The following is a 56,043-nucleotide window of genomic DNA, read 5'->3' as shown; positions in this document are numbered from 1 at the left end:
GGTCGGGGCGCCGAGACTGCACCTATGAGCCTCGCGAACTCCCCGCACCCGCCCTTCGGCCGCGCACTGTGCGCCATGGTCACGCCGTTCGCCGACGACGGCGCCCTGGACCTGGACGGCGCGCAGCGCCTGGCGGCCCATCTGGTGGCCGAGGGCTGTGAGGGTCTGGTCCTGTCCGGCACCACCGGCGAGTCCCCGACGACGTCGGACGCGGAGAAGGCGGCGCTCGTGCGGGCCGTGAAGGACGCGGTCGGGGAGCGGGTCCCGGTCGTCGCGGGCATCGGCACCGCGGACACGCGGCACACCGTGGAACTGGCGGCCGGTGCCGAAAAGGCGGGCGCGGACGGCCTGTTGGTCGTCAGCCCGTACTACAGCCGCCCTCCGCAGGACGCCCTGGAGGCGCACTTCCGCGAGATCGCGGACGCGTCGGGGCTTCCGGTGATGCTGTACGACATCCCGGGCCGCACCGGCACGCGCATCGAACCGGACACCCTGATCCGGCTGGCGTCCCACCCCCGGATCGTGGCCGTCAAGGACTGCGCGTACGACATGCTCGGCACGCAGAAGGTGCTCGGCGCGACCGGTCTCGCGTACTACGCGGGCTGCGAGGAGTTCGCGCTTCCGCTGTACGCGGTGGGCGGGGCGGGCTTCGTGTCGACGGTCGCGAACGTGGCGCCGCGCGCGCTGCGGGCCGTCCTGGACACCTTCGACGCGGGCGACACCCGGGAGGCGGCCCGGCGCCAGCAACTGGCGGCGCCGCTCGTGGAGTTGATCATGGCGTCCGGCCTGCCGGGCACGGTCACCGCGAAGGCGCTGCTCGGCGCGCTCGGCCTGCCTGCCGGCCCGGTCCGCGCACCACTGCGGCCCGCCGGCCACGAGGTGACCGACGGGCTGCTGACCGCGTACGAGAGCTTCGTCAACGCGTGGTGCTGAGCCTTCCCGGGGGACAGCCCCCGGGAAGGCTCAGGCCGGACAGACGCATCCTGCGTCAGCGCGTAGCGAACTGCGGTGTCCAGCGGCCCGGGTAGTCGTCGGACGCCTTGCGGAAGTCGCTGAGCTGGACGACCTTGTCGCTGCCGATGGTGAGCAGGAGCAGCTGGTTGTGGAACTCGCCCTTGCCGCTGCACTTCTTGGGATCGCAGCCCCAGGCGATGAGCCGCTTGTTGTCGGCCCAGGCGAGCAGTTGCTGCCCCGGCACCTTGGTGACCATCCTGCCGCTGAGGGGGTCGACGATCGCCGAGGCGATCTCGTTGCCCTCGCCGGCGAACTCACCGCCGATGAGCTTGCCGTCCGGCGAGAGCCCCGCCTCCGCCCACGACACGTGCTTCTCCACGGCGGGTGTGGCCACCTTGCGGCCGTTCAGGTCGTAGTAGATCCGGTCCGGCGCCATCGGGATCTGCTCGTAGACGAGCTTGCCGTCGTGGCTGAACCGGAGGTCGGCGCGCGCGTTCGGCGACCAGCCCATCTTGTCCTTCCAGAAAGGCCGTTCGTGCCAGTCCGCCTTGCCGGAGGCGACGTCGACGACGGTGAACCCGGTCCGGCTGGCGACCGGCCCCGGCTCGTCCTTGCCGTTCACGTTCATCTTGTGCGACCAGTAGAGGTGGTCGGGGTTCTTGGCGTACGTCGTGGCGAGGAGCTTCCTGCCGTCCGGCGAGAACTCCACCCCGGCCACGCCCTTGTCGAGCTCGATCCACCGCTCCACCTTGCCGGTCATCAGGTCGAGCAGGCCGATGCGGTCGACGGGCAGCCGCTTCTCCAGGACGGCGGCCGTCCGCATCCCGGGCGCCACCTCGACCCACGACCACCGCGTGGTCCTGTCGTACTTGCCGGTCTTCTGGTTGAGCAGCCCGTAGGTGCGCTCCATGACGGCGTCCCGGTTCGGCTGCTTGACCGTCTTGTATGTGGAGAACGCGGCCAGCGCCGAGTCCCCCGCCGCGATGAGGTCCCGCGGCGGTGACTGGTCCGGGTGGGCGATGATGTCGCTCTGGTTCATCTGGCTAGCGGGGCGTACGTCCTGGCCGCCCGAGTTCAGGACGGGCACGGCAACTGCGGTGGCGACGACCGCCGCCGTGGCGACCGCGGCGCCCGCGATGGTGCGGACCCGGCGGCGGTGCCGCACGGCGAGCACCCGGTCGGCGAAGCCGGACGGCACGGACGCGCTGTCGGTGGCCTGTTCGTGCAGTGCGTCACGGAGCAGTTCATCGACGTTCACGGACGCACCTCCATGGGCGAGAAGTCACGGGACGGCAGGCCTTCGGCGTCGGCCGGACCGAGCGCGGCGAGTTCGGGCGCGAGGCTGCGCAGCTTGGCGAGCGAGCGGTGCGTGGTCGAGCGCACAGTCCCCACCGAACAGCCGAGCAGGCGGGCGACGTCCGCCTCGGGCAGGTCCTCGAAGTAGCGCAGGACGAGTACGGTGCGCTGCCGGGCGGTGAGCCTGGCGAGCGCGGTGCGCATCACGATGCGCAGGTCGGCGGCGTGGGAAGAGTCGACCCCTGTACGACTCTCCGGCGGCTCGGCGACGGTCAGTTCCCGTCCGCGCCACTTCAGGCGCCATCTGCTGATCTGCTGGCGGTAGAGGATCTTCCGTACGTAGGCCTCCGGTTCGTCGATCCGGTGCCAGCGTCCGGCCGCCTTGATCAGCGCGTTCTGGAGCAGGTCCTCGGCGGCGTGCCGGTCGCCCCCGCTGAGGAGCACCGCGGTCCTCAGGAGCGCGGATGACCTGCTCGCCACGAACTCGCGGAAGCTGTCCCAGCGATCCGCGCCCGCCTCGCCCGCCGTCTGCCCGGCATACCCCGCTGGTGCTTCCCTGCCCGCATCCATCTTCACCTTCTCTTCCCCGTCGGGCGGCCCTGCTGCCCCCCTGCTGTTCCTTGTGACGCGCGCTGTGCCCCCTCGCTATGCCTGCGTGCGCAAGAAATGCGCGGGACATTGTGCGCGGGATGACGCGAGTGGCCCGCACCGGATGCCGGTGCGGGCCACTTCGGTTGCGGGGTGCGTCAGTTGTGGCTGTTCTGATGTTGTAGCAGGTAGGTCAGGCAATCAGCAGCGTGAGTCGGCTCAGTAGCCGACGTAGCCGCCCACCACGACAATGGCTACGCCGCCGTACCCGTTGCCGTAGCCGTAGCCGTTGCCGTACCCGCTGTCGTAGCCGTATCCGTACCCGTTGCCATAGCCGTACCCGTTGCCATAGCCGTACCCGTAGCAGTCATCCCACCAGCCGCACCGGTCGTTGGAGTGGCTGGCCGCGGAGGTCGCGTGGGCAGGGGCGGCCGCAGCCGCCCCTGCGGCGCCAACTGCGGCGCCACCAGCCAGCATCACACCGGCGGCGGCTACAGCGAGGGAACGCTTGATATGAGGTGCTCGCATGAGTCTCTACCTTTCCTTCCGCCACCGAAGATCGAAGGCGGGTGGCCACAGCGCATGCAACACATACGGTGCGGTTCGCAGAGGTCACAGCTCGACGCGGGAGCACGTCTCGCCGCTCATTGGTTCCGGCCCTTCCGGAACTTGCCGCCCAGGGCGTGCCCCGGTTGCGACTCTCACACGTATCACGCTAGTAGCACATACCCTCTCCAGCATCTTGAGCAGAAGTCTGCGCAGTTCCACAGGTCAGCGGTCGGCGGCCAGGCCCGAGCCATGACGTCCCCCCTGACGCCGTCCCTCTTCGAGGGTGACGCCCCAAAGGCCCACACCACCCGCATGGAGTATCGGCAGGGAAGTGGAGGACAGTGGCATCCCGAGGTGACCGACGGGGACGTCCGGGCCGCCGCGCCGCGCCGCCGCAGGCCCCGCCGGGCAGAACTTACAAGGCAGCTTTCTCCCTACAACGCGCGAGCGCCCTCCCGGGCTTTCATGGGGCCGTGGAGGGCGCTCAACGATGACCAACGTCGACAACCGCCGACAGCTCAGCGGCAGGTCAGAGCATTGATCGATCAGGCGGCCGCAAGTCACGGCCGCCTGTGATCAGTTGTGGCTGTGCAGAACCTCGTTCAGGCCGCCCCACACCGCGTTGTTCGGGCGGGCCTCGACGGCGCCGGAGACCGAGTTGCGTCGGAAGAGGATGTTCGAGGCGCCGGACAGGTCGCGGGCCTTGACGATCTCGCCGTCGGGCATCGTGACGCGCGTGCCGGCGGTGACGTACAGGCCGGCCTCGACGACGCACTCGTCGCCGAGGGCGATGCCGACGCCCGCCTCCGCGCCGACGAGGCAGCGCTCGCCGATCGTGATGCGGACGTTGCCGCCGCCGGAGAGCGTGCCCATGGTGGAGGCGCCGCCGCCGATGTCGGAGCCGTTGCCGACGACGACGCCGGCGGAGATGCGGCCCTCGACCATCGACGTGCCGAGCGTGCCGGCGTTGAAGTTGACGAAGCCCTCGTGCATGACGGTCGTGCCCTCGGCGAGGTGCGCGCCGAGCCGGACGCGGTCGGCGTCGGCGATGCGGACGCCCTTCGGCGCCACGTAGTCCGTCATGCGGGGGAACTTGTCGATGGACGTCACGGAGAGGTGCAGGCCCTCGGCGCGGGCGTTGAGGCGGACCTTCTCGACGTCGTCGACGGCGACCGGGCCGAGCGAGGTCCAGGCGACGTTGGCGAGGAGGCCGAAGACGCCGTCCAGGTTCTGCCCGTGCGGCTTGACCAGCCGGTGGGAGAGCAGGTGGAGGCGCAGGTACGCGTCGTGCGCGTCGAGCGGCTTGTCGTCGAGCGAGGCGATGACCGTGCGCACGGCGACGGTCTCCACACCGCGGCGGGCGTCGGTGCCGATGGCCTTCGCGGCGCCCTCGCCGAGCAGTTCGGCGGCGCGCTCGGCGGAGAGCCGCTCGGTGCCGGCCGGGCCCGGCTCGTCCTGGAGGGACGGGGCGGGGAACCAGGTGTCGAGGACCGTGCCGTCGGCGGTGAGAGTGGCGATGCCTGCGGCGACGGCGCCGGTGGTGCGCTGAGCGGTGGTGCTGGCGGGAGAGTCAGACATGGGTGAAACCTAACCGGAGGTGCGCCGCGGGGGCGAACCGGTACGGCCGGTGTCTCAGGTACCGGGCGCGCCGCGCTCCCCCGGCCGGTCGGCCGCGGCACCGTCCGCGTCCTCGCCGGGCGCCCCGTCGATGACCCGCGCGAGCATGTCGCGCGCGTACTCCTCCTCGTAGACGGCGTCCGTGAGCAGCACCTGGAGGCAGATTCCGTCCATCAGGGCGACGAGCGCGCGGGCCGTGACCGGGTCGGTGCGGCGCGCGAGCTCGTCGGCGACACCTGCGCACCACTCGGCGGCGACGGGCCGCAGCGCGGGCCTGCGCAGGGCGGCGAGATACAGCTCGTACTCGAGCTCGACGGCGGTGCGTTCACCGGCGAGCCACTCGCCGAGGACCGCGGCGAGCCCGGCGGCGAGCCCGGAACGTGGCGCCTCGAAGACGTCGCTGCCCGCCACGACCTTCGCGAACCCTTCATTGGTCTGGCGAAGCGCGGCGACCAGCAGTTCGTCGAGGGTCTTGAAGTGGTACGTCGTCGAGCCGAGCGGCACATCGGCCTCGGCAGCGACGCTGCGGTGGCTGAGTCCTCCGATGCCTTTCTCACCCACCACCCGGATCGCGGCGTCGATGATGCGCTGCCGCCGCTCGGGGTCGTAGCGCCGCGCCATCAGTGGGCGCCGCCCAGGTTGAGCAGCACCACGCCGCCGATGACCAGGGCGATCCCCGCGAGCCGGGCCGCGGTCATCGCCTCGCCGAGGAAGAGCATCCCTATCCCGGCGATGACGGCCGTGCCGACGCCGGCCCAGATCGCGTACGCGGTCCCGACCTGCACGGTCTTCAGCGTCTGGGCGAGCAGCGCGAACGCGATCAGATAGCCGGAGACGGTGATCAGGGAGGGCCAGAGCCTGCTGAATCCCTCGCTGTACTTCATGGCGGTGGTGGCGGCCACTTCCGCCATGATGGCGCCGGAGAGCAGTACATATCCCATGTGTACGAGTGTACGCAACGTTGTGTACGGGCGTACATAGCACGGTCGGGCTATCGTGTCGCGATCACTGTGGGGGGCCACAGGGACGAACTACTCCTGGGAGTGCGGCGAGATGACGGACATGTGGGGACAGGGCCCTGGCCAGGGGCCCGGATACGGGCCTGGATACGGACCTGGCGGTTACGGCTGGGGTGCGTGGCCGCCGCCCCCGCCGCAGCCCGGCGTCATCCCGCTCGCCCCGCTCGGCGCCGACCGGATACTCGGCGGTGCCTTCACGACGATGCGCCGCCACGCGAAGCCGCTGTTCGGCACCGTCCTCATCGTGTACGTGGTGCTCGCCGCGCTCGTGGCGGGGGCGCTGGCGCTCGCCTACGCGGCCGTCTCGGACGACGTGCGGGCGCTCCTGGACCGGCACACCGAGTTCGAGTGGAGCCACGCGCGGCCGGTTTTCACCGCGTTCGGCGTGGTGTGGGCCGTCGGCATGCTGGCGCTCACGGCCGGCACGGCGTTCATCCAGTCCGCGTGCACCGTGGTGCTGCGCGAGGCGGTGCTCGGCCGTCCCGCACGCTTCGGGGCGGTGTGGCGGCGCGCCTGGTCCCGCACGCCTTCCGTGCTCGGCGTGGGCCTGCTGATGGGCCTGATCGCGCTGATTCCGGCGGGCCTGGCCGTGGCGTTCTTCGTGTCGATCTTCGTCATGCTGCTCACGCAGTCGCTCGCGCCGGTCGGCGTGCTGTTCCTGCTCATGGCGGTGACGGCGCCGCTCGTGGTCTGGGTCTACGTCCTGTTCATGTTCGGCCCGGCGGCCGCCACGCTCGAGGAGGCCGGGCCGATCCAGGCGCTGCGCCGCTCGGCGCGGCTCGTGCGGGGCGCCTGGTGGCGCACGTTCGGCATCTCCCTGCTGGCCGGCGCGATCATGATGGTGGTGTCGCTCGCGGTGCGGGTGCCGCTCCAGATCGCGATGCCCGACACGACGCCGCAGGCGTACGAGCCGGGTCAGAGCGCGTCCGACGTGTTCGAGGCGATGCTGCCGCAGCTGGGCTTCGTCATGGCCCTGTCCATGATCGCCAACCTGCTGGTGCAGCTGGTGAGTTCGGTGTTCCTGCCGCTGGTCACCGCGCTGCTCTACATCGACCAGCGCATCCGCAGGGAGGGCCTCGCCCACACCCTGGAGCTCGCCTCCCGGTCCGACGCCTAGCTTCCGGTCGAGGACCTGACACCAGAAAAGCGGGCCTGCACGGGCAGGCCCGCTCCACGCCCGCGGACTAGTCGGTGACGCCGAACCAGGCGGCCCTGGACTTCTTCCACTCCGGGTGCGTGAGGTCCTTGGCCTCGGTGCCGTCGCCGTAGAGGTCGGCGGAGCCGTTGTCGGTCAGGAGCTGCGCGCGGGCGCCGGACTGCGTCAGGTCGGGCACGCTCACCACGGCCTCCCAGCCGCCGGGGTCGCTCGTCGGCAGGTCCATCCGCTTGACCGGCGCGTGTCCCGCGACGCCGTCCCACTGGTACAGGGCGTACGGGTCGGAGTTGTCGTCGGCGGCCCAGCTGCCGGCCACGATCAGGTACTGGTTCGCGGCGTTCTTGCGGATGTCGCGCACGGAGAGCCCGCCGAGGTCCAGCTCGACGGGCGTCCCGAACACGGGCTTCGTCCCGCTGGCCACGACCTTGTCGAAGTTGGTGACGGGCACGATGAGCGCCTTGCCCCCGTCCTCCGGCGGCACGAGCGGCGCGCGGAACCCGATGTACGCGGTGCTGGTCGACCCGGGCGCGAATTCGAGGCCCTCGACGTTGAACCCGTCGACCTGCTTGGGCACCTGCCCGTCCTCGGTGCCGGCGGCGAACCCGTAGCGGTCCCCGTTCGCCTCGTCCCACGCGACCAGGTCGTCCCGCAGCTTCTTGTACGCCTTGCCGTACGACAGCTGCGTCGCGGCCCCGCTGCCGCTCACAGTGGTCGTGAAGACCGTGTTCCGGGGGGTCTTGTACTCGCCGTCCTTGTTGTTGCCGAGGGACCCGGTCCAGTAGATCGTGTCGCCGACGCGCGTGGCGCCCTCGATGTCGACCTCCTTGGTCACCCCGAGCTGCGAGCTGAAGTCCCAGGTCTTCACGGGCGCGCCGGAGACCGAACCGCTGTAGAGGCGCAGGACGTTGGACTCGTCGTCGGCGACGAGGACGTAGCCGCCGCCCGCGTCGACAGCGGCGGACGCGTCGCTGGAACCCGTGAAGTAGCGGGTGTCGGGGCCCTGTTGCACGGCGGCCGAAGCGGCGTAGTGCAGCGTCTTGGTGGCGGTCTTGCCGTCCACGCCGGTCACCTTGAGGGTGAGGTCGGTGTAGCCACGGCCCTGCGCGGCGACGGACACCTGCCGGGTGGCGCCCGACCCGGTGACGGTGACGTTCCCGGTGCCGGCGACGGACGACTTGCTGCTCGCGGACGCGGCCACGGCCAGCGCCGACGCGTCGGCGCCGCTCTGGCCGACGGTGACGGTCACGACGGGGTCACCCGTGGCGCCGACCGCCCCGGAGACGTACGAGGCGGAGAGTGCGATCGTCGGCGTCCCGTAACTCGCCGCGCCCGCCGGGCTGTTGAGCCCCGCGAGGGCCAGCGTGAGCACTCCGCCCGTGACGGCGACGGCTCTGCGGCGGGACGTGGGAAGGAAGTGCTGCATGAGGGCCTCTCATCGGGCGGGTGTCGACGAGAACCTTCGGCCACGTGGGCCAACTACAGGCGTACGCACCGCGACCCGGGAGCGAACACCAGACAGCACGGCCCCCCGTGCCGGGAGCACAGGGGGCCGTACGGGTGTGACGAACCGGAGGGAGCGATCAGACGTTGAAGCCGAGCGCACGCAGCTGCTCGCGACCCTCGTCGGTGATCTTGTCCGGGCCCCACGGCGGCATCCAGACCCAGTTGATCCGGAGCTCGTTCACGATGCCGTCAGTGGCCGACTTCGCCTGGTCCTCGATGACGTCGGTCAGCGGGCAGGCCGCGGACGTGAGCGTCATGTCGATCGTGGCGATGTTGGCGTCGTCGATGTGGATGCCGTAGATCAGGCCGAGGTTGACGACGTCGATGCCCAGCTCGGGGTCGACGACGTCGTAGAGGGCCTCGCGGACCTCTTCCTCGGACGCCGGCTTCGTGGTCACAGTCTCGCTCATGCCGTCTTCCTTTCCGCGCCGTCCAGCGCCTGGGCCGTCGCGTCCTTCCACGCCATCCAGCTCAGGAGGGCGCACTTCACACGGGCCGGGTACTTGGAGACACCGGCGAACGCGACCGCGTCCTCCAGCACCTCCTCCATCGCGTCGTCGGGCTCGATCCTGCCCCGCGACTGCATCAGCTCCAGAAAGGTTTCCTGGATCTTCTGCGCCTCGGCCAGGTCCTTGCCGACGAGCAGCTCGTTCAGAACAGAGGCCGAAGCCTGGCTGATCGAGCAGCCCTGGCCCTCGTACGAGACGTCACTGATCGTCGAGCCGTCGTACTTCACGCGCAGCGTGATCTCGTCGCCGCACGTCGGATTGACGTGGTGCACCTCGGCGTCGCCATCGCGCAGACCGCGCCCGTGCGGGTGCTTGTAGTGGTCCAGGATGACGTCCTGGTACATCGAATCCAGCTTCACGTTCCCAGCCAGCCCCTCAGCCGAAGAAGTTCCGTACGTGCTCCAGGCCGTCGATCAGCGCGTCGATCTCGCCGGGCGTGGAGTACAGGTAGAACGACGCTCGCGTGGTCGCAGGAATTCCGTAGCGCAGGCAGACGGGGCGGGCGCAGTGGTGACCCACGCGGACCGCGATGCCTTCCTCGTCCAGGACCTGGCCCACGTCGTGCGGGTGGATGTCACCGAGCGTGAACGAGATCGCGGCGCCGCGGTCCTCGGCCGTGGTGGGGCCGATGATCCGCAGGTCCGGGACCTCGAGGAGACGCTTCACCGCGTACTCGGTGATCGCGTGCTCATGCTGGGCGATCTTGTCCATGCCGATCGAGGTCAGGTAGTCCACGGCCGCGCCGAGGCCGACGGCCTGGGCGATCGGGGGCGTGCCCGCCTCGAACTTGTGCGGCGCCGGCGCGTACGTCGACGAGTGCATGGAGACGGTCTCGATCATCTCGCCGCCGCCCAGGAAGGGCGGCAGGTCCTCGAGGAGCTCCTGGCGTCCCCACAGGACGCCGATGCCCGTCGGGCCGCACATCTTGTGGCCGGTGAAGGCCACGAAGTCGGCCTGCAGCGCCTGCACGTCGAGCACCATGTGCGGGGCGGCCTGGGACGCGTCGATGAGGACGAGCGCGCCGACCTCCTGGGCGCGGCGCACGATGGCCTCGACCGGGTTGAGCGTGCCCAGGATGTTGGAGACGAGAACAAACGAGACGATCTTCGTCTTCTCGGTGATGATCTCGTCGATGTTGGAGAGGTCGAGGCGGCCGTCGTCGGTCAGCCCGAACCACCGCAGCTTCGCGCCCGTGCGCTGCGAGAGCAGCTGCCACGGCACGATGTTGGAGTGGTGCTCCATCTCCGTGATGACGATCTCGGTCTCGTGGTCCACGCGGTAGGGCTCGTCGGCCCAGCCCAGCATGTTCGCCACGAGGTTGAGCGACTCGGAGGCGTTCTTGGTGAAGATGACCTCGTCGCGGCTCGGTGCGTTGATGAAGGCCGCGACCTTGTCACGAGCACCTTCGTACAGCGCCGTGGCCTCCTCGGCGAGCACGTGCACGCCCCGGTGCACGTTGGCGTTGTGCTGCTCGTAGTACTCACTGAGCGTGTCGATGACCTGGCGCGGCGTCTGCGAGGTCGCCGCGTTGTCCAGGTACACGAGCTTCTTGCCGTCGTGAAGTACCCGGTCGAGGATCGGGAAGTCCTTGCGGATCGCCTCGGTGTCGAGGAGGCCCGGCAGCTGTGTCACGCGGATGCGCCGCCCTTCGTGTATGCCTCGTAGCCCTCGGCCTCGAGCTTGTCGGCGAGCTCGGGGCCGCCGGACTCGACGATCCTGCCCTGCGAGAAGACGTGGACGAAGTCCGGCTTGATGTAGCGCAGGATGCGCGTGTAGTGCGTGATCAGCAGGGTGCCGACCTCGCCGGTCTCGCGGACGCGGTTGACGCCCTCGGAGACCTGGCGCAGCGCGTCGACGTCGAGGCCGGAGTCGGTCTCGTCGAGGATCGCGATCTTCGGCTTGAGGAGCTCCATCTGGAGGATCTCGTGGCGCTTCTTCTCGCCGCCGGAGAAGCCCTCGTTCACGTTGCGCTCGGCGAAGGCAGGGTCCATCTGGAGCTGCTCCATCGCGGTCTTGACCTCCTTGACCCACGTGCGCAGCTTGGGGGCCTCGCCGCGGATCGCGGTGGCCGAGGTGCGCAGGAAGTTGGAGACCGAGACGCCGGGGACCTCGACCGGGTACTGCATGGCGAGGAACATGCCGGCGCGGGCGCGCTCGTCGACGGACATCTCGAGGACGTCCTCGCCGTCGAGGGTGACGGTGCCCTGGGTGATCGTGTACTTGGGGTGACCCGCGATGGAGTAGGCGAGGGTCGACTTGCCGGAGCCGTTCGGGCCCATGATGGCGTGCGTCTCGCCCTGCTTCACGGTCAGGTCGACGCCCTTGAGGATCTCCTTGGTGGAGTTGTCGGCCTCGACGGTGACGTGCAGGTCCTTGATTTCAAGCGTTGCCATGGGTGCCTCAGGACTCCTGGGAGAGGGAGACGAGCACGTCGTCCCCTTCGATCTGTACGGGGTAAACGGGGACGGGGCGCGTCGCGGGAAGGCCGGACGGCTTACCGGTGCGGAGGTCGAACGCGGAGCCGTGCAGCCAGCACTCGATCTGGCAGTCCTCCACCTCGCCCTCGGAGAGCGACACGTTCGCGTGCGAGCAGATGTCGTTGATCGCGAACACCTCGCCCTCGGTGTAGACGACCGAGACCGGCGTGCCGTCGAGTTCCACCCGTTTCGGGGTGTCCTCCTCCAGCTCGCTCAATCCGCAGGCCCGGGTGAACCGGGCACGGTCGAAGGCCATCAGACGGAAGCCTCCAGCTCGGCCTCGATCTTGGCGAGCAGGCGCTCCTGGACGTCCGGCAGACCGATCTGCTGGACGAGCTCGGCGAAGAAGCCGCGGACCACCAGGCGACGGGCCTCGTCGGCCGGGATACCGCGCGAGCGCAGGTAGAAGAGCTGCTCGTCGTCGAAGCGGCCGGTCGCCGAGGCGTGGCCCGCGCCGACGATCTCGCCGGTCTCGATCTCCAGGTTCGGGACCGAGTCCACCCGGGCGCCGTCGGTCAGCACGAGGTTGCGATTCAGCTCGTACGTGTCGGTGCCCTCGGCGGTGGCCTCGATGAGGACGTCGCCGATCCAGACGGCGTGCGCGTCCTGGCCCTGGAGCGCGCCCTTGTAGGCGACGTTCGACTTGCAGTGCGGGGCCGCGTGGTCGACCAGGAGGCGGTGCTCCTGGTGCTGGCCGGCGTCGGTGACGTACAGGCCGAGCAGCTCGGCCTCGCCGCCGCTGCCCGCGTAGTTGACGCGCGGGTGCAGGCGGACGAGGTCACCGCCGAAGGTGACGACGACGGACTTGAAGGAGGCGTCGCGGCCGATCAGCGCGTTGTGCTGCGCGACGTGGACGGCCTTCTCGTCCCAGTCCTGCACGGAGACGACGGTCAGCTTGGCGCCGTCGCCCAGGATGTAGTCGACGTTGGCGGCGAGCACCGCGTCACCGGTGTGGTCGATGACCACCACGGCCTCGGCGAACGCGCCGAGCTCGATGACCTGGTGCGCGAAGGCCGTACCGCCCTCGCCGTGCACAGCGATGCGAATGGGCTCCGTGAGCACCGTCTCCTTGGGGACGGACACGACCGAGGCCTTCTCGAAGGACGAGAACGCCTGGGCGGCGACGCGGTCCACCGGCTTGCCGGCCTTGCCGACGCGGGCGTCGTCGCGCCCGACGGTCTCCTGGGTGACGCCCGCGGGGGCGGTCACCTCGACGCGGAGGCCGCCCTGGGCGACCGCCGTCCCGTCGTGCAGGCCGCGCAGCCGCTCGAGCGGCGTGAACCGCCACTCCTCCTCACGGCCGTGCGGGACCGGGAAGTCCGCGACGTCGTAGGACGGGGGCGCGCTCATGCGCGTGGCGACGGTCGACTCCGCGGCCACCGCGATCGAGCCGGAGGTGGTGGAACCCACCGGGATGTTCTGAGCCTCAGCCATGGCTGTCGTTGTGCTCTCTTCCTACGTCAAGAAATCTGGCGGCTGCTTTTCGGGCGGCGGGTCAGCCGACCGCACCTTCCATCTGCAGCTCGATCAGCCGGTTGAGTTCGAGGGCGTACTCCATCGGCAGCTCCTTCGCGATCGGCTCGACGAAGCCGCGCACGATCATCGCCATCGCCTCGAACTCCGTCATACCGCGGCTCATCAGGTAGAAGAGCTGGTCGTCGGAGACCTTGGAGACCGTCGCCTCGTGACCCATGGACACGTCGTCCTCGCGGACGTCGACGTACGGGTACGTGTCGGAGCGGGAGATCGTGTCGACGAGCAGCGCGTCGCACAGCACGTTCGACTTGGAGCCGTGGGCACCCTCACCGATCTCGACCAGACCGCGGTACGAGGTACGGCCGCCGCCACGGGCCACCGACTTCGACACGATGTTGGAGGAGGTGTTCGGCGCCATGTGGACCATCTTGGAGCCGGCGTCCTGGTGCTGCCCCTCGCCCGCGAAGGCGATGGACAGGGTCTCGCCCTTGGCGTGCTCGCCCATCAGGTAGACGGCCGGGTACTTCATGGTGACCTTGGAGCCGATGTTGCCGTCGATCCACTCCATGGTCGCGCCCTCGTACGCCACGGCGCGCTTGGTGACCAGGTTGTAGACGTTGTTCGACCAGTTCTGGATGGTCGTGTAACGGCAGCGGGCGCCCTTCTTCACGATGATCTCGACCACCGCGGAGTGCAGGGAGTCCGACTGGTAGATCGGCGCCGTGCAGCCCTCGACGTAGTGGACGTACGCACCCTCGTCGACGATGATCAGCGTCCGCTCGAACTGGCCCATGTTCTCCGTGTTGATACGGAAGTAGGCCTGGAGGGGGATCTCGACCTGCACGCCCTTGGGGACGTAGATGAAGGATCCGCCGGACCACACGGCCGAGTTCAGCGACGCGAACTTGTTGTCGCCGACCGGGATGACCGTGCCGAAGTACTCCTTGAAGAGCTCCGGGTGCTCCTTCAGGGCCGTGTCGGTGTCCAGGAAGATGACGCCCTGCTCCTCCAGGTCCTCGCGGATCTGGTGGTAGACGACCTCGGACTCGTACTGGGCCGCGACACCGGCGACGAGGCGCTGCTTCTCCGCCTCGGGGATGCCGAGCTTGTCGTACGTGTTCTTGATGTCCTCGGGCAGGTCCTCCCAGGACTGGGCCTGCTTCTCGGTGGACCGCACGAAGTACTTGATGTTGTCGAAGTCGATGCCCGACAGGTCCGAGCCCCAGTTGGGCATGGGCTTCTTGTCGAAGAGGCGCAGGCCCTTGAGGCGGAGCTTGGTCATCCACTCCGGCTCGGACTTCTTGGCCGAGATGTCGCGGACGACGTCCTCGTTGATGCCCCGCTTGGCAGAGGCACCGGCGGCGTCGGAGTCGGCCCAGCCGTATTCGTACTTGCCCAGACCCTCGAGCTCGGGGTGGGCAGTCTCCTCGATAGGGAGCGTCATGCGGGGTTCCTCCCGGCGGTGCTTGCAGATGCGTTTGTGTCGTTTTGTGTGGCGGTGGTCTTGGGTGCGATCTTCGGAATGAACGTCGTGCACACCCCGTCGCCATGGGCGATCGTGGCCAGCCGCTGCACATGTGTACCGAGCAGCTGGGAGAAGATCTCGGTCTCCGCCTCGCACAGCTGCGGGAACTGCTCGGCGACGTGTGCGACCGGGCAGTGGTGCTGACACAGCTGCTCGCCGACCGGTGCGCTTCGCGCCGTAGCAGCGTACCCGTCGGCGCTCAGGGCCTTGGCGAGGGCTTCCGTGCGCTCCTCGGGAGCGGCGGACTCGACGGCCGCCCGGTAGGCACCGGCCTGCTCGGCGATCCTGGCGCGGGCGAAGGCGACGACGGCCTCCTCGCCTCCCTCGCGCTGCGCGATCCAGCGCAGGGCGTCGGCGGCGAGCTTGTCGTACGACTGGTCGAAGGCGTCCCGGCCGCAGTCCGTCAGGGCGAACACCTTGGCGGGACGGCCGCGCGTACGGGCTCCGTAGATCTTCTGTTCACGTGCTTCGACGACCTCGTCGGCGGCCAGCGCGTCGAGATGGCGGCGCACAGCGGCCTGGGTGAGGCCGAGGCGGCCGGCCAGATCGGCGACGGTGGACGGGCCGTGGTCCAGGATGGAGCGGGCGACCCGGTTGCGTGTCGAACGCTCACCGGTCGCGATCTCCTCCTGCGGGGCCCCCTGGGGGGCCTCCCGAGCCTCGCCGACGTATTTCACAACGCCATTGTTGCGTAATTCCTCAAGGCCTGACAAGCGGGGTCCGGAACGATCTCCGGTGCACTGCATCACTTAGGCATACCTAAGATGACCTGCGGAAACGATCTTTGATCGATCGATTCGGTGGTGCCGCCCCACCTCTGCGGAGAACACTGCACCCCATGCCTGTACCCCCTCCCACCGGCCCACTTGTCACCCGGACCACCCTCACCACCGACCTCCGCACCGTCGGCGTCCTCCCCGGCGAGACCCTCCTCCTCCACTCCTCCCTGAGCGCGCTCGGCTGGGTCTGCGGAGGGGCCGTTTCCGTGGTCCAAGGTCTGCTCGACGCGCTTGGACCGAACGGGACACTCACCGTCCCCACGCACACCGGCGGCAACTCCGACCCGGCCCAGTGGCGCAGGCCCCCAGTGCCTCAGGAGTGGTGGGCCGGGATCCGCGCGTCGATGCCCGCGTACGACCCGGCGATCACGCCCGGCGACGGCATGGGCACGATCGCCGAGACCGTCCGCCGCTGGCCCGGCGCGCTGCGCAGCGCGCACCCCCGGACGTCGTTCGCGGCGCTCGGTCCGCGGGCCGCCGCGATCACGGACGGCCACGCCACCGACTGCTCCCTCGGCGAGCACAGTCCGCTGGCCCGCCTGGAGGAACAGAATGCGCGCGTGCTCCTCCTCGGCACGGCCTTCTCCACCTGTACGGCCTTCCATCTCGCCGAGTACCGGATGGCCTCCCCGAGGACCGAAATGGGACGCGCGGTCCTCACCCCCGGCGGCCGGCGCTGGGAGACGGTGACCGAGGTCGACGTCAGCGCCGACGGGTTCGACGAACTCGGCGCGGACTTCGAGCGCGACGGCGCCGTCGTACGCGGCCGGGTGGGCGGGGCGGACGCCCTGCTCTTCCCGGTGGCCGACGCCGTCGCGTACGCCCAGGGATGGCTGGCGAGGCACCGGACCTGAGCGCCGAGGGCCCCGCCCGCCGGGGACTCGCGGCGCGTCCTTAGACTTGGCGCTCATGCGAAGCGAGCCCGTCGTCCGGATCCAGAGTCTGGTCAAGCGGTACGGAACCAGGACCGCGGTCGACGGCCTCGATCTGGAGGCCTCGGCCGGCATCACCGCCGTCCTCGGCCCCAACGGCGCCGGAAAGACCACCACGATCGAAACCTGCGAGGGCTACCGCCGTCCGGACGCGGGAACGGTCCGGGTCCTCGGCCTCGACCCCGTCGCCCAGGCCGGCGAACTGCGACCCCGGATCGGCGTGATGCTGCAGTCCGGAGGCGTCTACTCCGGCGCCCGCGCGGACGAGATGCTCCGCCATACGGCGAAGCTCCACGCGCACCCCCTGGACGTGGACGCGCTGATCGAGCGCCTCGGCCTCGGCAGCTGCGGCCGCACCACGTACCGCAGGCTCTCCGGCGGGCAGCAGCAGCGCCTCGCGCTCGCCATGGCGGTCGTCGGCCGCCCCGAGCTCGTCTTCCTGGACGAGCCGACCGCCGGCCTCGACCCGCAGGCACGCCGCGCGACCTGGGACCTCGTACGGGATCTGCGGGCCGACGGCGTCTCCGTCATCCTCACCACGCACCACATGGACGAGGCGGAGGAACTCTCCGACGACATCGCGATCATCGACGCGGGCCGCGTCATCGCGCAGGGCTCCCCCGAGCAGCTGTGCCGCGGCGGCGCCGAGAACACCCTGCGCTTCTCCGGACGCCCGGGGCTCGATGTCGCCTCGCTCCTCAAGGCCCTCCCGATGGACTCCGCGGCCGCCGAGCTCACCCCCGGCTCGTACCGGGTCAGCGGCGAGGTCGACCCGCAGCTGCTCGCGACGGTGACATCGTGGTGCGCGCAGCACGGCGTGATGCCGGAGAAGATCTCGGTCGAACGCCACACCCTCGAAGACGTCTTTCTGGAAATGACCGGCAGGGAGCTGCGCGGATGAACAAGGCCCAGCCGACCCCCGGCCGCGGGCCCGGGGGTTGCCCCCCGGGAAGACACAGCCTGGAAATGACCGGCAGGGAGCTGCGCGGATGAGTGTCGCCGGTACGTACACGCCGAAGCCGGGGGCCGCGCCGCTGTCCCGCATGATCGGCGCGCAGGCCGTCCTCGAGACGAAGATGCTCCTGCGCAACGGCGAGCAGCTGCTGCTCACCGTCATCATCCCCACCCTGCTGCTCGTCCTGTTCAGCGCGGTCGACATCGTCGACACGGGCGACGGGAAGGCCGTGGACTTCCTGGCCCCGGGCATCCTCGCGCTCGCCGTCATGTCGACCGCGTTCACGGGCCAGGCCATCGCGACGGGCTTCGAGCGCCGCTACGGCGTACTCAAGCTGCTCGCGTCCTCGCCGCTGCCGCGCTGGGCCCTGATGACCGCGAAGACGCTGTCCGTGCTGGTCACCGAGGTCCTCCAGGTGATCCTCGTGACGGTGATCGCCCTCGCGCTCGGCTGGTCCCCGCAGGGCAACCCGCTCGCCGTGCTGCTCCTGCTCGTCCTCGGGACGGCCGCGTTCTCCGGGCTCGGCCTGCTCATGGCGGGCACGCTCAAGGCGGAGGCGACGCTGGCCGCCGCGAACCTGGTCTTCCTGCTCCTGCTCGTCGGCGGCGGCGTCATCGTGCCGCTCGACAAGTTCCCGGACGCGGCGCAGTCCGTCCTCGGGCTGCTGCCGATCTCGGCGCTCTCCGACGGGCTGCGGGACGTCCTTCAGCACGGCGCGGCGATGCCGTGGGGCGACCTCGGGATCCTCGCGGTCTGGGCGGTCCTCGGCCTGGGCGCCGCGGCGCGCTTCTTCCGCTGGGAGTAGGCCGTACGGCACGTGCGGGGCGTCACAATCGTCCCGGATCGGCCCCCTCGTGAAGACATGCACAAGCGGCGCCCTACGATGGGGCCCGTGCCAAACGTGACCCCCGCCGACGCCGCTCGAGCCGTGCGCAACCCGCTCGCCTTCATCGCCGAACGCTGGACCCCCGCTCAGCGGACCGTCCGGCGCGCCGCGCTCTCCGCCGTCGTCATGACGGTGGTCATCGTGGTCACCGGCGGCGCGGTGCGCCTGACGGGCTCGGGCCTCGGCTGCCCGACGTGGCCCAAGTGCACCGACGAGTCCCTCACCGCGACGAGCGCGATGGGCTTCCACGGAGCCATCGAGTTCGGCAACCGCATGCTGACGTACGTCCTGTGCGCCGCGGTCGGCTGGGCGATCATCGCCGCCCGCTCGCAGAAGCCGTGGCGGCGCGGCCTGACCCGGCTCGGCTGGGCCCAGTTCTGGCTCGTCATGGGCAACGCCGTCCTCGGCGGCATCGTCGTCCTCGTCGGCCTCAACCCGTACACGGTCGCCGCCCACTTCCTGCTGTCCACCGCGCTGATCGCGGTCGCCACGGTGATGTGGCAGCGCACTCGTGAGGGTGACGCCGCACCGCGCCCCCTCGTCGGCAAGGCCGTGCGGCAGCTCGTCTGGATCCTGACGGCGGCCACCGTGGCGCTGATCATGGTCGGCACGGTGGTGACGGGCTCGGGCCCGCACGCCGGCGACTCCAGCGACGTGGAGCGCATGCCGCTCGACTGGGAGACCATCAGCAAGGCGCACGCCGTCCTGGCGTGGATCGTGGTGACGCTGGCGTTCGCCCTGTGGTTCGTCCTCAAGGCGGTCGACGCCCCCAAGGGCCCCCTGCACCGCACCCGCGACCTGTTCCTCGTGCTGCTCGCGCAGGGCGTCATCGGCTACGTCCAGTACTTCACCGACCTGCCCGAGGTCCTCGTCGGCCTGCACATGCTGGGCTCGGCCCTGGTGTGGATCGCGGTCCTGCGGGTCCTGCTGTCACTGCGGGAGCGCCCGCTGGGCACGGCTGAGGTCCCGGCCCAGGCGGACCCGGCCCTCTCCACCGTCTGAACGAACAGCCCGCGGCCCGGGTCAGCCGCCCTGCGCGGCGCCCGTGCCGCTGAGGCCGTAGACCCGCTGGGCCGTCACCGAGCCGATCATCCCGGCGACCCGCTGCGCGTCCGCCAGGGACCACGCGCCCTCCGAGACCCAGCCGCCGAGCACCCGTCCGAGCGCCTCGCGGAACAGCCGAGCCCCCACCACATGCAGCTCCGGCAGGCCGTGCGCGCCGCTGGAGAACAGCAGCTTGCCGAACGGGGCGAGTTCCAGGATCTCCGCGAGTACGGCCGCCGCCCGCGCCCCGGTACGGGCGAGCGCCGGGCCGAGGTCCGCGTACACATGCGGGAAGATGCCGGCGAGGTGCGCCGCGTGCCGGTGGTACGGGTAGCCGTGCAACAGGATCAGGTCGGTGCCGAGTCCGGCCGTGGCGCGGGCGAAGTCGGTGAGCAGGACCGGGTCGGTGCGGTCGAGACGCAGGCCGGGTTCGCCGAGGCCCGCGTGGAGTTGCAGCGGCCGGCCCGAGGCCACCGCGATCCACAGCAGATGGCGCAGGAGCACGGGGTCGGTGAGGGGTCCGCCGACGCGGCGCGCGGCGAGCCAGCGTCCCGCGGCTCCGCGCACTTCGCCGGGTCCCGGCGGCTGGGGCGCGAACGCGAGGCCGTGCCGTACGCCCGCCACTGAGGTGAACGCGACGGCGTTCGCGGCGGCGGCGTGCACGGACTCGGCGAGGTTGGCGAGCAGGGACTCGACGGTGCCCGAGGTGTCGGCGACCTGCTCGGCGAGGAGTTCGAGGCGAACGATCTCGTGCGCGTCCGCGTCGCCGACGGAGGCCATCTCGCGCGGCCCGGTCAGGTCGCCCGGCAGTCCCGTGTCGACCAGGTACGTCGTGATGCCGCTGCCCCGCAGCAGTCTGCGGCCCGACTCCAGGACGCCCAGTTCGCGGCGCCGCGCGAGGTAGCGGGCGGGCGGGCAGTGCGGTTCGAGGCCGAGGAGCGGCGGACACCAGCGGCGTACGGCGAAGCCGGTCTGGGTGTCGAAGAAGGTCGTGCCGGGGGCGGGCGGGCGGTCGCCCCGGCCGAGATGGGCCTCGAACGTGCCGAGGCCGAGTTCCGTCCGCAGTACCCCGTGGCAGTACTGGTCCACGAGGGATGGCGTATCGATCATCCGGGCTCCCGTAGATGGACCGTGCTTCTACGGTCCTAACGGGTGAAACCTGCGTCAGGTGTTGGTCTCGTACACCTGACGCATTGGACGGGCGGCTACTTGTTGCTCGGGCCGCCGACCTGGATGCCCGCCATGCGGGTCCATTCGTACGGTCCGGTCTTCACCTTGGCGGCCATCTCACCGTCGAAGTCCTCGCGGATCGTGATCCCGGCCTTCTCGACGGCCTTGCGCGCGATGGCGTCGGAAGGCGCCACGAGGTTGCCCCAGCCGCCGTCCTCGCCGACGAGCGCGATGCGCGTGCCGCGCTCCCCGAGGTACGCGAGCTGTCCCTCGGCGCCGCCGTGCTGCTTGGCGAACGTCCCGATCTCCCGGGCGAGCCGGGCGGCCCTGCGCTCGTCCTTCGCCGCCTGCTTCGGGTCGTCAACCGCTTGAGTGTCTGCCATGGACAGGATGCTACTGACAGGTAGATCAACTGGCGACGGGAGGGGGGCGTGGCCTTGGCCACTCCCCCCTCCCGTCGGGAAATTCCCGGGTGGGTCAGCGCAGGAAGGGGTCCACCGCGACCGCCACGAAGAGGATCGAGACGTAGGTGATCGACCAGTGGAAGAGGCGCATCTCCTTGAGCTTCGCGCCCGACACCTCGGCGTTGGCGCGGTTCTGCAGCCCGTGCGCCTCCCACAGCCAGAACCCGCCGGCCAGCAGGGCGACCGCGGTGTAGAACCAGCCGGTGTAGCCGAGCGGCGTCAGGAGCAGGGAGACGACGACCATCACCCAGCTGTAGATGACGATCTGCTTCGCGACCACCTTGTTCGAGGCGACGACGGGCAGCATCGGCACGCCCACGCGCGCGTAGTCGTCCTTGACCTTCATGGACAGCGGCCAGTAGTGCGGCGGCGTCCAGAAGAACATGACGAGGAAGAGGATGACCGGGGCCCACGACATCGAGTTCGTGACCGCGGACCAGCCGATGAGGACCGGCAGGCAGCCGGCGATGCCGCCCCAGACGATGTTCTGCGAGGTGCGGCGCTTCAGGATCATCGTGTAGACGACCACATAGAAGAGGAGAGCGCCGAGCGAGAGCCAGGCGGAGAGCCAGTTGACGGCCAGCCCGAACAGCAGCGTGGAGATGACCGCGAGGGCGATGCCGAAGGCGAGGCACTCCCGGGGGCTGACCATTCCGGTGACCAGTGGCCGCTGCGACGTGCGCTCCATGAGCGCGTCGATGTCACGGTCGATGTACATGTTCAGCGCGTTGGCACCGCCCGCGGAGAGGTAGCCGCCGAGGCAGGTGAGGAACACCAGCTTCAGGTCGGGCACACCCTGCTGCGCGAGGAACATGACCGGAACCGTGGTGATCAGCAGCAGTTCGATGATCCGCGGCTTGGTCAGCGCCACGAATGCCTTGAACCGGGCCCCGAGCGGCCGTTGGCTCGGGCTGATGCTCGTCCCGAGTTGCCCCGCTGGACGGGATTCGACGGCCGTCACGCACACCCCTGACAGAGACTCCCAGCAAGCCCCCGGATGTGAAGTCCCGGTAAAGGCTCGCGCGTACCACGCCACTGTAGACGTTGCCTATACCTGGCTCTTCGTGGGGGTCGGTTCGTGTTTCGGAGCACCCCAGATGAGCAGCCGAACATTCACTTGTCGAGCGGCGCGGATGCCCGTCAGGAGGCGGATTCCGGCACGGCCCGGCAGTCTGGATTGAGTCGAAAAAATGCGCGTACCCGCAGGGGTAGGCTCGACAACAGTCGGTGAGCCCATCATCACCGGCATTCGACATGTGGAGAGGAGCCCTGACCCAGGGTGAGCACCAAGCCGACCACCACAGACCTCCAGTGGACCGAGTTGGACCAGCGGGCCGTTGACACCGCTCGTGTCCTGGCCGCGGACGCCGTACAGAAGGTCGGTAACGGCCATCCGGGTACGGCGATGAGCCTGGCACCGGCCGCGTACACCCTCTTTCAGAAGGTGATGCGGCACGACCCGGCGGACGCCGACTGGGTCGGGCGCGACCGGTTCGTGCTGTCCGCGGGCCACTCGTCCCTGACCCTCTACATCCAGCTGTACCTGGCCGGTTTCGGCCTCCAGCTCGATGACCTGAAGGCGTTCCGTACCTGGGGCAGCAAGACCCCGGGGCACCCGGAGTACGGGCACACCACGGGCGTGGAGACGACGACCGGGCCGCTCGGCCAGGGTGTCGCCAACGCCGTGGGCATGGCGATGGCCGCCCGTTTCGAGCGTGGTCTGTTCGACCCGGAGGCGGCCCCCGGCACCTCCCCGTTCGACCACCACATCTTCGCGATCGCCGGCGACGGCTGCCTCCAGGAGGGCATCTCCTCCGAGGCGTCCTCGATGGCCGGGCACCAGAAGCTCGGCAACCTCGTCCTGCTGTGGGACGACAACCACATCTCGATCGAGGGTGACACGGAGACCGCGGTCTCCGAGGACACCATGAAGCGGTACGAGGCCTACGGCTGGCACGTACAGCGCGTGGAGCCGAAGGAGAACGGCGACCTCGACCCCGAGGCCCTGTTCGCCGCGATCGAGGCCGCGAAGGCCGAGACCGAGCGTCCCTCCTTCATCGCGATGCGCTCGATCATCGCCTGGCCCGCGCCGAACGCGCAGAACACCGAGGCCGCGCACGGCTCGGCGCTCGGCGACGACGAGGTCGCGGCCACCAAGCGCGTGCTCGGCTTCGACCCGGAGAAGTCGTTCGAGGTCGCCGACGAGGTCATCGCGCACACGCGTGAGGCGCTGGACCGCGGTCGCGAGGCGAAGGCCGAGTGGGAGAAGTCGTTCGCCGCCTGGCGCACGGCCAACCCGGAGCGCGCCGCCGAGTACGACCGCATCGAGGCGACCGACCTGCCCGAGGGCTGGGAGTCGCACCTGCCGACCTTCGAGACCGGCAAGGGTGTCGCCACCCGCGCGGCGTCCGGCAAGGTTCTCCAGGCGCTCGGCCCGGTCATCCCGGAGCTGTGGGGCGGCTCGGCCGACCTCGCGGGCTCGAACAACACGACGATCGACAAGACGTCGTCGTTCCTGCCGGCGGACAACCCGCTGCCGGAGGCCGACCCGTACGGCCGCACGATCCACTTCGGCATCCGCGAGCACTCGATGGCCGCCGAGATGAACGGCATCGCGCTGCACGGCAACACCCGTATCTACGGCGGCACCTTCCTGGTGTTCTCCGACTACATGCGCAACTCGGTCCGCCTGTCGGCCCTGATGCACCTGCCGGTCACGTACGTGTGGACGCACGACTCGATCGGTCTGGGCGAGGACGGTCCGACGCACCAGCCGGTCGAGCACCTGGCGGCGCTGCGCGCGATCCCCGGTCTGAACGTCGTCCGCCCCGCGGACGCCAACGAGACCGTGATCGCCTGGCGCGAGATCCTCAAGCGGTACACGAAGGTGTTCGGCAAGGGCGCTCCGCACGGCCTCGTGCTGACCCGTCAGGGCGTACCGACGTACGAGGCGAACGAGGATGCGGCCAAGGGTGGCTACGTCCTGCTCGACGCCGAAGGCGGCGACGCGCAGGTGGTCCTCATCGGTACCGGTTCCGAGGTGCAGCTCGCCGTCGAGGCGCGCGAGCAGCTCCAGGCCGCGGGGATCCCGGCGCGCGTCGTGTCCATGCCGTCGGTCGAGTGGTTCGACGAGCAGGACCAGGAGTACAAGGACTCGGTCCTGCCGCCGTCGGTCAAGGCGCGTGTCGCGGTCGAGGCCGGTATCGGTCTGACGTGGCACCGCTTCGTCGGTGACGCCGGACGGATTGTTTCGCTGGAGCACTTCGGTGCTTCCGCCGACGGCAAGGTCCTCTTCCGGGAGTTCGGCTTCACTGGCGACGCCGTGGCCGCCGCCGCCCGGGAATCCCTCGCCGCAGCCCAGCACTGACGCTCATATACGACACGTAGGAGATGCATTTTCCATGACAGACGCACTGAAGCGCCTCTCGGAAGAGGGCGTCGCGATCTGGCTGGACGACCTGTCGCGCAAGCGGATCACGTCCGGCAACCTTGCCGAGCTGATCGACCAGCAGCACGTCGTGGGCGTCACGACCAACCCGTCGATCTTCCAGAAGGCGATCTCGCACGGTGACGGCTACGAGCAGCAGCTCGCCGACCTCGCCGCCCGCAAGGTCACCGTCGAAGAGGCCATCCGCATGATCACGACGGCGGACGTCCGTGACGCCGCCGACATCCTGCGTCCGGTCTTCGAGGCGACGGCGGGCCAGGACGGCCGCGTGTCGATCGAGGTCGACCCGCGCCTCGCCCACAACACGACGGCCACCGTCGCCGAGGCCAAGCAGCTGGCCTGGCTGGTGGACCGCCCCAACACGCTCATCAAGATCCCGGCGACGAAGGCGGGCCTGCCCGCGATCACCGAGGTCATCGGCAAGGGCATCAGCGTGAACGTGACGCTGATCTTCTCGCTGGAGCGCTACCGCGAGGTCATGGACGCGTACCTCGCGGGTCTGGAGAAGGCGAAGGCCGCGGGCCTGGACCTCTCCAAGATCCACTCGGTGGCGTCCTTCTTCGTTTCCCGCGTGGACTCGGAGATCGACAAGCGCCTGGACGCCCTCGGCACCGACGAGGCCAAGGCGCTCAAGGGCAAGGCCGCGCTGGCCAACGCCCGTCTCGCGTACGAGGCGTTCGAGGAGGTCTTCTCTTCGGACCGCTGGGCCGCGCTCGACAAGGCGCAGGCCAACAAGCAGCGCCCCCTGTGGGCGTCGACCGGCGTGAAGGACCCGGCGTACAAGGACACCCTGTACGTCGTGGACCTGGTCGCGCCCGGCACCGTCAACACCATGCCGGAGGCCACGCTCGACGCGACCGCCGACCACGGTGAGGTCACCGGCAACACGATCGCCGGGACGTACGACCAGTCCCGCACGGAGATCGCGGCTGTCGAGAAGCTCGGCATCTCGTACGACGACGTCGTGCAGGTGCTCGAGGACGAGGGCGTCGACAAGTTCGAGGCGTCCTGGAACGACCTGCTCAAGTCGACCGAGGCGGAGCTCCAGCGCCTCGCCCCTTCGGAGGGCTGAGATCTTGACCCCAGTTCATGGAGCGAACCCGCTCCGTGACGCCGCAGACCGACGGCTCCCGCGTATCGCGGGGCCGTCGGGCCTGGTCATCTTCGGTGTCACAGGCGATTTGTCCCGTAAAAAGCTGATGCCCGCCGTTTATGACCTCGCCAACCGGGGTCTGCTTCCGCCGGGCTTCTCGCTGATCGGCTTCGCCCGACGCGAATGGGAGGACGAGGACTTCGCGCAGGAGGTGCACGACGCGGTCAAGGAACACGCGCGTACGCCGTTCCGCGAGGAGGTCTGGCAGCAGCTCGTCCAGGGCATGCGCTTCGTCCAGGGCAACTTCGACGACGACGACGCCTTCGAGCGCCTGAAGACGACGATGCAGGAGCTCGACAAGGCGCAGGGGACGGGCGGCAACTTCGCCTTCTACCTCTCCGTGCCCCCCAAGTTCTTCCCGCAGGTCGTGCAGCAGCTGAAGAAGCACGGCCTCGCGGACGCGCCCGAGGGTTCGTGGCGCCGCGCGGTCATCGAGAAGCCGTTCGGCCACGACCTCGAGTCGGCCAAGGAACTGAACGCGATCGTGCACGAGGTGTTCGCCCCGGACCAGGTGTTCCGGATCGACCACTACCTCGGCAAGGAGACCGTCCAGAACATCCTGGCCCTGCGCTTCGCCAACACCCTCTTCGAGCCGATCTGGAACCGGTCGTACGTCGACCACGTGCAGATCACGATGGCCGAGGACATCGGCATCGGCGGCCGCGCCGGCTACTACGACGGCATCGGCGCCGCCCGCGACGTCATCCAGAACCACCTCCTCCAGCTCATGGCCCTCACCGCCATGGAGGAGCCCGCCTCCTTCGACGCGGACGCGCTCGTCGCCGAGAAGGCCAAGGTGCTCGGCGCGGTCCGGCTGCCCAAGGAACTCGGCGACCACACGGTCCGCGGCCAGTACGCGGCCGGGTGGCAGGGCGGCGAGAAGGCCGTCGGCTACCTCCAGGAAGACGGCATCGACCCCAAGTCGAAGACCGACACCTACGCGGCCATCAAGCTGTCGGTCGACAACCGCCGCTGGGCGGGCGTCCCCTTCTACCTGCGCACCGGCAAGCGCCTCGGCCGCCGCGTCACCGAGATCGCCGTCGTCTTCCAGCGCGCGCCCCACTCCCCCTTCGACCACACGGCGACGGAGGAGCTCGGCCAGAACGCGATCGTCATCCGCGTCCAGCCGGACGAGGGCATCACGGTCCGCTTCGGCTCCAAAGTGCCCGGCACCTCCATGGAGATCCGGGACGTGTCGATGGACTTCGCGTACGGCGAGTCGTTCACGGAGTCCAGCCCGGAGGCGTACGAGCGGCTGATCCTGGACGTCCTGCTCGGCGACTCGAACCTCTTCCCCCGCACGGAGGAGGTCGAGCTGTCCTGGAACATCCTCGACCCGATCGAGAAGTACTGGGACAAGCACGGCAAGCCGGCCCAGTACCCGTCCGGCACGTGGGGGCCCGCCGAGGCGGACGAGATGCTCGCACGAGACGGACGGAGCTGGCGCCGGCCATGAAGATCGACCTCACGGACACCACGTCCAGCAAGATCAACAAGGCGCTCATGGAGGGCCGTCGCTCCATCGGCACGCCCGCCGTCGGCATGGTGCTCACCCTCGTCATCGTGACCGACGAGGAGAACGCCTACGACGCGCTGAGGGCCGCGAACGAGGCGTCCCGCGAGCACCCCTCGCGGACCCTCGTGGTCATCAAGCGCGTCTCACGTTCGCCGCGCGACCGTACGACGTCGAGGCTCGACGCCGAGGTGCGCGTCGGCGCGGAGGCGGGGACCGGCGAGACGGTCGTCCTGCGGCTGTACGGCGAGGTCATCAACCACGCCCAGTCGGTCGCCCTGCCGCTGCTCCTGCCGGACGCCCCGGTCGTGGCCTGGTGGCCGGTGAACGCGCCGCTCGACCCGGCCAAGGACCCGCTGGGGGCGCTCGCCCAGCGCCGCGTGACGGACACGTACGCGGCGGAGCAGCCCAACGACGAGCTGGAGGCCCGCGCCGGCGCCTACACGCCCGGTGACACGGACCTGTCGTGGACCCGGATCACGCCGTGGCGCTCCATGCTCGCCGCCGCTCTCGACCAGGTGGCCTGCAAGGTCAACTCGGTGGAGGTGGAGGGCGAGGAGTTCAACCCGAGCTGCGAGCTGCTCGCCATGTGGCTCGCGGACCGGCTCGACGTGCCGGTCAAGCGGTCGGTGTCGTCGGGCCCCGGCCTGACGGCCGTACGCATGGAGACGGACTGCGGCGCCATCGTGCTCGACCGGCCGGACGGTTCGCTGGCCACACTGTCGATCCAGGGTCAGCCGGACCGCGCGGTGGCGCTCAAACGCCGCGAGACGTCCGAGCTGATCGCGGAGGAGCTGCGCCGCCTCGACCCGGACGACACGTACGCCGCCGCACTGAAGTACGGCGTGCACCGGCTGGGTGAACCGGCGGCGGCGCCGGACGGGCAGGGGCCCGGGGCCGACGCGGACGCTCCTGCGGCCGCTTCCGCTCCCGCGAAGAAGACGGCGGCCAAGAAGGCGCCCGCCAAGTCCGCCGCCAAGAAATCCGCTTCGAAGGCGGCCGCCAAGTGATGACCACGGCACCCCAGTTGGTGGTGCACCGCGACAAGGAGCTGATGGCGCAGGCCGCCGCGGCCCGGCTCATCACGAAGATCGTGGACGCCCAGGCCGCCCGCGGCTACGCGTCCGTCGTCCTGACGGGCGGGCGCAACGGCAACGGACTCCTGGCCGCCCTCGCGACCGCTCCCGCCCGGGACGCGGTCGACTGGACGCGCCTCGACCTGTGGTGGGGCGACGAGCGGTTCCTGCCGGACGGCGACCCCGAGCGGAACTACACACAGGCCCGCGAGGCGCTCCTCGACTCGGTGCCGCTGAACCCGGACCGGGTCCACCCGATGCCGGCTTCGGACGGCCCGTACGAGGTGGACGCCGCCGCGCAGGTCTACGCCGCCGAACTGGCCGCCGCAGCGGGGCCGGAGGACCACGGTCCGGTGCCGACGTTCGACGTCCTGATGCTGGGAGTCGGCCCGGACACGCACGTCGCGTCGCTCTTCCCCGAACTGCCGGCGGTCCGGGAGACCGAGCGCACCGTCGTCGGTGTGCACGGTGCGCCCAAGCCGCCGCCCATCCGCATCTCGCTCACGCTCCCGGCGATCCGGGCCGCGCGCGAAGTGTGGCTGCTCGCGGCGGGTGAGGACAAGGCGGAGGCCGCGGCCATCGCACTGTCCGGCGCGGGCGAGATCCAGGCGCCGGCCGCGGGCGCGTACGGCCGCTCGCGCACGCTGTGGCTGCTCGACTCGGCGGCGGCCTCACAGCTGCCGCCCGAGCTGTATCCGCCGCACGTCGCCTGAGGCTCGCCACGCGCGAAGACACGAACGCAGGGGCCCCGCACCGAAGTTGGCAGGTGCGGGGCCCCTACGCGTGCGCCCTGCGATAGCTGCTGCCGTCGCGCTCCCGTACGAGCAGCCCGTCGTTCACGCAGTATCTGCGCAGCGCCGAGGTGTCCTCGTGGACGGTGCGGAACGCCTCGTTGACCTCGCCCTCGGTGTAGGTGCGCTCGGTCTCGAAGAGCGTGCCCGTGAGGTGGACGAGGAGTTCGTGGCGCACGGTGGCACGGACCGGGATCGAGGTGAGGCGTCCGCGCGCGAAGAACCCCGTGAGGCGGCGCGGCACGGCGGGATGGATCTCCGCCGGGCGCTCGCGGCGGAACACGGAGGGGTCCGCGCGCAGCGTTCCGTCCGGCCTTCGCTCGACGAGCCCGGTGGAGACGAGGCGCCCCAGGTGCTTGCGCACGGCCGGGGAGTCCTCGTCGCGGGGCGCCAGCTCGTCCAGCACGATCCGCGCGTAGAGCTTCAGTCGTTCGGGGTCGGCGAGCGCGGACATGAGCTGGTCCATGGGGTCCTCCCGGCAGGTGACGCGACCGGAGCAGTGTCACCCGCCACAGACGGCGGCGCATCCCAATTAGATGCGCCGCCCAGCGATCTAACGGCCGCGCAGTTCGCGGTACTTGGCCACCAGCGCCTTGGTGGACGGGTCGAGTCCCGGCACGTCGGCACCCTCCGTGAGGGCGGGCTCGATGCGCTTGGCGAGGACCTTGCCGAGCTCGACGCCCCACTGGTCGAAGGAGTCGATGTTCCAGACGGCGCCCTGGACGAACACCTTGTGCTCGTAGAGCGCGATGAACTGGCCGAGGACGAACGGGGTGAGCCGCTTCGCCAGGAGCGTCGTCGTCGGGTGGTTGCCCCGGAACGTCTTGTGCGGCACGAGCTCCTCGGGCACCCCCTCGGCACGGACCTCGGCCGGGGTCTTGCCGAAGGCGAGGGCCTGCGTCTGCGCGAAGAAGTTGGCCATCAGCAGGTCGTGCTGCGCGACGAGTCCCGGCAGCAGGTCCGCCACGGGCTCGGCGAACCCGATGAAGTCCGCCGGGATCAACTTCGTTCCCTGGTGGATGAGCTGGTAGTAGGCGTGCTGCCCGTTGGTGCCGGGGGTGCCCCAGACGACGGGGCCCGTCTGCCAGTCGACCTCCGTGCCGTCCCGCGTCACGGACTTGCCGTTGGACTCCATGTCGAGCTGCTGGAGGTACGCGGTGAACTTGGACAGGTAGTGCGAGTACGGCAGGACCGCGTGCGACTGGGCGCCGTGGAAGTTGCCGTACCAGATGCCCAACAGGCCCATCAGAAGAGGGGCGTTCGCCTCGGCGGGAGCGGTGCGGAAGTGCTCGTCGACGAGGTGGAACCCGTCGAGCATCTCGCGGAAGGCGTCCGGACCGATCGCGATCATCAGCGAGAGGCCGATGGCCGAGTCGTACGAGTAACGCCCGCCGACCCAGTCCCAGAACTCGAACATGTTGGCTGTGTCGATGCCGAAGTCGGAGACCTTCTCGGCGTTCGTCGACAGGGCCACGAAGTGCTTGGCCACGGCCTCCTGGCCGGCCCTCAGACCGGTGAGGAGCCAGTTGCGCGCGGAGGTCGCGTTGGTGATCGTCTCGATCGTCGTGAACGTCTTCGACGCGATGATGAACAGCGTCTCGGCCGGGTCGAGATCCCGGACGGCCTCGTGCAGGTCCGCACCGTCCACGTTCGACACGAATCGGACCGTCAGGTCCCGGTCCGTGAAGGAGCGGAGCACCTCGTACGCCATCGCCGGACCCAGGTCGGAACCGCCGATGCCGATGTTCACGACGTTCTTGATGCGCTTGCCGGTGTGACCCGTCCACTCGCCCGAACGGACCCTGTCCGCGAAGGCGGCCATCTTGTCCAGCACGGCGTGCACCTGCGGGACGACATCGACGCCGTCGACCTCGATCACCGCGTCACGCGGGGCCCGCAGCGCCGTGTGCAGCACGGCCCGGCCCTCCGTCGTGTTGATCTTCTCGCCGCGGAACATGGCGTCCCGCAGCCCGAACACGTCGGTCGCGGCGGCGAGCTCGCGCAGCAGGCGCAGCGTCTCGTCCGTGACCAGGTGCTTGGAGTAGTCGACGTGCAGATCGCCGACCTGGAGCGTGTAGTCGGAGCCGCGCGCCGGTTCGGCGGCGAACAGCTCACGCAGCTGCACGTCCCCGAGTTCTTCCCGGTGCTTGGCGAGCGCCGTCCACTCGGGCATCTGATTGAGCCTGGTACGGCTTTCTGCGTTCATCTCGGACTTCAGCCTTCTCTCGTACCTGCGTACGTACCTTGCCCCGCTGCTTGACCAACTTAATTGATCAGGGCCCGGTATACGGCATCTGTCCGGACCGCTACGGCCGAACGAGTCCGGCCGGACACTTGGGTGTGTCCGGCCGGTGCTCAAGTCCTAGATCTCGCCCCGCAGTTTGGCGAGCGCCTCCGCGAGGATCGCCTCGCCGTCCGCGTCACTGCGCCGCTCGCGCACGTACGCGAGGTGCGTCTTGTAGGGCTCGGTGCGCGGCGGGTCCGGCGGGTTGTCCCGGTCCTGCCCGGCAGGGAAGCCGCAGCGCGGACAGTCCCAAGTCTCCGGCACCTGCGCGTCGGAGGCGAAGCTCGGCTGCGTCTCGTGCCCGTTGGAGCACCAGAAGGAGATGCGCAGACGCGGCGCGGACTCGCCGCGCTCGGCCTCGCCCATCGGCCCCGCCCCGACCCGACTTCCTCGGATCGCGTTGCCACTTGCCACGGTCGTAACTCCCTGCGTGATGGTGCCGCGGAGCTTGTCGGCGTCTCGCTCCGCCGCGGGCGCCTCAGTCTACGTAAGGCCCAACGCGCGTCCAGTGATTGGAGTTACATCCCCGCCCCCAGACGCAAGCCCCATGATAGGCCGCGCCCGAGGGCGCGTACCGAACATGGGGCCTTATGTGCGCGATGTGCAGGTGTGACGGCGTCAGTTGTTGACCTTCATGAGCAGGCCGAGCACGACAATGCACGCGAACCACAGCAGACCGAGCACGATGGTGATGCGGTCCAGGTTGCGCTCGGCGACCGACGAGCCGCCGACGGACGACTGCATGCCGCCACCGAACATGTCGGAGAGACCGCCACCCTTTCCCTTGTGCATGAGCACAAGGAGCATCAGCAGCAGGCTGAAGACGATCAGGGCGATCGAGAACCCCATAACCACGGCTGGTCCCTACTTCCTGGCAATTCTCTCGGACTGAACTGATACGTACTGCGATGTATCCGTACTGCGACTTATACGTGCTGCGGGGGCCCGGTGGAAAGCCACCCGGCCCCCGCAAGGGTACGACGTAACGCCGCTACCGCATACTCGCGACCTGTTGGTTCGCCTCAGGGGCGCGGCTCACTGGTCGCGGAAGCGGATGATCTTGACGAACTCCTCGGCGTCGAGCGCCGCGCCGCCGACGAGGGCGCCGTCGACGTCGGGCTTCGACATGATCTCCGCGACGTTCCCGGACTTCACCGAGCCGCCGTACTGGATGCGGACCTTGTCGGCCAGCTCCTGGGAGTACAGCTCGGCGAGCTTTCCGCGGATCGCCCCGCAGACCTCCTGGGCTTCCTCGGCGCCGCAGACCTTGCCGGTGCCGATCGCCCAGACCGGCTCGTACGCGATCACGATGGTCTCGGCCTGCTCGGCCGGGATGTCCTTGAGGCCGCCCTCGACCTGCGACAGCGTGTGGGCGACGTGGTCGCCCGCCTCGCGGACGTGGAGCTCCTCGCCGACGCAGAGGATCGGGGTCAGGCCGTGCTTGAAGGCGGCCTTCACCTTGGCGTTGCAGACTTCATCGGTCTCGTTGTGGTACTGGCGGCGCTCGGAGTGGCCGACCGCCACGAACGTGCACTTGAGCTTGGCGAGCATCGGGCCCGAGATCTCGCCGGTGTAGGCGCCGGAGTCGTGGGCCGAGATGTCCTGGGCGCCGTACTTGATCTTGAGCTTGTCGCCGTCGACCAGGGTCTGTACGGAGCGCAGGTCGGTGAAGGGCGGCAGGACCGCGACCTCGACGGCGTCGTAGTCCTTGTCGGACAGCGCGAAGGCGAGCTTCTGGACGTGGGCGATGGCCTCGAGGTGGTTGAGGTTCATCTTCCAGTTGCCCGCCATCAGCGGCGTGCGGGTGGTCATTGAGGTTCAGTCCTCCAGTGCGGCAAGGCCGGGGAGCGTCTTGCCCTCAAGGTATTCGAGGGAGGCGCCGCCGCCGGTCGAGATGTGGCCGAATGCATTCTCGTCGAAGCCGAGGAGCCGGACGGCCGCGGCCGAGTCGCCACCGCCGACGACCGTGAAGGCCGGGGAGTCGAGGAGCGCCTGGGCGACGGCCTTGGTGCCCTCGGCGTAGTCGGGGTGCTCGAAGACGCCCATCGGGCCGTTCCAGAACACCGTCCCGGCGTCGGCGAGCTTCGATGCGTACAGCTTGCGGGTCTCCGGACCGATGTCGAGACCCTCCTGGTCGGCCGGGATGGCGTCCGCGGCGACGGTGGTGGGGTTGGCCGGGGCCTTGGTCTTGAGGTCGGGGAAGTCCGGCGAGACCAGGACGTCCACGGGGAGCACCAGCTCGACGCCGTTGTCCTCGGCGCGCTTGATGTACTCCTTGACGGCCGGGATCTGGTCCTCCTGGAGGAGGGAGATGCCGACCTCGTGGCCCTGGGCCTTGAGGAAGGTGTAGGCCATGCCGCCGCCGATGAGCAGGCGGTCGGCCTTGCCGAGCAGCTGGTCGATGACGGCGAGCTTGTCGGAGACCTTGGCCCCGCCGAGCGCGACGACGTACGGCCGCTTGACCTCGTCGGTGAGCTTCTTCAGGACGCCGACCTCGGTGGCGATGAGGTAGCCGGCGTAGTGCGGCAGACGGGCCGGCAGGTCGTACACGGAGGCGTGCTTGCGGTGCACGGCGCCGAAGCCGTCGCCCACGTAGACGTCGGCGAGGGCTGCGAGCCGGTCGGCGAACTCGCCGCGCTCGGTGTCGTCCTTCGACGTCTCGCCGGCGTTGAAGCGGAGGTTCTCGATGACGGCGACCTGGCCGGGCTCCAGACCGTCCACCGCGTCGTGGGCGGCGGGGCCGACGGTGTCCTGGGCGAAGGCGACCGGCTTGCCGAGGAGCTCGGCGAGGCGCTCGGCGGCCGGCAGCAGCGAGAACGCCGGGTCCGGGGCTCCCTTGGGGCGGCCCAGGTGGGAGGCGACGATCACCTTGGCGCCCGCGTCGGCCAGGGCCTTGACGGTGGGCAGGACGGCGCGGATGCGGCCGTCGTCGGTGATCTGGCCGTCGGCGAGAGGCACGTTGAGGTCGGCGCGGACGAAGACCCGCTTGCCCTCGACCCCTTCGGCGAGAAGTTCGTCGATCGTCTTCATGGCTGGACTCCTGGACTTCTTGGGTGGGCTGACGCACAACAGGGCCCGGACGGCGCGTCGTTGCGCGGTCCGGACCCTGTGCTCACATCGAGATGCCTGCTCTGGATTTAGAGCTGGCCGCCGACGAAGACCGTGAGGTCGACGAGACGGTTGGAGTAGCCCCACTCGTTGTCGTACCAGCCGAGGATCTTCACCGAGTTACCTTCCTGAACCATGGTCAGGGAGGAGTCGAAGGTGCAGGACGCCGGGTCGCCGACGATGTCGGAGGAGACGATCGGGTCCTCGGTGTAGGACAGGTAGCCCTTGAGGTCGCCGTCCTCGGAGGCCTTCTTGAACGCGGCGTTGACCTCGTCCTTGGTGGTCTCGCGCGCCAGGGTGACGACCAGGTCGGTGGCCGAGCCCGTCGGGACCGGGACGCGCATCGCGATGCCGTCGAGCTTGCCCTTGAGCTGCGGGAGGACCAGGGCGGTCGCCTTGGCGGCACCGGTGGTGGTCGGAATGATGTTCTCGGCGGCGGCGCGGGCGCGGCGCAGGTCCGAGTGCGGGAAGTCCAGGATGCGCTGGTCGTTCGTGTACGCGTGGACCGTGGTCATCAGGCCCTTGACGATGCCGAAGTTCTCGTCGAGAACCTTGGCCATCGGCGCCACACAGTTGGTCGTGCAGGACGCGTTCGAGATGACGTGGTCCGTCGCCGCGTTGTACTGGTCCTGGTTGACGCCCATCACGATGGTGATGTCCTCGTCCTTGGCCGGAGCCGAGATGAGGACCTTCTTGGCGCCGCCGGCGATGTGCTTCTCGGCGTCGGCCTTCTTCGTGAAGATGCCGGTCGACTCGATGACGATGTCGACGCCCAGCTCGCCCCACGGGATGTCCGCGGGGTTGCGCTCGGAAAGGACCTTGATGCTGTGGCCGTCGACGGTGATCGTGTCGACGGTGTGCGTGACCTCGGCCTTCAGGCGGCCGAGGATGGTGTCGTACTTCAGAAGGTGTGCGGTGGTCGCGGTGTCACCGAGGTCGTTGACAGCCACGATCTCGATGTCTGCACCCTGCTCAAGCAGCGCGCGGAAGTAGTTACGCCCGATGCGGCCAAAGCCGTTGATGCCTACGCGGATCGTCACGAACCGATCTCCTCGTTGGTACGCCGGTTTTAGACGCCGGCGAGTTGTATGGGATGTCCCCGACCGCCTCCGACCCTACCTCTCCGAAGCCCTCCGGGTGACATTGAGTGGGCCCTTGTGCGGCCCGGCGGCCCGTACCGCCCAGTAGGGGTTCGGACCGCCGGGATTCCCGCTCATCTGGCGCTTTTCGCGAAAAGTGAGCGGGGTATTTTGTCCGCTTTTCGACCCGGCCTTTCTCAGCTCCTCAGGGAGGCCAGCGCCTTCCCCACGAGCACGCTGCGCTCGGCCGCCGTGGCGACGTGTTCGAGACCGAATCCGAGGAGCACGGTGTCCTTGGTGCTGACGGCTCCATATGTCTTGAACAGTTCACCCGCACGGGCCCAGTCCTTGGTGACGACGGGGCTGCCCGGGGGCGGGCCCGCGACCTTCCAGGCGCCGAACGACGACTCGAAGCCCTCGGTCTCCTTCGCGGCGCCGCCGGTCACGACGGACGCGTTGTCGGCGAGGACGCCGTGGCCGCCGCTGCCGGGGTCGGTGATGTAGCTGAGCGAGACCTCGACCGTCTTTCCGGCGTAGGCGCTCAGGTCGAAGGTCACCGGCTTCCAGCCGTCCGAGGCGCCCGTGAGGCTGTTCCAGGAGCCGGAGGTGCCGGTGGCCGTGCAGCCCGCGCTGCCGGGCGTCAGATAGCGCTTGAGAGCCGGGTGCTCCTTGATCAGGAATCCGGCCTCGCACTCGGCGGGGACGGCGTTCGTCGTGGCACCGCCGGCCTCGGGCAGTGTCGTCCAGTCCTCGGCGCCCGCCGTGTGCGCCTCCAGCACCGCGTGGTCGTAGCCGGGCTCGGTGTCCCACAGGAGCTGGAACTTCAGGGCCGGCTTGTCGGCGGCGGAGACCCCGGTGAGGTCGATGGTGCGGGTCAGGCGCTTCCACCCGTCGTCCGTGTGCACGGCGGCGGCCATGGAGCTGCCCTCGTAGGGGCTGTACGGGTTGGGGGTGCCCGCGTACGCACCGGCGCCCGCGCTCGTGAACTGCGGGTAGTCGGCCTTGGACAGCACGTCGGAGGTGGACTGGTAAGTCGCGGCGATGTTCAGCGGGTTGCCGGGAGCGTCGCCGAGGCCCGCGGCGGCGCCGGTCAGCACGCCGGATCCGGCGAACTTCGAGGCGCCGGGTGTCGACGTACGCGAGTACGCGCCCAGGTAGTACTGGCTGAAGTCGTTGGTGGTGGTGTCGCCGATGTTGACGGAGCCGCCCGCCTGCTCGCCGGCCTCGATCAGCTTGCCACCCTCGTTGAGGTAGTCGCGCAGCGCGAGCTGCGTGGTGAGGCCCGGGCGGTCGGCGCCCGTGTAGTGGACGACGGTCCTGAAGTGGTCGAGCACCGCGAGTGCGTCCGGGGCGCCCTGCGTGGCGACGTTCCACACGAGCGGGGTGCGGCCGTTCGCCTTCAGCGCGTCCACGTACGCCTTGCTCTGCCGGCCTGTGGCGTCGTTCTCGGCGACGACGAGGGTGTCGGCCCTGGGGCGCTCGGCCACGGTGTACGTGAAGTGGTCGCTGGAGGTGCGCTTCCCGGACTTCGTGCGTCCGGTGAACCAGACCTCGACCTTGTCGCCCGGGTCCGCGTCCTCGATCCTCGCGCGGTACGCGTCGAAGTGGAGGTTGTCCTCGCCGCCGTAGGTCTCGCCGCCCTTCCAGGCGCGCAGGTCCTCGTCGTGCGTACGGCCGCGGTCGACACGGTAGTTGAGCTCCTTGTCGCGCACCGACTTGCGGGCGGTCACGGAGACTTCCTGGTCGGCACCGCGCGCGTACGAGGTGCTGAAGGCGGCCGGGGTGAAGTCGGGGGCGTCGAGGCCGACCGAGGAGGACGGCTGATCGGGGTGCGCCGCGGTCTCGGCCACGGAGAGCGCGAAGGGGATGTTCTTGGCGAACTCCTGCTGGATCAGTTTCTCGTCGTCCGGGAAGGTGAAGACCGACTCGCAGTCCTCGGGGCGCCACTGGTCGTCCGGGTCGACGGCCGACGCGGTCTGACACTCGCTCATCTCCGGCGTGAACATCCCGATGCCGTTGACGTTGCCCGCGTGCCCGTCGGCTTCGCCGTTGGTGGTGTACAGCTCGGAGGAGACCTGCGGGTGGTAGCCGGGGATCGCGGAGTTCTCGGGGGTCCCGGCGAGCGCCTTGTAGAGCACGTCGTCCGGCGTCGGGGTGGCCACCTGCCAGCCCACTCCGTAGAGCAGCAGCTGGGCCGCGGAGTGGTAGTTGATGGCGTAGCGGAAGTCGATGCGCTTCTCGAAGGCGTCTAGGGCCTTCGTCTCGGGCTCGGAGCCGGGGCTCACGCCGCGGTAGGTCTCGCTTGCGGGGCTCGGGGACGAACCCTCGTCGTCGTAGCCCCACTTGTAGGCGAAGTTGCGGTTGAGGTCGACACCGTCGCCCGTGGTGATCGCGCCGTCGCCGTTCACGTCCCGCATGTTCTTGCGCCACTGGCGGTCGCCGTCGGGGTTGAACGTCCAGTCGTATCCGTCTGGGTTGGCCGACAGGACGAACCACATCTCGGTGGAGTCGACGATCTTCTTGATGCGCTTGTCCTTGGAGTAGTTGTCCAAGTAGTAGTGCATCAGGCGGCGGGTCATCTCGGGGGTGATCCACTCGCGGGCGTGCTGGTTGGACATGTAGAGCACGGACGGCTTGGCGCCGTCCCTCGTCGTACGGGCGCCCTTGGTGAGCTTGAGCGCGAGGATGTCCTGGCCCTGGAGCGTCTTGCCGATGGAGACGACCTTGGTGAGGCCGGGGTGCTCCTGGCCCGTTCTGACGATCTCCTCCTGGAGATTGCCCTTGCCGCTGTAGGGGCGGAACACGCCGTCGCCCGCGGCCGCCACGCGCGCTCGCGCCTTGGCGGAGAGCGTGTGCTCGGTGAGCTCGACGCCCTTGCTCTCCAGTTGCCTGGCCTGCTTGTCGGTGAGGTAGACCTCGACCTCGGCCTTCCCCTTCTCGGGGGCCTGTTCGCCGAGTTCGTGTCCGTCCTGTCCGGCCGCGAGGAGCAGGGGTACCTGCTCCTTCGTGACCTCCGCACGGAACACCTTGACCGGATCGGAGTCCGACCGGGGTGCACCGCCGCTCTCCGCCTGGGCGACGGGCGTCAGTCCCGCGCCTCCCAGTCCGCCCAGTACGAGTGCCGTGGCCGCGAGGATCGATCTCGCTCTTCGTCTCATGAGCCCCCCTTGCAGTTGTGTACCGCAGAAGCAGGTGAGTACCGCAGAAGCTGTGGTGAACCGCAGAAGCGGCTGTTTACCGCAGAAGCGAACAGACGCCAGACTCATGACAGTTCATGGTCAAGTCAAGGGCGCGTCAAAGGGGTCCCGTCACGCCGTGCACGGTCCCCCGGGCAGCGAAAACGCCGGTGCCCGGGCCCCGGCAGGGCACCGGCACCGGCGTGAGGCATTCCGCTCCGGGGTCAGCCGGCGAGGTTGTCGGCCATCTCCTCGCTGATGTTCGACTCCGTGCCCGGGATGCCCATGTCCTGCGCCCGCTTGTCGGCCATCGCGAGCAGGCGGCGGATGCGGCCCGCGACGGCGTCCTTCGTCAGCGGCGGGTCGGCGAGCGCGCCCAGCTCCTCCAGGGAGGCCTGCTTGTGCTCCATGCGCAGCCGGCCGGCGGCCGCGAGGTGCTCAGGCACCTCGTCGGCGAGGATCTCCAGGGCGCGCTGCACGCGGGCCCCGGCGGCGACGGCGGCGCGCGCCGAGCGGCGCAGGTTCGCGTCGTCGAAGTTGGCCAGGCGGTTGGCGGTGGCGCGGACCTCGCGCCGCATCCGCCGCTCCTCCCAGGCGAGCACCGACTCGTGCGCCCCCATGCGGGTGAGCAGGGCGCCGATGGCGTCCCCGTCCCGTACGACGACACGGTCCACACCCCGTACCTCACGGGCCTTGCCCGCAATCTGGAGGCGGCGTGCGGCCCCGACCAGGGCCAGCGCGGCCTCCGGGCCGGGGCAGGTCACCTCGAGGGAGGAGGAACGGCCGGGCTCGGTGAGCGAGCCGTGCGCCAGGAAAGCCCCGCGCCAGGCGGCCTCGGCGTCGCAGGTGGCCCCCGAGACCACCTGCGGCGGGAGACCCCGGATCGGGCGGCCGCGGCCGTCGACGAGACCGGTCTGGCGCGCCAGCTGGTCACCGCCGGCCACGACCCGTACGACGAAGCGCGAGCCCCGGCGCAGCCCGCCGGGCGCCATCACGATCAGTTCCGAGCTGTGCCCGAAGATCTCGAGGATGTCCCGCTTCAGCCGTCGTGCCGCCATCGCGGTGTCCAGCTCCGCCTCGATCACGATGCGGCCGCTCACCAGGTGGAGCCCGCCCGCGAAGCGCAGGATGGCCGAGACCTCTGCCTTTCTGCAGCAGGTCCGGGTGACGGGAAGCCGGGAGATCTCGTCCTTCACCGCTGCCGTCATCGCCATGGGCCGATCCTTCCATGCATCCGAAAAATACGGTCGTACGCGGCGGCCAACAGCTCCGGATCGTGCCTCGGAGTCCCGTCGGGCCTGGCCACAGGCGCCAACTCGACCGCAGCGCCGAAGCCCTCCTTGGCGGCGTCGGTCAGGGACTCGCGGTCGGGCACGGCGGCCTCGTCGGCCAGCACCACGTCCAGGGCGAGTTTAGGGGCGTGTCGTCCCAAAACCTCCAAATGACGCTGCGGTGAGAACCCCTCGGTTTCTCCGGGCTGCGGCGCGAGGTTCAGCGAGAGGACCCTGCGGGCCTTCGTCGCCATCAGCGCGTCGAGCAGATCGGGGACCAGCAGATGCGGGATGACGGACGAGAACCAGGAGCCGGGGCCGAGCACCACCCAGTCGGCGTCGAGCACCGCGGCGACCGCCTCGGGGACGGCCGGCGGGTCGTGCGGCACGAGGTGCACGGACTGCACCTCGCCGGGGGTGAGCGCCACCGTGGCCTGGCCGCGCACCGTGTCGATGTCATCGGGGCGGGCCGGGTCGTGCCCCTTGACCAGGGCCTGGAGCTCCAGCGGCACCGCGGACATGGGCAGTACGCGACCCTGCGCACCCAGCAGCTTGCCGACCAGGTCGAGGGCCTGCACATGGTCGCCGAGCTGCTCCCACAGAGCGACGATGAGCAGATTGCCGACGGCGTGCTCGTGCAGGTCGCCCTGGGACTGGAAACGGTGCTGGATGACGCGGGCCCAGGTCTGGCCCCAGTCGTCGTCGCCGCACAGGGCCGCGAGGGCCTTGCGCAGGTCGCCGGGCGGCAGGACGCCCAGCTCGTCGCGGAGCCGGCCGCTGGAGCCGCCGTCGTCGGCGACGGTCACCACGGCGGTGAGGTCGCCGGTGATGCGCCGCAGGGCCGCCAGTGACGCGGACAGGCCCATGCCACCGCCGAGGGCGACGACCTTGGGCTGGGCGCCGCGCCGGCGGCCCGTGGGAGGGGTGACCCGGCGGAGCCTGCTGCCGAGCCGGAGTGTGCGACCGGTCATTCGCGGCCCATGTCCCGGTGGACGACCACGGTCTCCACGCCTTCCGCCGCGATGCGCGCGGCGAGCTTCTCCGACATCGCGACGGAGCGGTGCTTGCCTCCGGTGCAGCCGACCGCGATCGTCACGTACCGCTTGCCCTCGCGGCGGTATCCGGCGGCGATGAGCTGGAGCAGCTCGGTGTACCGGTCCAGGAACTCCTTGGCGCCGGGCTGGCCGAAGACGTAGTTCGCCACCTCTTCGTTCAGGCCGGTGAAGGGGCGCAGCTCGGGGACCCAGTGCGGGTTCGGCAGGAAGCGCATGTCGACGACCAGGTCGGCGTCGACGGGCAGGCCGTACTTGAAGCCGAACGACATGACCGTGGCCCGCAGCTCGGGCTCCTCGTCGCCGGCGAACTGGGCGTCCATCTTGGCGCGCAGCTCGTGCACGTTCAGGCTGGAGGTGTCGATGACCAGGTCGGCGTCGCCGCGCAGCTCGCGCAGGAGCGTGCGCTCGGCCGCGATCCCGTCGACGATGCGGCCGTCGCCCTGGAGGGGGTGCGGGCGGCGCACCGACTCGAAGCGGCGCACCAGGGCCTCGTCGGAGGACTCCAGGAACACGATGCGCCGTGTGACCTGGCGCGATTCCAGGTCGGCGAGGGACTGGTGGAGGTCGTCGAAGAAGCGGCGGCCGCGCACGTCGACGACGACGGCGATCCGGGCGACATTGCCCTGGGAGCGGGCGCCGAGCTCGACCATCGTGGGGATCAGCGCGGGCGGCAGGTTGTCGACGACGAACCAGCCGAGGTCCTCCAGACACTTGGCGGCCGTGGAACGCCCGGCGCCGGACATCCCGGAGATGATCACCAGCTCGGGGATCGCCGCTTCGGGGGTCTCGCTCGTCGTACCCGTACTCACCTGTGCTCCGTCTGTCTCCGCCGCCTGGCCCGCCGGGTCATCGGGGGCCGGCTGTGGTGCCTGTTCGCCCTGCTCGTTCTCGTTCATGGCTCCTGCCCCCGTCGTCCTTCCGAGGTGGCCACGGCCGTGGCCGTGGGGTCCTCGTCTTCAATGATCTCTCCTGTGGCCGTGTTCACGGCCGGTGCGGCGGGCTCCGCGCTTGCGAAGGCCGCCACGATCGTCTCTGCCGTCTTGCGGCCTATGCCGGGAACCTCGCAGATCTGATCGATTGTGGCCGATCGCAGGCGCTTCACCGAACCGAAGTGCTTGATCAGGGCCTGCTTGCGCGCGTCCCCGAGACCGGGCACCTCGTCGAGCGGCCCGGCCCGGAAGCGCTTGGCCCGCTTGGTGCGCTGGTACGTGATCGCGAAGCGGTGCGCCTCGTCACGCACGCGCTGGAGAAGATAGAGGCCCTCGCTGGTGCGCGGAAGGATCACCGGGTCGTCCTCGTCGGGCACCCAGACCTCTTCGAGGCGCTTGGCCAGGCCGCACACCGCGATGTCGTCGATGCCCAGCTCGTCCAGCGCCCGCTTGGCCGCCGCGACCTGCGGCTGCCCGCCGTCGACGACGACCAGCTGGGGCGGGTACGCGAACCGCTTGGGGCGACCGTCGTCCTCGGTGAGACGGGACTCGATCGGGCCGTCCTCGTCCGTCAGCTCGGCGTCGGACCACTCCCCCGACTTCTCCTGCGCCGCCAGATAGCGCTTGAAGCGGCGTGTGATCACCTCGTGCATGGAGCGGACGTCGTCCTGCCCCTCGAAGCCCTTGATCTGGAAGCGCCGGTACTCGCTCTTCCTGGCCAGTCCGTCCTCGAAGACGACCATCGAGGCCACGACGTCGTCGCCCTGGAGGTGGGAGATGTCGTAGCACTCGATGCGCAGCGGGGCGCTGTCCAGCTCGAGAGCCCCGGCGATCTCCTCCAGGGCGCGCGAGCGCGTGGTGAGGTCGGAGGCGCGCTTGGTCTTGTGGAGTGCGAGCGCCTGCTGCGCGTTCCTGTGGACCGTCTCCATGAGGGCCTTCTTGTCGCCGCGCTGCGGGATCCTCAGCGACACGTTCGACCCGCGGCGCGTGGTGAGCCACTCCTGTACGGGTTCCAGGGGCTCGGGCAGCGCGGGCACGAGGACCTCCTTGGGAACAGCGTCCCCGCGCTCCTCGCCGTACAGCTGCTGGAGCGCGTGCTCGACGAGGTCACCGCTGGTGACCGCCTCGACCTTGTCCGTGACCCAGCCGCGCTGGCCGCGCACGCGCCCGCCCCGCACATGGAAGATCTGCACGGCGGCCTCCAGCTCGTCCTCGGCGAGGGCGACCAGGTCGGCGTCCGTGGCATCGGCGAGGACGACGGCACTCTTCTCCATCGCCTTGCGCAGCGCCTCTATGTCGTCACGCAGGCGTGCGGCGCGCTCGTACTCCATCTCCTCGGCGGCGTCCGTCATGTCCTTCTCGAGACGGCGGATGTACGTGCCGGTGCGGCCGGTCATGAAGTCGCAGAAGTCCTCCGCCAGTTCGCGGTGCTCCTCGGGCGAGACGCGGCCCACGCAGGGGGCCGAGCACTTGCCGATGTAGCCGAGGAGGCAGGGGCGGCCGGTGCGGGCGGCGTTCTTGAAGACGCCGGCGGAGCAGGTGCGGACCGGGAAGACACGAAGCAGCAGGTCGACGGTGTCGCGGATGGCCCAGGCATGCCCGTAGGGACCGAAGTAGCGCACGCCCTTCTTCTTCTGGCCGCGCATGACCTGCACGCGCGGGAACTCCTCGTTCATCGTCACCGCGAGGTAGGGATAGCTCTTGTCGTCGCGGTACTTGACGTTGAACCGGGGGTCGTACTCCTTGATCCAGGAGTACTCCAGCTGGAGCGCCTCGACCTCCGTGGACACCACGGTCCACTCCACGGACGCGGCCGTGGTGACCATGGTGCGGGTACGGGGATGCAGGTTCGCCAGGTCCTGGAAGTAGTTGGCCAGGCGCTGGCGCAGGCTTTTCGCCTTCCCGACGTAGATCACCCGGCGGTGCTCGTCACGGAACCTGTACACCCCTGGGGAGTCCGGGATCTGTCCCGGCTGGGGGCGGTAGCTGGAAGGGTCGGCCATGTCAGACACCCTACTTGCGGCCACCGACAGTGAGGTTGCCCGCGCGTCTCCCGGAGCGGTCCGGCGCCCGCCCGGCGAGACGGTTTGCGCAGCGAGTCTTGTCCGGTCGAGATCAACACGCTTCAATGCCGGGTGAATTGGGGCCGCGCACGCCCCGGCCGGACGGCCGTTGTGAGGATGCACGGGGGAGGGCCCTGGATGTCGTACGGCACACAGCACGCGGACGCCGGCGCGCCCGCACTGGAGACGGCCCTGCGGGCGGGGCCCTTCCATGTCGCCCTGCGGGCCGCGATCACCGCGCGCGGGCTGCCGCTGCACCGTGTGCAGCACCATCTGACCCGGCGCGGCGTCACGGTCGGCGTCACCAGTCTGAGCTATTGGCAGCAGGGGGCGAGGCGCCCGCAGCGCACCGAGTCGCTGCGGGCCGTGCGCGCCCTGGAGGAGATCCTGGACCTGCCCGACGAGTCCCTGATCCGGCTGCTCGCCAAGGACGAGGAACACACGGCCCGCCAGCGCCCCTCGACCCGCTCCTACCGCTCGCTCGTCGAGGCCTCGGGCGTCCTCGAACACTTCCTCGCCGAGCTCGGCTCGCCCCCGGACGGCGGCCTGCACACGGTCGGCCACCACGAGCGGGTGCGGATCGGGGCGCGCCGCGAGCTCCTCGGCCTCGACTCCCAGCACATCGTGCGCGCCCACCAGGACGGCGTGGACCGCTACGTGGCCGTCCACCACGGAGACCCGGGATGCAGCACCGATCACGTCTCGGTGCGCGCCCTGGAGAACTGCCGTACGGGGCGGGTGCGCCGGCACCGCGGGACGGGCGTCGTCGTGGCGGAGCTGCTCTTCGACGCGCGGCTGCGGGCCGGCGACACGTTCCTCTTCCGCTACGGCTTCGAGGACGGCACGGCGGGCCCCTCATCGGAGTATCTGCGCGGCTTCGGCTTCGCGGGCGGGCAGTACGCGCTCCAGGTCAGATTCACCGAGGGCGTCCTGCCCGTGCGCTGCCACCGCTTCACCCAGCACTCGGCGGCGGCCCCGCGAGGCGGCCGTCAGGACCTGACGCTCAGCGCGAGCCACCGAGCCGTCCATGTGGTGGAGCCGCAGGTGCGGGCAGGGATCCTGGGGATCGGGTGGGACTGGGAGTGAGAGGTCCGGGAGTGAGGGGACTGGGAGTGATCGGCAGGGTGGAGCTGATCGGGTGGGGGCTCGGGGGCTGATCGGCCGGGGCTCGGACTCATCCGTGGCCGGGTCGGGGTCCGGGTCCGGTCAGGCCTCCGGGCCCGCGACGATCTTTCCGTTCTTCACCACGACCGGCACCTTCGCCAGCGGCTGCGTCGCCGGGTCGTGCAGCACCTTGCCGGTCTCGGCGTCGAACTTGCTGCCGTGGCACGAGCACGTGAGTTCGGTGCCCTCCAGCATGCTGATGGGGCACCCCGCGTGCGTGCAGATGGTGCTGAACGCGGCGTACTTGTCGGCCGCCGGACGGCTGACCACCACGTTCTCGTCGCGGTACAGCTTGACGCCGCCCACGGGCACCTCGTCGGCCTTGCCGAGGTCGACCGGGGCTGTCGGCGCCGCATCCGCGCCGCCGTCCGATCCGCCCGTCGAGCAGGCGGCGATCCCGAGCCCCGCGGTCCCGGCGAGGGCGGCACCCCGCAACAGGGTTCGACGGGCGGGCGACGTGCCGGGCATGAGGACTCCAGGGATCGGTCGGGGTGGGGCGGGCCGCTGCTGCACGCCAAGGCGCACATCGGTCGCAGATCCGACCATACCGGTGGGGCGCGTGACGGTTCGGGGGACCCTCTCGTCCGGCCCCGCCTTCGCGCCCACCTCTCTGCTCATGGCCGCGATGGTCGCCACGTTCCCGGCCGTTTCGGTGGCCACGCTGCGTCCCGGCGCGAAGGGTCTGCCCGAGTCGGTCCCGGACGTGCCCGCTTCGGGCCGGGGCGGTGTGCCCGAGCCCGCGAGCCTCTAGCCTGTGCCTCGCCCCCTACCCCTCCGATCCACCGCACCCCAGCAGTTCAGCACTCAGGCACTGCCGCACCGCTCCGCCGTTCAGCCCGAAAGGAACCATCCGTGATAGTCGTCGCCGGAGAGGCCCTGATCGACCTCGTGCCGCAGGGCGGGGCCGCCGATGACGGTGGCGACCTGCCCTCGCTCGCGCCCCGGCTCGGCGGCGGCCCCTTCAACACCGCGGTGGCCGTCGGCCGGCTCGGCTCCCCCGTGGCCTTCTGCTCACGGGTCTCCCGCGACGCGTTCGGCGAGGCGCTGCTCGGCGGGCTCGCGCGGGCGGGTGTCGACGTGTCGTACGTCCAGCGGGGCGACGAACCGACGACGCTGGCGGTCGCGACGATCGCCGCGGACGGATCGGCCGGTTACTCGTTCTACGTCGACGGCACGGCCGACCGGCTCTTCTCGATGCCCGACCGGCTCCCGCCGGGCACGCGCGCGGTGTCGTTCGGTACGTGTTCGCTCGTTCTTGAGCCGGGCGCCAGCGCGTACGAGGAGCTGATGCGGTCGGCCTCGGCCCAGGGCGTGTTCACCGCGCTCGACCCGAACATCCGGGCCGGCCTCATCCCCGACCCGGACGCGTACCGGGCGCGCTTCAAGAGCTGGCTCCCCTCGATCGGCCTGCTCAAGCTTTCCGAGGAGGACGCGCGGTGGCTGGGCGGCACCCCGCAGGAGTGGCCGGCCTCGGGTCCCGCGGCCGTCGTGATCACGCGGGGCGGCGACGGCCTGACGGTCTTCACGCGGGGCGGCGCGCGCTACGACGTACCGGGTGAGCGGGTCGATGTCGTCGACACGATCGGCGCGGGCGACACCGTGAACGCGGCGCTGATGCACGGCCTGGCCGCGTGGGACGCACTGTCCGTGGAGGCGGTGGCGGGCCTGGGCGAGGACGACTGGCACCGGCTGTTGCGGTTCGCCGCACGCGCGGCCGCGGTCACCTGCTCGCGGGCGGGCGCCGAACCCCCGTACGCATCCGAACTCCCGCCGCTTTAGCGGCCGTTCGCTCGCTTTCGGGTCAGCCCTTGACCGCGCGCAGCGCCCCGGGCCTGCGGCCGTTGAGCCGGTCGAGGGCGGCCGAGGTGGCGTCGTCTGCCGGGAGGTGGACGACGAGGCGCTGACCGTCGGCGTCGGGCAGGGACAGCGTCTCGAACGCCAGGCGCAGTGAGCCGACCTCGGGGTGCGCGACGACGTCCACGCCGGTACGCCGGGGCAGGGAGGGCACGGCGGCGAGCCGGTCCGCGAAGGGCGCCCCCGCGGTGACGGTCAGCTCGTCGGCGAGCGCGGCGACGTGCGGGTCGTGGATCGATGCCCCGTGCCGGAGGTGGGAGACCTGCTCGTCAGCCACGCGGTCCCATTCGGCGTACGCGGTGCGGGCGCGCTCGTCGGTGAAGACGTATCGCACGATGTTCGGCTGTCGGGCGTCGAGGATGCCGAGTGGGCGCGCGTACCGGTCGTAGGCGTCGGTGTGGGCGATGACGTCGCCGATCCAGTTGACCAGGACGGCCGGGGTGGATTCGAGGCGGTCGAGGAGTGCGCGCACGGTGGGCCGGACCGTGCGCAAGGGGGGAGCGGCCGCGGCCCCGGCGCAGAACATGGCATCCCCGCCGGACTCCTTCGCGAGGCGGCGGAGCAGGAAGCGCTCGTCGACGGGCAGGAGCAGCGCGTCGGCGAGGGCGCCGAGGACCGGGGGTGACGGGTTGCGATCGCGGCCCTGTTCGAGACGGGTGAGGTATTCGACGCTGATGCCGGCGAGCGTGGCCAGCTCGGAGCGGCGCAGGCCCGGGGTGCGGCGCCGGGTGCCGGTGGGCAGTCCCACCTCGGCGGGTGTGACGGCTTCGCGGCGGGTGCGCAGATAGGTGCCCAACTCGTTGTCGCTCACCCGTCGAACGTATCAACGTAAGGGGTCGCTGATCGTGGCCCTGTCACTACCAGTCTTGGCCCGGCCTTCCTCCGGCCCGCCGGTGACCGCAGGGTGGGCGCATGACCTATGACGACAACTCCGGTGCCACTGCCACGACTTCGGCCACCGCGCTGCCTCTGGCGGCCGGCGACTGGACGCTCGACCCGCTGCACTCGGCGGTGAACTTCACCATCCGCCACCTCGGGATCGCGAAGGTGCGGGGGCGCTTCGCGCAGGTGGAGGCCGCGCTGCACATCGGCGAGAGGGTGGACGACATCAGGGTGAGCGCCACCATCGCACTGGCCTCGATCGACACGGGCAACGCCGACCGTGACGCGCACGTCCGTCAGGCCGATCTGCTGGACGTGGAGCGCCGTCCGACGATGACGTACGTCTCGCACGGGGTGTCGGGGAAGGACGACGACTGGTCCCTGGAGGGCGAGTTGACCGTCGGTGACGTGACGCGGCCGGTGGCGCTCGCCGTGGAGTTCGGCGGGGTGGTGGACGTGCCGATGGACGGGAGCCGGCATGCGGGGTTCGAGGCGACGGGCGAGATCCGGCGGAGCGACTTCGGCCTGGACTTCGGGGCCGGTCTTCTTGGTGATGTTGTCAAGATTCAGCTGGACATGCAGTTCGTCGAGCCGCAGGGCCAGGGTGGCTGACAGATGAACGTGTGGCGCCCCACGGGGAGTTCCCGTGGGGCGCCAGGTGTGTTCCGTGCGATCGCGGACCGCCCGCGGTCAGGCCTTGCCGGCCCGCGTGGACTTGGTCGCGGTCTTCTTGGCGGCCGTGACCTTCTTCGCCGCGGCCTTCGTGGCGGTCTTGCCGGACGTCGTGGTGTTGGCCCTGGCCACCTTCTTGGCCGGGGCCTTCGCGCTCGCGGAGACGGTCTTCTTCGCGGCCGCGGCCTTCTTCGCCGTGGCCACCGTCTTCTTCGTACGCGCCGCGGGCACCGACGCGTCGCTGAACCGGTCGGCGCCGAGGATGTCGCGCAGGAACTTGCCGGTGTGACTGGCCGGTTCACCCGCGACCTCTTCGGGGGTGCCCTCGGCGACGACGAGGCCGCCGCCGTTACCACCCTCGGGGCCCATGTCGACGACCCAGTCGGCGGTCTTGATGACGTCGAGGTTGTGCTCGATGACGATCACCGAGTTCCCCTTGTCGACGAGGCCCGACAGGACGGTGATGAGCTTGCTGATGTCCTCGAAGTGCAGACCGGTGGTCGGCTCGTCGAGAACGTAGACGGTGCGTCCCGTGGACCGCTTCTGCAGCTCGCTGGCCAGCTTCACGCGCTGCGCCTCGCCTCCGGAGAGGGTCGGCGCGGACTGCCCGAGCCGGACGTAGCCGAGGCCGACGTCGTTCAGTGTGCGCAGGTGGCGGGCGATGCCCGGGACCGCCTCGAAGAAGCCGAGCGCCTCCTCGATGGGCATGTCCAGGACCTCGGCGATGGACTTGCCCTTGTAGTGGACGTCCAGCGTCTCGCGGTTGTACCGCGCCCCGTGGCAGACCTCGCACGGGACGTAGACGTCCGGCAGGAAGTTCATCTCGATCTTGATGGTGCCGTCGCCGGAACAGTTCTCGCAGCGGCCGCCCTTGACGTTGAAGGAGAAGCGTCCGGGCAGATAGCCGCGGACCTTCGCCTCGGTCGTCTCGGCGAAGAGCTTGCGGACGTGGTCGAAGACTCCGGTGTACGTCGCCGGGTTCGAGCGGGGTGTGCGGCCGATCGGCGACTGGTCGACGTGCACGACCTTGTCGACGAGGTCGTCGCCCTCCACGCGCGTGTGCCGCCCGGGAACGTTGCGCGCCCCGTTCAGCTCGCGGGCGAGGTGTGTGTACAGGATGTCGTTGACCAGCGTCGACTTGCCGGAACCGGAGACTCCGGTGACCGCGGTCAGGACGCCGAGCGGGAACGACACGTCGATGTCGCGCAGGTTGTTCTCGCGGGCGCCGTGCACGGTCAGCTTGCGGGTCGGGTCCACGGGGCGCCGGATGTCGGGCAGCGGGATGGACTTCTTGCCCGACAGGTACTGGCCGGTCATCGACTCGGCGTTGGCGAGCAGCTCCTTCAAGGGGCCGCTGTGGACGACGTTGCCGCCGTGCTCACCCGCGCCGGGGCCGATGTCGACGACCCAGTCGGCGACCTTGATGGTGTCCTCGTCGTGCTCGACGACGATGAGCGTGTTGCCCATGTCGCGCAGCCGTACGAGGGTCTCGATCAGGCGGTGGTTGTCGCGCTGGTGCAGGCCGATCGAGGGCTCGTCCAGGACGTAGAGCACGCCGACCAGGCCGGAGCCGATCTGTGTCGCGAGGCGGATGCGCTGGGCCTCGCCGCCGGAGAGGGTGCCGGCCGCGCGGTTGAGCGAGAGGTAGTCGAGGCCTACGTCGACGAGGAACCGCAGCCGCTCGTTGACCTCCTTGAGGACCCGCTCGGCGATCTTCTTGTCGCGCGCGTTGAGCTTCAGCTCGCCCAGGAAGTCCGCGCAGTCGCTGATGGACATCGCGGAGACCTCGGCGATGGACTTCTCCATCACCGTGACGGCGAGAACGATCGGCTTCAGGCGCGTGCCCTCACAGGTGGGGCAGGGCACTTCGCGCATATAGCCCTCGAAGCGCTCGCGGCTGGAGTCGCTCTCGGCCTCGCTGTGGCGCCGCTTGACGAACGGGACGGCGCCTTCGAAGGGGGTCGTGTAGACCCGCTCGCGGCCGTACCGGTTGCGGTAGCGGACCTCGATCTGCGTCTTGTGGCCGTACAGGAGGGCCTTCCTGGCGCGCTGCGGCAGGCCCGCGAAGGGGATGTCGGTCCGGAATCCCAACGCGTCCGCGAGGGCGCCGATGAGGCGTCCGAAGTAGTCCTTGGTGTGCCCGTGCGACCAGGGGTGGATGGCGCCCTCGTCGAGGGACTTGTCCTCGTCCGGGACGATCAGCTCGGGGTCGACCTCCATGCGCGTGCCGATGCCGGTGCAGTCCGGGCAGGCGCCGAAGGGCGAGTTGAAGGAGAAGGAGCGCGGCTCCAGCTCCTCGAAGGACAGGTCGTCGTACGGGCAGTACAGGTGCTCCGAGTACATGCGCTCGCGCTCGGGGTCGTCCTCGGGGAGGTCGACGAAGTCGAGCACGACCATGCCTCCGGAGAGGCCGAGCGCGGTCTCCACGGAGTCGGTCAGGCGGCGCTTGGCGGATTCCTTCACCGTGAGGCGGTCGACGACCACCTCGATGGTGTGCTTCTCCTGCTTCTTCAGGGTGGGCGGTTCCGACAGCTGGATCGTCTGTCCGTCGACCCGGGCGCGGCTGTACCCCTTGGTCTGGAGGTCGGCGAAGAGGTCGACGAACTCGCCCTTGCGCTCGCGCACCAGCGGCGACAGGACCTGGAAACGGCTGCCCTCGGGCAGGTCGAGGACCTTGTCGACGATGGCCTGCGGCGACTGGCGCGAGATGGGGCGGCCGCACTCGGGACAGTGCGGCTTGCCGATGCGCGCGAAGAGCAGGCGCAGGTAGTCGTAGACCTCGGTGATGGTGCCGACCGTGGAGCGCGGGTTGCGCGAGGTCGACTTCTGGTCGATCGAGACGGCCGGGGAGAGGCCCTCGATGAAGTCGACGTCCGGCTTGTCCATCTGGCCGAGGAACTGACGGGCGTACGAGGAGAGCGACTCGACGTACCGCCGCTGCCCCTCGGCGAAGATCGTGTCGAAGGCGAGCGACGACTTGCCGGACCCCGACAGACCCGTGAAGACGATGAGCGAGTCGCGCGGGAGGTCGAGCGAGACGTTACGGAGATTGTGCTCGCGCGCGCCACGGACGATGAGACGGTCGGCCACGCCGGTCCGCACCTTTCTTGAGAGAAGCAACAGGGGCGGGGCCCCTGTCTTTCGAGACTAGGGGGGCCACCGTCAGCGATGGACTGTTTTCCATGGTTGGTAACAAACCCGGACCACCAAGAATGCCCGATGCCGCTCCCGAGCTTATAGCACGTACATTCGATTCCTGGTCTCGGTCGGCCGCCTTCACCCGATCGAGTGGCGGCGCTATCGTCTGCGCCATGAGCGATCATGTGCGCGACCTGGCCTCTGTACGTGAAGCGACCGACCGGCTCCTCACCGCTGTCGGCACGCTGGACAACGCGGCTGTGGCCGAGTCGTCACGGCTTCCCGGCTGGAGCCGGGGCCATGTCCTCGCCCACCTCGCCCGTAACGCGGACGCACTCGCGAACGTCCTCGCGGGCCGGCCCATGTATCCGAGCGCCGAGGCGCGCGACGCGGACATCGCGCGGGACGCGCCGCGCGACCTTCGCGAGCAGCTCGAGGACCTGCGGACCAGCGCCACCGGATTCGAGGCCCGGGCCGAGGTCCCGGCCGACTGGGCGCGCACGGTGGAGCTGCGCAACGGCGTCAAGGACTCCGCGTCCCGGATCCCCTTCCGGCGCTGGGGCGAGGTCGACCTGCACCACGTCGACCTCGGGATCGGGTACGAGCTGGAGGATCTGCCGGCGGAGTTCGTCGAGCGGGAGATCGACTTCCTCGCCGAGCGCTTCGCGGGGCACCAGGACATGCCGTCGACCGGCCTGAAGTCGGACGGCGGCCGGGTCTGGACGACGGGCGGTGGCGCCGGTACGGGTCCGGTCGGCGTCGCGGGTCCCGCCCCGGAGCTGCTCGGCTGGCTCTCGGGACGGCGCGACGGCTCCGGACTCACCGTCGAAGGCGGCCCGCTGCCTGTCGTACCCCCGCTATAGGCTGAGTCCATGACGTACAGCGGAGCGGTGAAGGTCGGCGGCCCGGCGGATGTGCACGAGCTGCAGAACCTGATGATCTCCAAGGTCGCGGTCGGCGCGATGAACAACAACGCGTATCTGCTGCGCTGCCGCGCCACCGGCGAGCAGCTCCTGATCGACGCGGCCGCCGACCCGGAGACGCTGCTGACCCTGATCGGGGACGACGGCATCGCGTCCGTCGTCACGACGCATCAGCACGGGGACCACTGGCAGGCGCTCGCCCGGGTCGTGGAGGTCACCAGCCCGCGTACGTACGCGGGCCGTTACGACGCGGAGGGCATCCCGGTGCCCACGGACGTGCTCGTCGAGGACGGGGACACGATCAACGTCGGGCGGGTCTCGCTGACCGCCCGGCATCTGGTCGGCCACACGCCCGGCTCGATCGCCCTCGTCTACGACGACCCGCACGGCCACCCCCATGTCTTCACCGGGGACTGCCTGTTCCCGGGCGGCGTGGGGAACACGTGGAAGGACCCGAAGGCCTTCGCGAGCCTGATCGACGACGTCGAGTCGAAGATCTTCGGCCCGCTCCCCGACGAGACGTGGGTCTACCCCGGGCACGGGAACGACACGACGCTCGGCGCCGAGCGTCCGCATCTGCCGGAGTGGCGCGAGCGCGGCTGGTGAGTCAACGCCCGGCCGCGCCGGGCGTGTTCACTCCACCGAGCATGACAGTCCGGCGGTACTAGACCGTGGCCACGCCGGGCTCGGCCAGGGCCGCCACCCGCTCCACCGCGAACGCGTACCCCTGGACCCCGCAGCCGGCGATCACGCCGTCCGCCCGGACGGACACGTAGGAGTGGTGCCTGAACTCCTCGCGCTGGTGGATGTTGGAGATGTGGACCTCGATAACGGGCAGGCCGTCGCACGCGTTGAGGGCGTCCAGGATCGCGACCGAGGTGTGCGAGTAGGCGGCCGGGTTGATCACGATGCCCACGTGGTTCTGGCGTGCCTCGTGGATCCAGTCCACCAGCTCGCCCTCGTGGTTGGACTGCCGGAAGTCGACGCTCCCGCCGTGCACGGCCGCGGCCTTGACGCACAGGGCCTCGACGTCCGCGAGGGTGTCGGACCCGTAGATCTCCGGCTGCCGGCGGCCGAGGAGATTCAGGTTCGGGCCGTTCAGAACCATGATCGGGGCGTTGGCGAGGGTGCGGGGCACAGGGGACCTCCGTGCGTCGGGCGGCTGCTCCCCCTGGGTCTATCACGAGGCGTCACGGGGCTGCCCGGCCGTATCACGATGACCGTCACGGCGTGACGGCGAGCTCCACGTACGCGGCGAACACCACGAGGTGGACTCCGCCCTGGAGCGGGGTGGCGCGGCCGGGGACGACGGTCAGCGTGCTCACCAGCATCGTCAGGACCAGCAGCACCATCTGCGTGGCACCGAGTCCGAGTACGAGGGGCCCTGACAGCCAGAACGACGCGATGGCGACGGCCGGGATGGTCAGTCCGATGCTGGCCATCGCGGAGCCGAGTGCGAGGTTGAGGCTCGTCTGGACGCGGTCACGACGGGCCGCGCGCAGAGCCGCGATCGTCTCTGGCAGCAGGACGAGGAGCGCGATGATCACGCCGACGACGGAGTGCGGCATCCCGGCTGCTTCGACGCCCGACTCGATCGTCGGCGACACGCCTTTGGCGAGACCGACGACGGCGACGAGGGCCAGTCCGAGGAAGCCGAGGCTGATCAGGGCGGTGCGGGTGGTGGGCGCGTCCGCGTGGTCGTCGCCGTCGATGACATTGCCCTGCTTGGTGATCGGCAGGAAGTAGTCACGGTGCCGCACGGTCTGGGTCGCCACGAAGATCCCGTACAGGACGAGCGCGGCGGAGGCCGCGAAGATCAACTGCGAGGTGGAGAACTCCGGGCCCGGCTTACTGGTGGTGAACGTCGGCAGGACCAGGCAGAGCGTGGCCAGGGTGGCGACCGTGGCGAGCGCGCCGCCGGTGCCCTCGGACTGGAAGACGGCGATGCGGTGCCGGAACGCGGCGGCGAGCAGGCTCAGTCCGACGATGCCGTTGCAGGTGATCATGACGGCGGCGAACACCGTGTCGCGGGCGAGCGTGGCGCCCTTCTCGCCGCCGTCGACCATGAGGGTGACGATCAGCGCCACTTCGATGACGGTGACGGCGACGGCGAGTACGAGGGAGCCGAAGGGTTCGCCGACTCGGTGGGCCACGACCTCGGCGTGGTGGACGGCCGCGAGCACGGACGCGGCGAGCACGACGGAGACGACGGCCACGACAGCGCCCGGCAGCGAGCGGCCCCAGGTGAACACCAGCAGGACGACCGCGAGGACGGGGACGACGGCCGTCCATTGCGTGACCAGTCTCCGAAGCCCAGCGATCATGCCTTTGATGGTGCACCGACGGTGCGGGGGCCGCGACTTCGGGACGGGCGCGTGTGCGTGGGGCCCGAACGAGGGAAGGAGCGCGCGGCCGGCAGCCGCGCGCTCCTTCTCCGTACCGGTCCGGCGGTCAGGCCTTGATGCTGTCCTTGCGGGCGCCGTCGGTCGCGTCGCCGTCCTGGTCGTCGTCGCCGCCGTCGAGGGCCTGCTTCTGCGCCTGCTTCTTGGAGGCGATGAGGCTGGCGATGGTGGTGACCGCCAGGACGCCGCAGATGACGGCCAGGGAGACCGGGATGGAGATCTCCGGCACGTGCACCCCGGACTCGTGCAGCGCGTGCAGGACGAGCTTCACGCCGATGAAGCCGAGGATCACCGACAGGCCGTAGCTGAGGTAGACCAGCTTCCGGAGGAGTCCGCCGATGAGGAAGTACAGCTGGCGCAGACCCATCAGCGCGAACGCGTTGGCCGTGAAGACGATGTACGGGTCCTGGGTCAGGCCGAAGATCGCCGGGATCGAGTCCATCGCGAACAGCACGTCGGTCGTGCCGATCGCGAGCATGACGACCATGAGCGGCGTCAGGATCCGCTTGCCGTTGACCCGGATGAACAGCTTCGTGCCGTGGTACCGGTCGGCGACGCCGAACTTCTTCTCGATGGACTTGAGGAGGCGGTTCTCCTCGAACTCGTCCTCCTCGTCGTCCGACATCGCTTCCTGGATGAGCTTCCAGGCGGTGTAGATGAGGAACGCGCCGAAGATGTAGAAGACCCACGAGAAGTTGGCGATGACCGCGGCACCGGCCGCGATGAAGATGGCGCGCAGCACCAGGGCGATCAGCACACCGAACAGCAGGACGCGCTGCTGGAGCTGGGACGGCACCGAGAACTTCGCCATGATCAGGATGAAGACGAAGAGGTTGTCGACGCTCAGCGACTTCTCGGTGATGAAGCCGGCGAAGAACTCGCCCGAAGCCTGTGAGTTCCCCCAGATCAGCAGACCGATCCCGAAGAGGGCGGCCAGCACGATCCAGACGACCGTCCAGATTCCGGCTTCCTTGATCGATACGTCGTGGGGCTTGCGCCCGATGAAGAAGTCGACCGCGATCAGGGCGACCAGACCAAGAATGGTCAGCACCCAAAGGGTCATCGATACGTCCACTGCGCCTCCGGCGTCGTACGGCTACTGATCAGCGTCGTCGCTGCCGGAGGTCTCTTCCACCCGGGCGGCCTCAGCTCGCCTCGGGCCG

General features: G+C 69.9%; 53 protein-coding genes. 17 read left to right on the top strand and 36 right to left on the bottom strand.

The genetic code is table 11. The features are described from left to right. Window positions 1–24 precede the first annotated feature (24 nt). Entirely contained in the window at window positions 25–933 is a 909-nt protein-coding gene (gene dapA, locus CG723_RS07395) for a 4-hydroxy-tetrahydrodipicolinate synthase (RefSeq protein WP_199841680.1), read from the top strand. 55 nt (window positions 934–988) lie between these two features. On the opposite strand, the gene CG723_RS07390 is transcribed toward dapA, so the two are convergent. The 6 genes from CG723_RS07390 to CG723_RS07365 all read right to left on the bottom strand — a co-directional run bounded on the left by CG723_RS07390 (window position 989) and on the right by CG723_RS07365 (window position 5,945). Then, the gene (locus tag CG723_RS07390) at window positions 989–2,212 is read right to left on the bottom strand and encodes a hypothetical protein (RefSeq protein ID WP_100592418.1); all 1,224 of its coding nucleotides are present in this window, start codon (window positions 2,210–2,212) and stop codon (window positions 989–991) included. Beyond that, entirely contained in the window at window positions 2,209–2,820 is a 612-nt protein-coding gene (locus CG723_RS07385) for a SigE family RNA polymerase sigma factor (protein WP_100592615.1), read from the bottom strand. Before CG723_RS07385 ends, CG723_RS07390 begins: the two co-directional genes overlap by 4 nt. A 237-nt stretch (window positions 2,821–3,057) precedes the next feature. Then, window positions 3,058–3,366 carry a hypothetical protein gene (locus CG723_RS07380; RefSeq protein ID WP_199841679.1) on the bottom strand — a complete coding sequence of 103 codons (309 nt, stop codon included), beginning with the start codon at window positions 3,364–3,366 and terminating at the stop codon, window positions 3,058–3,060. 597 nt (window positions 3,367–3,963) lie between these two features. Beyond that, the gene (dapD, locus tag CG723_RS07375) at window positions 3,964–4,965 is read right to left on the bottom strand and encodes a 2,3,4,5-tetrahydropyridine-2,6-dicarboxylate N-succinyltransferase (RefSeq protein ID WP_100592417.1); all 1,002 of its coding nucleotides are present in this window, start codon (window positions 4,963–4,965) and stop codon (window positions 3,964–3,966) included. 54 nt (window positions 4,966–5,019) lie between these two features. Next, window positions 5,020–5,625 carry a TetR/AcrR family transcriptional regulator gene (locus CG723_RS07370; RefSeq protein WP_100592416.1) on the bottom strand — a complete coding sequence of 202 codons (606 nt, stop codon included), beginning with the start codon at window positions 5,623–5,625 and terminating at the stop codon, window positions 5,020–5,022. After that, complete coding sequence (locus CG723_RS07365; protein WP_100592415.1) at window positions 5,625–5,945, bottom strand: DMT family transporter; 321 nt, start codon at window positions 5,943–5,945, stop codon at window positions 5,625–5,627. Before CG723_RS07365 ends, CG723_RS07370 begins: the two co-directional genes overlap by 1 nt. 112 nt (window positions 5,946–6,057) lie before the next feature. On the opposite strand from CG723_RS07365, the gene CG723_RS07360 reads away from it, so the two are divergent. Then, complete coding sequence (locus tag CG723_RS07360) at window positions 6,058–7,140, top strand: DUF7847 domain-containing protein (RefSeq protein WP_159032395.1); 1,083 nt, start codon at window positions 6,058–6,060, stop codon at window positions 7,138–7,140. Between the two features lie 67 nt (window positions 7,141–7,207). Here the strand turns inward: CG723_RS07360 and CG723_RS07355 are convergent, their stop codons facing one another. The 9 genes from CG723_RS07355 to CG723_RS07315 all read right to left on the bottom strand — a co-directional run bounded on the left by CG723_RS07355 (window position 7,208) and on the right by CG723_RS07315 (window position 15,346). Then, on the bottom strand, window positions 7,208–8,602 hold the full coding sequence (locus CG723_RS07355; RefSeq protein ID WP_100592413.1) for a hypothetical protein: 1,395 nt from the start codon (window positions 8,600–8,602) through the stop codon (window positions 7,208–7,210). Between the two features lie 157 nt (window positions 8,603–8,759). Beyond that, window positions 8,760–9,092 carry a metal-sulfur cluster assembly factor gene (locus CG723_RS07350; RefSeq protein ID WP_100592412.1) on the bottom strand — a complete coding sequence of 111 codons (333 nt, stop codon included), beginning with the start codon at window positions 9,090–9,092 and terminating at the stop codon, window positions 8,760–8,762. Then, entirely contained in the window at window positions 9,089–9,550 is a 462-nt protein-coding gene (gene sufU, locus CG723_RS07345) for a Fe-S cluster assembly sulfur transfer protein SufU (protein WP_100592411.1), read from the bottom strand. The genes CG723_RS07350 and sufU overlap by 4 nt, the downstream gene beginning before the upstream one ends. Window positions 9,551–9,566: 16 nt before the next feature. Further along, the gene (locus tag CG723_RS07340) at window positions 9,567–10,823 is read right to left on the bottom strand and encodes a cysteine desulfurase (protein ID WP_100592410.1); all 1,257 of its coding nucleotides are present in this window, start codon (window positions 10,821–10,823) and stop codon (window positions 9,567–9,569) included. Further along, a complete protein-coding gene (gene sufC, locus CG723_RS07335) occupies window positions 10,820–11,584 on the bottom strand; it encodes a Fe-S cluster assembly ATPase SufC (RefSeq protein WP_100592409.1) in 765 nt (254 codons plus the stop codon). Before sufC ends, CG723_RS07340 begins: the two co-directional genes overlap by 4 nt. 7 nt (window positions 11,585–11,591) lie before the next feature. Continuing rightward, window positions 11,592–11,924: a non-heme iron oxygenase ferredoxin subunit gene (locus tag CG723_RS07330; RefSeq protein ID WP_100592408.1), complete on the bottom strand. Its 333-nt coding sequence runs from the start codon at window positions 11,922–11,924 to the stop codon at window positions 11,592–11,594. Beyond that, complete coding sequence (gene sufD / locus CG723_RS07325; RefSeq protein WP_100592407.1) at window positions 11,924–13,102, bottom strand: Fe-S cluster assembly protein SufD; 1,179 nt, start codon at window positions 13,100–13,102, stop codon at window positions 11,924–11,926. Before sufD ends, CG723_RS07330 begins: the two co-directional genes overlap by 1 nt. A 61-nt stretch (window positions 13,103–13,163) precedes the next feature. Then, complete coding sequence (gene sufB, locus CG723_RS07320) at window positions 13,164–14,588, bottom strand: Fe-S cluster assembly protein SufB (protein ID WP_100592406.1); 1,425 nt, start codon at window positions 14,586–14,588, stop codon at window positions 13,164–13,166. Beyond that, a complete protein-coding gene (locus CG723_RS07315) occupies window positions 14,585–15,346 on the bottom strand; it encodes a helix-turn-helix transcriptional regulator (protein WP_100592405.1) in 762 nt (253 codons plus the stop codon). Before CG723_RS07315 ends, sufB begins: the two co-directional genes overlap by 4 nt. A gap of 161 nt (window positions 15,347–15,507) precedes the next feature. Between CG723_RS07315 and CG723_RS07310 the strand changes: the two genes are divergently transcribed. The 4 genes from CG723_RS07310 (at window position 15,508) to CG723_RS07295 (ending at window position 19,223) form a co-directional block, all read left to right on the top strand. Next, complete coding sequence (locus CG723_RS07310) at window positions 15,508–16,302, top strand: aminoglycoside N(3)-acetyltransferase (RefSeq protein WP_100592404.1); 795 nt, start codon at window positions 15,508–15,510, stop codon at window positions 16,300–16,302. Window positions 16,303–16,357: 55 nt separating this feature from the next. Next, window positions 16,358–17,281 (top strand): ABC transporter ATP-binding protein, encoded by a 924-nt coding sequence (locus CG723_RS07305; RefSeq protein WP_100592403.1) that lies wholly within the window; start codon window positions 16,358–16,360, stop codon window positions 17,279–17,281. Between the two features lie 88 nt (window positions 17,282–17,369). Next, the gene (locus tag CG723_RS07300) at window positions 17,370–18,140 is read left to right on the top strand and encodes an ABC transporter permease (RefSeq protein WP_100592402.1); all 771 of its coding nucleotides are present in this window, start codon (window positions 17,370–17,372) and stop codon (window positions 18,138–18,140) included. 78 nt (window positions 18,141–18,218) lie between these two features. Continuing rightward, window positions 18,219–19,223 (top strand): COX15/CtaA family protein, encoded by a 1,005-nt coding sequence (locus CG723_RS07295; RefSeq protein WP_234374179.1) that lies wholly within the window; start codon window positions 18,219–18,221, stop codon window positions 19,221–19,223. 21 nt (window positions 19,224–19,244) lie between these two features. On the opposite strand, the gene CG723_RS07290 is transcribed toward CG723_RS07295, so the two are convergent. The 3 genes from CG723_RS07290 to CG723_RS07280 all read right to left on the bottom strand — a co-directional run bounded on the left by CG723_RS07290 (window position 19,245) and on the right by CG723_RS07280 (window position 21,866). After that, window positions 19,245–20,375 (bottom strand): amidohydrolase family protein, encoded by a 1,131-nt coding sequence (locus CG723_RS07290; protein WP_100592400.1) that lies wholly within the window; start codon window positions 20,373–20,375, stop codon window positions 19,245–19,247. Between the two features lie 95 nt (window positions 20,376–20,470). Next, entirely contained in the window at window positions 20,471–20,818 is a 348-nt protein-coding gene (locus tag CG723_RS07285; protein ID WP_100592399.1) for a hypothetical protein, read from the bottom strand. A 94-nt stretch (window positions 20,819–20,912) separates the two neighbouring features. Then, entirely contained in the window at window positions 20,913–21,866 is a 954-nt protein-coding gene (locus tag CG723_RS07280) for a heme o synthase (RefSeq protein ID WP_199841678.1), read from the bottom strand. Between the two features lie 312 nt (window positions 21,867–22,178). Here CG723_RS07280 and tkt point away from each other — a divergent pair, with 312 nt between their 5' ends. The 5 genes from tkt to pgl are packed head-to-tail and all read left to right on the top strand — an operon-like array spanning window position 22,179 to window position 28,802. Beyond that, window positions 22,179–24,266 (top strand): transketolase, encoded by a 2,088-nt coding sequence (gene tkt, locus CG723_RS07275; RefSeq protein ID WP_100592397.1) that lies wholly within the window; start codon window positions 22,179–22,181, stop codon window positions 24,264–24,266. 34 nt (window positions 24,267–24,300) lie between these two features. Then, window positions 24,301–25,419: a transaldolase gene (gene tal, locus CG723_RS07270; RefSeq protein ID WP_100592396.1), complete on the top strand. Its 1,119-nt coding sequence runs from the start codon at window positions 24,301–24,303 to the stop codon at window positions 25,417–25,419. 4 nt (window positions 25,420–25,423) lie between these two features. After that, entirely contained in the window at window positions 25,424–26,956 is a 1,533-nt protein-coding gene (gene zwf, locus CG723_RS07265; protein ID WP_100592395.1) for a glucose-6-phosphate dehydrogenase, read from the top strand. After that, on the top strand, window positions 26,953–28,023 hold the full coding sequence (opcA, locus tag CG723_RS07260; protein WP_100592394.1) for a glucose-6-phosphate dehydrogenase assembly protein OpcA: 1,071 nt from the start codon (window positions 26,953–26,955) through the stop codon (window positions 28,021–28,023). The genes zwf and opcA overlap by 4 nt, the downstream gene beginning before the upstream one ends. Continuing rightward, on the top strand, window positions 28,023–28,802 hold the full coding sequence (pgl, locus tag CG723_RS07255; RefSeq protein ID WP_100592393.1) for a 6-phosphogluconolactonase: 780 nt from the start codon (window positions 28,023–28,025) through the stop codon (window positions 28,800–28,802). The genes opcA and pgl overlap by 1 nt, the downstream gene beginning before the upstream one ends. A 64-nt stretch (window positions 28,803–28,866) precedes the next feature. Here pgl and CG723_RS49125 read toward each other — a convergent pair whose 3' ends face one another. From CG723_RS49125 to uvrC, 12 genes are all read right to left on the bottom strand, one after another. Next, complete coding sequence (locus tag CG723_RS49125; protein WP_442802528.1) at window positions 28,867–29,346, bottom strand: DUF2087 domain-containing protein; 480 nt, start codon at window positions 29,344–29,346, stop codon at window positions 28,867–28,869. Window positions 29,347–29,433: 87 nt separating this feature from the next. After that, the gene (pgi, locus tag CG723_RS07245; protein WP_100592392.1) at window positions 29,434–31,086 is read right to left on the bottom strand and encodes a glucose-6-phosphate isomerase; all 1,653 of its coding nucleotides are present in this window, start codon (window positions 31,084–31,086) and stop codon (window positions 29,434–29,436) included. Window positions 31,087–31,242: 156 nt separating this feature from the next. Continuing rightward, window positions 31,243–31,530 carry an RNA polymerase-binding protein RbpA gene (locus tag CG723_RS07240; protein ID WP_007448238.1) on the bottom strand — a complete coding sequence of 96 codons (288 nt, stop codon included), beginning with the start codon at window positions 31,528–31,530 and terminating at the stop codon, window positions 31,243–31,245. 252 nt (window positions 31,531–31,782) lie between these two features. Next, complete coding sequence (secG, locus tag CG723_RS07235) at window positions 31,783–32,013, bottom strand: preprotein translocase subunit SecG (protein WP_100592391.1); 231 nt, start codon at window positions 32,011–32,013, stop codon at window positions 31,783–31,785. Between the two features lie 186 nt (window positions 32,014–32,199). After that, window positions 32,200–32,976, bottom strand: a complete 777-nt coding sequence (gene tpiA / locus CG723_RS07230; RefSeq protein WP_100592390.1) for a triose-phosphate isomerase — start codon at window positions 32,974–32,976, stop codon at window positions 32,200–32,202. A 6-nt stretch (window positions 32,977–32,982) separates the two neighbouring features. Then, a complete protein-coding gene (locus CG723_RS07225; RefSeq protein ID WP_100592389.1) occupies window positions 32,983–34,194 on the bottom strand; it encodes a phosphoglycerate kinase in 1,212 nt (403 codons plus the stop codon). A gap of 107 nt (window positions 34,195–34,301) precedes the next feature. Then, window positions 34,302–35,312 carry a type I glyceraldehyde-3-phosphate dehydrogenase gene (gene gap, locus CG723_RS07220; protein WP_100592388.1) on the bottom strand — a complete coding sequence of 337 codons (1,011 nt, stop codon included), beginning with the start codon at window positions 35,310–35,312 and terminating at the stop codon, window positions 34,302–34,304. 236 nt (window positions 35,313–35,548) lie between these two features. Then, a complete protein-coding gene (locus tag CG723_RS07215) occupies window positions 35,549–38,509 on the bottom strand; it encodes a M14 family metallopeptidase (protein WP_100592387.1) in 2,961 nt (986 codons plus the stop codon). 242 nt (window positions 38,510–38,751) lie between these two features. After that, window positions 38,752–39,741 (bottom strand): DNA-binding protein WhiA, encoded by a 990-nt coding sequence (whiA, locus tag CG723_RS07210; protein ID WP_100592386.1) that lies wholly within the window; start codon window positions 39,739–39,741, stop codon window positions 38,752–38,754. Beyond that, complete coding sequence (locus CG723_RS07205; RefSeq protein ID WP_100592385.1) at window positions 39,732–40,769, bottom strand: gluconeogenesis factor YvcK family protein; 1,038 nt, start codon at window positions 40,767–40,769, stop codon at window positions 39,732–39,734. Before CG723_RS07205 ends, whiA begins: the two co-directional genes overlap by 10 nt. Further along, window positions 40,766–41,749, bottom strand: a complete 984-nt coding sequence (rapZ, locus tag CG723_RS07200) for an RNase adapter RapZ (protein ID WP_100592384.1) — start codon at window positions 41,747–41,749, stop codon at window positions 40,766–40,768. The genes CG723_RS07205 and rapZ overlap by 4 nt, the downstream gene beginning before the upstream one ends. Then, window positions 41,746–43,785 carry an excinuclease ABC subunit UvrC gene (uvrC, locus tag CG723_RS07195; RefSeq protein ID WP_100592383.1) on the bottom strand — a complete coding sequence of 680 codons (2,040 nt, stop codon included), beginning with the start codon at window positions 43,783–43,785 and terminating at the stop codon, window positions 41,746–41,748. Before uvrC ends, rapZ begins: the two co-directional genes overlap by 4 nt. 198 nt (window positions 43,786–43,983) lie before the next feature. Here uvrC and CG723_RS07190 point away from each other — a divergent pair, with 198 nt between their 5' ends. Continuing rightward, the gene (locus CG723_RS07190; protein WP_100592382.1) at window positions 43,984–44,931 is read left to right on the top strand and encodes a hypothetical protein; all 948 of its coding nucleotides are present in this window, start codon (window positions 43,984–43,986) and stop codon (window positions 44,929–44,931) included. Between the two features lie 120 nt (window positions 44,932–45,051). Here the strand turns inward: CG723_RS07190 and CG723_RS07185 are convergent, their stop codons facing one another. Next, window positions 45,052–45,477, bottom strand: coding sequence for a Rieske (2Fe-2S) protein (locus CG723_RS07185; RefSeq protein WP_100592381.1), 426 nt, complete (start codon window positions 45,475–45,477; stop codon window positions 45,052–45,054). Between the two features lie 91 nt (window positions 45,478–45,568). Between CG723_RS07185 and CG723_RS07180 the strand changes: the two genes are divergently transcribed. Both CG723_RS07180 and CG723_RS07175 read left to right on the top strand, forming a co-directional pair. After that, on the top strand, window positions 45,569–45,760 hold the full coding sequence (locus tag CG723_RS07180) for a hypothetical protein (RefSeq protein WP_100592380.1): 192 nt from the start codon (window positions 45,569–45,571) through the stop codon (window positions 45,758–45,760). 101 nt (window positions 45,761–45,861) lie between these two features. After that, the gene (locus tag CG723_RS07175) at window positions 45,862–46,788 is read left to right on the top strand and encodes a carbohydrate kinase family protein (protein ID WP_100592379.1); all 927 of its coding nucleotides are present in this window, start codon (window positions 45,862–45,864) and stop codon (window positions 46,786–46,788) included. Between the two features lie 22 nt (window positions 46,789–46,810). Here CG723_RS07175 and CG723_RS07170 read toward each other — a convergent pair whose 3' ends face one another. Continuing rightward, a complete protein-coding gene (locus CG723_RS07170) occupies window positions 46,811–47,674 on the bottom strand; it encodes a helix-turn-helix domain-containing protein (RefSeq protein WP_100592378.1) in 864 nt (287 codons plus the stop codon). A 101-nt stretch (window positions 47,675–47,775) separates the two neighbouring features. Here CG723_RS07170 and CG723_RS07165 point away from each other — a divergent pair, with 101 nt between their 5' ends. Further along, the gene (locus CG723_RS07165; RefSeq protein ID WP_100592377.1) at window positions 47,776–48,357 is read left to right on the top strand and encodes a YceI family protein; all 582 of its coding nucleotides are present in this window, start codon (window positions 47,776–47,778) and stop codon (window positions 48,355–48,357) included. 78 nt (window positions 48,358–48,435) lie between these two features. On the opposite strand, the gene uvrA is transcribed toward CG723_RS07165, so the two are convergent. After that, window positions 48,436–51,507, bottom strand: a complete 3,072-nt coding sequence (uvrA, locus tag CG723_RS07160; RefSeq protein ID WP_234374178.1) for an excinuclease ABC subunit UvrA — start codon at window positions 51,505–51,507, stop codon at window positions 48,436–48,438. Between the two features lie 221 nt (window positions 51,508–51,728). Between uvrA and CG723_RS07155 the strand changes: the two genes are divergently transcribed. Together CG723_RS07155 and CG723_RS07150 are read left to right on the top strand one after the other, a co-directional pair. Next, a complete protein-coding gene (locus tag CG723_RS07155; RefSeq protein ID WP_100592375.1) occupies window positions 51,729–52,418 on the top strand; it encodes a maleylpyruvate isomerase family mycothiol-dependent enzyme in 690 nt (229 codons plus the stop codon). A gap of 9 nt (window positions 52,419–52,427) precedes the next feature. Next, window positions 52,428–53,084, top strand: a complete 657-nt coding sequence (locus tag CG723_RS07150; RefSeq protein ID WP_100592374.1) for an MBL fold metallo-hydrolase — start codon at window positions 52,428–52,430, stop codon at window positions 53,082–53,084. A gap of 58 nt (window positions 53,085–53,142) precedes the next feature. Here CG723_RS07150 and aroQ read toward each other — a convergent pair whose 3' ends face one another. From aroQ to CG723_RS07135, 3 genes are all read right to left on the bottom strand, one after another. Continuing rightward, window positions 53,143–53,616, bottom strand: a complete 474-nt coding sequence (gene aroQ, locus CG723_RS07145; RefSeq protein ID WP_100592373.1) for a type II 3-dehydroquinate dehydratase — start codon at window positions 53,614–53,616, stop codon at window positions 53,143–53,145. Between the two features lie 85 nt (window positions 53,617–53,701). Next, window positions 53,702–54,802, bottom strand: coding sequence for a calcium:proton antiporter (locus CG723_RS07140; RefSeq protein ID WP_100592372.1), 1,101 nt, complete (start codon window positions 54,800–54,802; stop codon window positions 53,702–53,704). A gap of 127 nt (window positions 54,803–54,929) precedes the next feature. After that, the gene (locus tag CG723_RS07135) at window positions 54,930–55,943 is read right to left on the bottom strand and encodes a TerC family protein (protein WP_234374177.1); all 1,014 of its coding nucleotides are present in this window, start codon (window positions 55,941–55,943) and stop codon (window positions 54,930–54,932) included. Window positions 55,944–56,043 lie beyond the last annotated feature (100 nt).

It is taken from the genome of Streptomyces sp. CB01635, from assembly GCF_002803065.1.
Classification (GTDB): Bacteria; Actinomycetota; Actinomycetes; order Streptomycetales; family Streptomycetaceae; genus Streptomyces.
Note: the sequence above shows the minus strand (reverse complement) of the source record. Positions and strands in the feature narration are given on the sequence as shown.

What these genes read in the sequence shown, in the direction of transcription:
- dapA (WP_199841680.1), top strand. Translation starts at nt 25, where the DNA reads ATGAGCCTCGCGAACTCCCCGCACCCGCCCTTCGGCCGCGCACTGTGC.
- CG723_RS07385 (WP_100592615.1), bottom strand. Translation starts at nt 2,820, where the DNA reads ATGGATGCGGGCAGGGAAGCACCAGCGGGGTATGCCGGGCAGACGGCG.
- CG723_RS07380 (WP_199841679.1), bottom strand. Translation starts at nt 3,366, where the DNA reads ATGCGAGCACCTCATATCAAGCGTTCCCTCGCTGTAGCCGCCGCCGGT.
- dapD (WP_100592417.1), bottom strand. Translation starts at nt 4,965, where the DNA reads ATGTCTGACTCTCCCGCCAGCACCACCGCTCAGCGCACCACCGGCGCC.
- CG723_RS07370 (WP_100592416.1), bottom strand. Translation starts at nt 5,625, where the DNA reads ATGGCGCGGCGCTACGACCCCGAGCGGCGGCAGCGCATCATCGACGCC.
- CG723_RS07365 (WP_100592415.1), bottom strand. Translation starts at nt 5,945, where the DNA reads ATGGGATATGTACTGCTCTCCGGCGCCATCATGGCGGAAGTGGCCGCC.
- CG723_RS07360 (WP_159032395.1), top strand. Translation starts at nt 6,058, where the DNA reads ATGACGGACATGTGGGGACAGGGCCCTGGCCAGGGGCCCGGATACGGG.
- CG723_RS07355 (WP_100592413.1), bottom strand. Translation starts at nt 8,602, where the DNA reads ATGCAGCACTTCCTTCCCACGTCCCGCCGCAGAGCCGTCGCCGTCACG.
- CG723_RS07350 (WP_100592412.1), bottom strand. Translation starts at nt 9,092, where the DNA reads ATGAGCGAGACTGTGACCACGAAGCCGGCGTCCGAGGAAGAGGTCCGC.
- sufC (WP_100592409.1), bottom strand. Translation starts at nt 11,584, where the DNA reads ATGGCAACGCTTGAAATCAAGGACCTGCACGTCACCGTCGAGGCCGAC.
- CG723_RS07330 (WP_100592408.1), bottom strand. Translation starts at nt 11,924, where the DNA reads ATGGCCTTCGACCGTGCCCGGTTCACCCGGGCCTGCGGATTGAGCGAG.
- sufD (WP_100592407.1), bottom strand. Translation starts at nt 13,102, where the DNA reads ATGGCTGAGGCTCAGAACATCCCGGTGGGTTCCACCACCTCCGGCTCG.
- sufB (WP_100592406.1), bottom strand. Translation starts at nt 14,588, where the DNA reads ATGACGCTCCCTATCGAGGAGACTGCCCACCCCGAGCTCGAGGGTCTG.
- CG723_RS07310 (WP_100592404.1), top strand. Translation starts at nt 15,508, where the DNA reads ATGCCTGTACCCCCTCCCACCGGCCCACTTGTCACCCGGACCACCCTC.
- CG723_RS07305 (WP_100592403.1), top strand. Translation starts at nt 16,358, where the DNA reads ATGCGAAGCGAGCCCGTCGTCCGGATCCAGAGTCTGGTCAAGCGGTAC.
- CG723_RS07300 (WP_100592402.1), top strand. Translation starts at nt 17,370, where the DNA reads ATGAGTGTCGCCGGTACGTACACGCCGAAGCCGGGGGCCGCGCCGCTG.
- CG723_RS07295 (WP_234374179.1), top strand. Translation starts at nt 18,219, where the DNA reads ATGGGGCCCGTGCCAAACGTGACCCCCGCCGACGCCGCTCGAGCCGTG.
- CG723_RS07290 (WP_100592400.1), bottom strand. Translation starts at nt 20,375, where the DNA reads ATGATCGATACGCCATCCCTCGTGGACCAGTACTGCCACGGGGTACTG.
- CG723_RS07285 (WP_100592399.1), bottom strand. Translation starts at nt 20,818, where the DNA reads ATGGCAGACACTCAAGCGGTTGACGACCCGAAGCAGGCGGCGAAGGAC.
- tal (WP_100592396.1), top strand. Translation starts at nt 24,301, where the DNA reads ATGACAGACGCACTGAAGCGCCTCTCGGAAGAGGGCGTCGCGATCTGG.
- opcA (WP_100592394.1), top strand. Translation starts at nt 26,953, where the DNA reads ATGAAGATCGACCTCACGGACACCACGTCCAGCAAGATCAACAAGGCG.
- pgl (WP_100592393.1), top strand. Translation starts at nt 28,023, where the DNA reads ATGACCACGGCACCCCAGTTGGTGGTGCACCGCGACAAGGAGCTGATG.
- CG723_RS49125 (WP_442802528.1), bottom strand. Translation starts at nt 29,346, where the DNA reads ATGGACCAGCTCATGTCCGCGCTCGCCGACCCCGAACGACTGAAGCTC.
- pgi (WP_100592392.1), bottom strand. Translation starts at nt 31,086, where the DNA reads ATGAACGCAGAAAGCCGTACCAGGCTCAATCAGATGCCCGAGTGGACG.
- CG723_RS07240 (WP_007448238.1), bottom strand. Translation starts at nt 31,530, where the DNA reads ATGGGCGAGGCCGAGCGCGGCGAGTCCGCGCCGCGTCTGCGCATCTCC.
- secG (WP_100592391.1), bottom strand. Translation starts at nt 32,013, where the DNA reads ATGGGGTTCTCGATCGCCCTGATCGTCTTCAGCCTGCTGCTGATGCTC.
- tpiA (WP_100592390.1), bottom strand. Translation starts at nt 32,976, where the DNA reads ATGACCACCCGCACGCCGCTGATGGCGGGCAACTGGAAGATGAACCTC.
- CG723_RS07225 (WP_100592389.1), bottom strand. Translation starts at nt 34,194, where the DNA reads ATGAAGACGATCGACGAACTTCTCGCCGAAGGGGTCGAGGGCAAGCGG.
- CG723_RS07215 (WP_100592387.1), bottom strand. Translation starts at nt 38,509, where the DNA reads ATGAGACGAAGAGCGAGATCGATCCTCGCGGCCACGGCACTCGTACTG.
- whiA (WP_100592386.1), bottom strand. Translation starts at nt 39,741, where the DNA reads ATGGCGATGACGGCAGCGGTGAAGGACGAGATCTCCCGGCTTCCCGTC.
- CG723_RS07205 (WP_100592385.1), bottom strand. Translation starts at nt 40,769, where the DNA reads ATGACCGGTCGCACACTCCGGCTCGGCAGCAGGCTCCGCCGGGTCACC.
- rapZ (WP_100592384.1), bottom strand. Translation starts at nt 41,749, where the DNA reads ATGAACGAGAACGAGCAGGGCGAACAGGCACCACAGCCGGCCCCCGAT.
- uvrC (WP_100592383.1), bottom strand. Translation starts at nt 43,785, where the DNA reads ATGGCCGACCCTTCCAGCTACCGCCCCCAGCCGGGACAGATCCCGGAC.
- CG723_RS07190 (WP_100592382.1), top strand. Translation starts at nt 43,984, where the DNA reads ATGTCGTACGGCACACAGCACGCGGACGCCGGCGCGCCCGCACTGGAG.
- CG723_RS07185 (WP_100592381.1), bottom strand. Translation starts at nt 45,477, where the DNA reads ATGCCCGGCACGTCGCCCGCCCGTCGAACCCTGTTGCGGGGTGCCGCC.
- CG723_RS07165 (WP_100592377.1), top strand. Translation starts at nt 47,776, where the DNA reads ATGACCTATGACGACAACTCCGGTGCCACTGCCACGACTTCGGCCACC.
- CG723_RS07155 (WP_100592375.1), top strand. Translation starts at nt 51,729, where the DNA reads ATGAGCGATCATGTGCGCGACCTGGCCTCTGTACGTGAAGCGACCGAC.
- CG723_RS07150 (WP_100592374.1), top strand. Translation starts at nt 52,428, where the DNA reads ATGACGTACAGCGGAGCGGTGAAGGTCGGCGGCCCGGCGGATGTGCAC.
- CG723_RS07140 (WP_100592372.1), bottom strand. Translation starts at nt 54,802, where the DNA reads ATGATCGCTGGGCTTCGGAGACTGGTCACGCAATGGACGGCCGTCGTC.
- CG723_RS07135 (WP_234374177.1), bottom strand. Translation starts at nt 55,943, where the DNA reads ATGACCCTTTGGGTGCTGACCATTCTTGGTCTGGTCGCCCTGATCGCG.